Source organism: Bacillus sp. FSL M8-0266, from assembly GCF_038613425.1.
GTDB classification, from domain to species: domain Bacteria; phylum Bacillota; class Bacilli; order Bacillales; family Bacillaceae; genus Bacillus; species Bacillus pumilus.
Genome location: NZ_CP152015.1, coordinates 2,593,055 through 2,648,263, shown reverse-complemented (window position 1 = coordinate 2,648,263; position 55,209 = coordinate 2,593,055). Strand labels below are relative to the sequence as shown.

78 protein-coding genes and 1 riboswitch (2 of these 79 only partly in view) are annotated in these 55,209 nt (G+C 40.8%); of the genes, 73 read left to right on the top strand and 5 right to left on the bottom strand.

From position 1 onward, the window contains the following. Positions 1-21, bottom strand: partial view of a small acid-soluble spore protein SspI gene (sspI, locus tag MKY83_RS13645; RefSeq protein ID WP_003216243.1) — the beginning only. Its footprint begins 201 nt before the window's first position; only the first 21 of its 222 coding nucleotides appear in the window; the start codon lies at positions 19-21; the stop codon falls past the left edge of the window. A gap of 113 nt (positions 22-134) precedes the next feature. On the opposite strand from sspI, the gene MKY83_RS13640 reads away from it, so the two are divergent. The 3 genes from MKY83_RS13640 to pheT all read left to right on the top strand — a co-directional run bounded on the left by MKY83_RS13640 (position 135) and on the right by pheT (position 4,719). Next, positions 135-878, top strand: coding sequence for an RNA methyltransferase (locus MKY83_RS13640; RefSeq protein ID WP_044139942.1), 744 nt, complete (start codon positions 135-137; stop codon positions 876-878). Positions 879-1,254: 376 nt separating this feature from the next. Next, entirely contained in the window at positions 1,255-2,289 is a 1,035-nt protein-coding gene (gene pheS, locus MKY83_RS13635) for a phenylalanine--tRNA ligase subunit alpha (RefSeq protein WP_113767538.1), read from the top strand. 15 nt (positions 2,290-2,304) lie between these two features. Beyond that, positions 2,305-4,719, top strand: coding sequence for a phenylalanine--tRNA ligase subunit beta (gene pheT, locus MKY83_RS13630; RefSeq protein ID WP_342487424.1), 2,415 nt, complete (start codon positions 2,305-2,307; stop codon positions 4,717-4,719). Between the two features lie 38 nt (positions 4,720-4,757). Here pheT and rnhC read toward each other — a convergent pair whose 3' ends face one another. After that, positions 4,758-5,681, bottom strand: coding sequence for a ribonuclease HIII (gene rnhC, locus MKY83_RS13625; protein WP_342487423.1), 924 nt, complete (start codon positions 5,679-5,681; stop codon positions 4,758-4,760). A 134-nt stretch (positions 5,682-5,815) separates the two neighbouring features. Between rnhC and zapA the strand changes: the two genes are divergently transcribed. The 15 genes from zapA (at position 5,816) to MKY83_RS13550 (ending at position 22,712) form a co-directional block, all read left to right on the top strand. Further along, the gene (gene zapA, locus MKY83_RS13620; protein ID WP_044139945.1) at positions 5,816-6,082 is read left to right on the top strand and encodes a cell division protein ZapA; all 267 of its coding nucleotides are present in this window, start codon (positions 5,816-5,818) and stop codon (positions 6,080-6,082) included. A gap of 7 nt (positions 6,083-6,089) precedes the next feature. After that, positions 6,090-6,623, top strand: coding sequence for a CvpA family protein (locus MKY83_RS13615; protein ID WP_003216761.1), 534 nt, complete (start codon positions 6,090-6,092; stop codon positions 6,621-6,623). Between the two features lie 114 nt (positions 6,624-6,737). Beyond that, complete coding sequence (gene polX / locus MKY83_RS13610; protein WP_278175974.1) at positions 6,738-8,450, top strand: DNA polymerase/3'-5' exonuclease PolX; 1,713 nt, start codon at positions 6,738-6,740, stop codon at positions 8,448-8,450. Between the two features lie 21 nt (positions 8,451-8,471). Beyond that, a complete protein-coding gene (locus tag MKY83_RS13605) occupies positions 8,472-10,829 on the top strand; it encodes an endonuclease MutS2 (RefSeq protein WP_217012282.1) in 2,358 nt (785 codons plus the stop codon). 14 nt (positions 10,830-10,843) lie between these two features. Beyond that, entirely contained in the window at positions 10,844-11,248 is a 405-nt protein-coding gene (locus MKY83_RS13600) for a DUF350 domain-containing protein (protein WP_007501637.1), read from the top strand. Positions 11,249-11,410: 162 nt separating this feature from the next. Beyond that, on the top strand, positions 11,411-11,866 hold the full coding sequence (locus MKY83_RS13595) for an immunity 63 family protein (protein ID WP_342487422.1): 456 nt from the start codon (positions 11,411-11,413) through the stop codon (positions 11,864-11,866). A 101-nt stretch (positions 11,867-11,967) separates the two neighbouring features. Next, positions 11,968-13,689 carry an AMP-binding protein gene (locus MKY83_RS13590; protein ID WP_342487421.1) on the top strand — a complete coding sequence of 574 codons (1,722 nt, stop codon included), beginning with the start codon at positions 11,968-11,970 and terminating at the stop codon, positions 13,687-13,689. A gap of 167 nt (positions 13,690-13,856) precedes the next feature. Next, positions 13,857-14,441, top strand: coding sequence for a TetR/AcrR family transcriptional regulator (locus MKY83_RS13585; RefSeq protein ID WP_003216590.1), 585 nt, complete (start codon positions 13,857-13,859; stop codon positions 14,439-14,441). 26 nt (positions 14,442-14,467) lie between these two features. Beyond that, complete coding sequence (locus tag MKY83_RS13580; protein ID WP_126740791.1) at positions 14,468-15,247, top strand: enoyl-CoA hydratase; 780 nt, start codon at positions 14,468-14,470, stop codon at positions 15,245-15,247. Positions 15,248-15,278: 31 nt separating this feature from the next. After that, the gene (locus tag MKY83_RS13575) at positions 15,279-16,052 is read left to right on the top strand and encodes an electron transfer flavoprotein subunit beta/FixA family protein (protein ID WP_065098560.1); all 774 of its coding nucleotides are present in this window, start codon (positions 15,279-15,281) and stop codon (positions 16,050-16,052) included. 44 nt (positions 16,053-16,096) lie between these two features. Then, a complete protein-coding gene (locus MKY83_RS13570; RefSeq protein ID WP_065098559.1) occupies positions 16,097-17,074 on the top strand; it encodes an electron transfer flavoprotein subunit alpha/FixB family protein in 978 nt (325 codons plus the stop codon). Between the two features lie 75 nt (positions 17,075-17,149). After that, positions 17,150-18,628, top strand: a complete 1,479-nt coding sequence (locus MKY83_RS13565; RefSeq protein ID WP_342487420.1) for an alpha-N-arabinofuranosidase — start codon at positions 17,150-17,152, stop codon at positions 18,626-18,628. Between the two features lie 245 nt (positions 18,629-18,873). Then, complete coding sequence (gene trxA / locus MKY83_RS13560) at positions 18,874-19,188, top strand: thioredoxin (protein WP_034320855.1); 315 nt, start codon at positions 18,874-18,876, stop codon at positions 19,186-19,188. A gap of 139 nt (positions 19,189-19,327) precedes the next feature. Further along, positions 19,328-21,100 carry an excinuclease ABC subunit UvrC gene (gene uvrC / locus MKY83_RS13555; RefSeq protein WP_111911244.1) on the top strand — a complete coding sequence of 591 codons (1,773 nt, stop codon included), beginning with the start codon at positions 19,328-19,330 and terminating at the stop codon, positions 21,098-21,100. Positions 21,101-21,163: 63 nt separating this feature from the next. Continuing rightward, positions 21,164-21,341, top strand: a riboswitch (Lysine riboswitch). 141 nt (positions 21,342-21,482) lie between these two features. After that, positions 21,483-22,712: an aspartate kinase gene (locus tag MKY83_RS13550; RefSeq protein ID WP_341028809.1), complete on the top strand. Its 1,230-nt coding sequence runs from the start codon at positions 21,483-21,485 to the stop codon at positions 22,710-22,712. Positions 22,713-22,880: 168 nt separating this feature from the next. Here MKY83_RS13550 and MKY83_RS13545 read toward each other — a convergent pair whose 3' ends face one another. Continuing rightward, positions 22,881-23,324 carry a YslB family protein gene (locus tag MKY83_RS13545; RefSeq protein WP_113767532.1) on the bottom strand — a complete coding sequence of 148 codons (444 nt, stop codon included), beginning with the start codon at positions 23,322-23,324 and terminating at the stop codon, positions 22,881-22,883. A gap of 279 nt (positions 23,325-23,603) precedes the next feature. On the opposite strand from MKY83_RS13545, the gene MKY83_RS13540 reads away from it, so the two are divergent. From MKY83_RS13540 to MKY83_RS13520, 5 genes are all read left to right on the top strand, one after another. Then, complete coding sequence (locus MKY83_RS13540) at positions 23,604-24,212, top strand: succinate dehydrogenase cytochrome b558 subunit (protein WP_044139954.1); 609 nt, start codon at positions 23,604-23,606, stop codon at positions 24,210-24,212. A gap of 37 nt (positions 24,213-24,249) precedes the next feature. Continuing rightward, positions 24,250-26,010: a succinate dehydrogenase flavoprotein subunit gene (gene sdhA, locus MKY83_RS13535; protein ID WP_003216403.1), complete on the top strand. Its 1,761-nt coding sequence runs from the start codon at positions 24,250-24,252 to the stop codon at positions 26,008-26,010. 1 nt (position 26,011) lies between these two features. Beyond that, positions 26,012-26,776, top strand: a complete 765-nt coding sequence (sdhB, locus tag MKY83_RS13530; protein WP_113767531.1) for a succinate dehydrogenase iron-sulfur subunit — start codon at positions 26,012-26,014, stop codon at positions 26,774-26,776. A 121-nt stretch (positions 26,777-26,897) separates the two neighbouring features. Next, complete coding sequence (locus MKY83_RS13525) at positions 26,898-27,359, top strand: thioesterase family protein (RefSeq protein ID WP_044139955.1); 462 nt, start codon at positions 26,898-26,900, stop codon at positions 27,357-27,359. Between the two features lie 78 nt (positions 27,360-27,437). Then, positions 27,438-28,157: a biotin--[acetyl-CoA-carboxylase] ligase gene (locus MKY83_RS13520; protein ID WP_113767530.1), complete on the top strand. Its 720-nt coding sequence runs from the start codon at positions 27,438-27,440 to the stop codon at positions 28,155-28,157. A gap of 225 nt (positions 28,158-28,382) precedes the next feature. On the opposite strand, the gene MKY83_RS13515 is transcribed toward MKY83_RS13520, so the two are convergent. Further along, on the bottom strand, positions 28,383-29,513 hold the full coding sequence (locus MKY83_RS13515) for a PrpF domain-containing protein (RefSeq protein ID WP_268508561.1): 1,131 nt from the start codon (positions 29,511-29,513) through the stop codon (positions 28,383-28,385). A gap of 135 nt (positions 29,514-29,648) precedes the next feature. On the opposite strand from MKY83_RS13515, the gene MKY83_RS13510 reads away from it, so the two are divergent. The 5 genes from MKY83_RS13510 (at position 29,649) to MKY83_RS13490 (ending at position 33,796) form a co-directional block, all read left to right on the top strand. Next, positions 29,649-30,509: a LysR family transcriptional regulator gene (locus MKY83_RS13510; protein ID WP_003216318.1), complete on the top strand. Its 861-nt coding sequence runs from the start codon at positions 29,649-29,651 to the stop codon at positions 30,507-30,509. 153 nt (positions 30,510-30,662) lie between these two features. After that, positions 30,663-31,979, top strand: coding sequence for a citrate:proton symporter (locus tag MKY83_RS13505; RefSeq protein WP_268453024.1), 1,317 nt, complete (start codon positions 30,663-30,665; stop codon positions 31,977-31,979). Positions 31,980-32,184: 205 nt separating this feature from the next. Beyond that, positions 32,185-32,397, top strand: a complete 213-nt coding sequence (locus MKY83_RS13500) for a LuxR C-terminal-related transcriptional regulator (RefSeq protein ID WP_242730880.1) — start codon at positions 32,185-32,187, stop codon at positions 32,395-32,397. 141 nt (positions 32,398-32,538) lie between these two features. After that, entirely contained in the window at positions 32,539-33,642 is a 1,104-nt protein-coding gene (locus MKY83_RS13495) for an AimR family lysis-lysogeny pheromone receptor (RefSeq protein ID WP_342487419.1), read from the top strand. A gap of 19 nt (positions 33,643-33,661) precedes the next feature. Next, positions 33,662-33,796 (top strand): hypothetical protein, encoded by a 135-nt coding sequence (locus MKY83_RS13490; protein WP_255222349.1) that lies wholly within the window; start codon positions 33,662-33,664, stop codon positions 33,794-33,796. Between the two features lie 225 nt (positions 33,797-34,021). Here MKY83_RS13490 and MKY83_RS13485 read toward each other — a convergent pair whose 3' ends face one another. After that, positions 34,022-34,450 carry a helix-turn-helix transcriptional regulator gene (locus MKY83_RS13485; protein WP_242730876.1) on the bottom strand — a complete coding sequence of 143 codons (429 nt, stop codon included), beginning with the start codon at positions 34,448-34,450 and terminating at the stop codon, positions 34,022-34,024. A 169-nt stretch (positions 34,451-34,619) separates the two neighbouring features. On the opposite strand from MKY83_RS13485, the gene MKY83_RS13480 reads away from it, so the two are divergent. From MKY83_RS13480 to MKY83_RS13260, 45 genes are all read left to right on the top strand, one after another. After that, positions 34,620-34,823 carry a helix-turn-helix transcriptional regulator gene (locus MKY83_RS13480; protein ID WP_342487418.1) on the top strand — a complete coding sequence of 68 codons (204 nt, stop codon included), beginning with the start codon at positions 34,620-34,622 and terminating at the stop codon, positions 34,821-34,823. 82 nt (positions 34,824-34,905) lie between these two features. After that, positions 34,906-35,058 carry a hypothetical protein gene (locus MKY83_RS13475; protein ID WP_017367805.1) on the top strand — a complete coding sequence of 51 codons (153 nt, stop codon included), beginning with the start codon at positions 34,906-34,908 and terminating at the stop codon, positions 35,056-35,058. A gap of 80 nt (positions 35,059-35,138) precedes the next feature. Next, positions 35,139-35,987 carry a phage replisome organizer N-terminal domain-containing protein gene (locus MKY83_RS13470; RefSeq protein WP_342487417.1) on the top strand — a complete coding sequence of 283 codons (849 nt, stop codon included), beginning with the start codon at positions 35,139-35,141 and terminating at the stop codon, positions 35,985-35,987. Continuing rightward, positions 35,938-36,771, top strand: coding sequence for an ATP-binding protein (locus tag MKY83_RS13465; protein ID WP_342487416.1), 834 nt, complete (start codon positions 35,938-35,940; stop codon positions 36,769-36,771). Before MKY83_RS13470 ends, MKY83_RS13465 begins: the two co-directional genes overlap by 50 nt. Before the next feature lie 95 nt (positions 36,772-36,866). Beyond that, positions 36,867-37,022 carry a hypothetical protein gene (locus tag MKY83_RS13460; RefSeq protein ID WP_181185431.1) on the top strand — a complete coding sequence of 52 codons (156 nt, stop codon included), beginning with the start codon at positions 36,867-36,869 and terminating at the stop codon, positions 37,020-37,022. Continuing rightward, positions 37,019-37,546, top strand: coding sequence for a hypothetical protein (locus MKY83_RS13455; protein WP_277518901.1), 528 nt, complete (start codon positions 37,019-37,021; stop codon positions 37,544-37,546). The genes MKY83_RS13460 and MKY83_RS13455 overlap by 4 nt, the downstream gene beginning before the upstream one ends. Then, on the top strand, positions 37,515-37,655 hold the full coding sequence (locus MKY83_RS13450; protein WP_277518900.1) for a hypothetical protein: 141 nt from the start codon (positions 37,515-37,517) through the stop codon (positions 37,653-37,655). The genes MKY83_RS13455 and MKY83_RS13450 overlap by 32 nt, the downstream gene beginning before the upstream one ends. Next, positions 37,655-37,789 carry a BH0509 family protein gene (locus tag MKY83_RS13445; protein WP_155114469.1) on the top strand — a complete coding sequence of 45 codons (135 nt, stop codon included), beginning with the start codon at positions 37,655-37,657 and terminating at the stop codon, positions 37,787-37,789. Before MKY83_RS13450 ends, MKY83_RS13445 begins: the two co-directional genes overlap by 1 nt. Positions 37,790-37,802: 13 nt before the next feature. Next, positions 37,803-37,973, top strand: a complete 171-nt coding sequence (locus tag MKY83_RS13440; protein WP_277518899.1) for a hypothetical protein — start codon at positions 37,803-37,805, stop codon at positions 37,971-37,973. 66 nt (positions 37,974-38,039) lie between these two features. Beyond that, positions 38,040-38,249 carry an XtrA/YqaO family protein gene (locus MKY83_RS13435; protein ID WP_061408978.1) on the top strand — a complete coding sequence of 70 codons (210 nt, stop codon included), beginning with the start codon at positions 38,040-38,042 and terminating at the stop codon, positions 38,247-38,249. A gap of 33 nt (positions 38,250-38,282) precedes the next feature. Then, positions 38,283-38,531, top strand: coding sequence for a hypothetical protein (locus MKY83_RS13430; protein WP_342487415.1), 249 nt, complete (start codon positions 38,283-38,285; stop codon positions 38,529-38,531). Further along, complete coding sequence (locus tag MKY83_RS13425) at positions 38,528-38,779, top strand: hypothetical protein (protein WP_106035252.1); 252 nt, start codon at positions 38,528-38,530, stop codon at positions 38,777-38,779. The genes MKY83_RS13430 and MKY83_RS13425 overlap by 4 nt, the downstream gene beginning before the upstream one ends. 27 nt (positions 38,780-38,806) lie before the next feature. Next, positions 38,807-39,268 carry a hypothetical protein gene (locus MKY83_RS13420; protein ID WP_268452749.1) on the top strand — a complete coding sequence of 154 codons (462 nt, stop codon included), beginning with the start codon at positions 38,807-38,809 and terminating at the stop codon, positions 39,266-39,268. A 21-nt stretch (positions 39,269-39,289) separates the two neighbouring features. After that, a complete protein-coding gene (locus MKY83_RS13415; RefSeq protein ID WP_342487414.1) occupies positions 39,290-39,988 on the top strand; it encodes a dUTP diphosphatase in 699 nt (232 codons plus the stop codon). Beyond that, complete coding sequence (locus tag MKY83_RS13410) at positions 39,989-40,381, top strand: hypothetical protein (RefSeq protein WP_342487413.1); 393 nt, start codon at positions 39,989-39,991, stop codon at positions 40,379-40,381. Then, a complete protein-coding gene (locus tag MKY83_RS13405; protein WP_342487412.1) occupies positions 40,378-40,506 on the top strand; it encodes a hypothetical protein in 129 nt (42 codons plus the stop codon). The genes MKY83_RS13410 and MKY83_RS13405 overlap by 4 nt, the downstream gene beginning before the upstream one ends. Further along, positions 40,503-40,985 (top strand): hypothetical protein, encoded by a 483-nt coding sequence (locus tag MKY83_RS13400; protein ID WP_342487411.1) that lies wholly within the window; start codon positions 40,503-40,505, stop codon positions 40,983-40,985. Before MKY83_RS13405 ends, MKY83_RS13400 begins: the two co-directional genes overlap by 4 nt. Next, a complete protein-coding gene (locus MKY83_RS13395) occupies positions 40,982-41,209 on the top strand; it encodes a hypothetical protein (RefSeq protein ID WP_268452757.1) in 228 nt (75 codons plus the stop codon). Before MKY83_RS13400 ends, MKY83_RS13395 begins: the two co-directional genes overlap by 4 nt. Positions 41,210-41,211: 2 nt before the next feature. Next, positions 41,212-41,409 (top strand): hypothetical protein, encoded by a 198-nt coding sequence (locus tag MKY83_RS13390; RefSeq protein WP_144520689.1) that lies wholly within the window; start codon positions 41,212-41,214, stop codon positions 41,407-41,409. Beyond that, a complete protein-coding gene (locus tag MKY83_RS13385; protein ID WP_342487410.1) occupies positions 41,406-41,831 on the top strand; it encodes a hypothetical protein in 426 nt (141 codons plus the stop codon). Before MKY83_RS13390 ends, MKY83_RS13385 begins: the two co-directional genes overlap by 4 nt. 11 nt (positions 41,832-41,842) lie before the next feature. Continuing rightward, the gene (locus MKY83_RS13380; protein WP_217012872.1) at positions 41,843-42,187 is read left to right on the top strand and encodes a hypothetical protein; all 345 of its coding nucleotides are present in this window, start codon (positions 41,843-41,845) and stop codon (positions 42,185-42,187) included. 19 nt (positions 42,188-42,206) lie between these two features. Beyond that, entirely contained in the window at positions 42,207-42,383 is a 177-nt protein-coding gene (locus tag MKY83_RS13375; protein ID WP_217012873.1) for a hypothetical protein, read from the top strand. 37 nt (positions 42,384-42,420) lie between these two features. Continuing rightward, positions 42,421-42,633 carry a hypothetical protein gene (locus MKY83_RS13370; protein WP_144521589.1) on the top strand — a complete coding sequence of 71 codons (213 nt, stop codon included), beginning with the start codon at positions 42,421-42,423 and terminating at the stop codon, positions 42,631-42,633. Positions 42,634-42,738: 105 nt separating this feature from the next. Next, the gene (locus MKY83_RS13365; RefSeq protein WP_260857579.1) at positions 42,739-42,861 is read left to right on the top strand and encodes a hypothetical protein; all 123 of its coding nucleotides are present in this window, start codon (positions 42,739-42,741) and stop codon (positions 42,859-42,861) included. Between the two features lie 13 nt (positions 42,862-42,874). After that, entirely contained in the window at positions 42,875-43,321 is a 447-nt protein-coding gene (locus MKY83_RS13360) for an ArpU family phage packaging/lysis transcriptional regulator (protein ID WP_340961281.1), read from the top strand. Then, a complete protein-coding gene (locus MKY83_RS13355; protein ID WP_342487409.1) occupies positions 43,318-43,860 on the top strand; it encodes a site-specific integrase in 543 nt (180 codons plus the stop codon). The genes MKY83_RS13360 and MKY83_RS13355 overlap by 4 nt, the downstream gene beginning before the upstream one ends. 152 nt (positions 43,861-44,012) lie before the next feature. Next, positions 44,013-44,336 carry a hypothetical protein gene (locus tag MKY83_RS13350; RefSeq protein WP_342487408.1) on the top strand — a complete coding sequence of 108 codons (324 nt, stop codon included), beginning with the start codon at positions 44,013-44,015 and terminating at the stop codon, positions 44,334-44,336. A 120-nt stretch (positions 44,337-44,456) separates the two neighbouring features. Next, positions 44,457-44,870, top strand: coding sequence for a DUF2513 domain-containing protein (locus MKY83_RS13345; protein WP_342487407.1), 414 nt, complete (start codon positions 44,457-44,459; stop codon positions 44,868-44,870). Positions 44,871-44,900: 30 nt separating this feature from the next. Continuing rightward, positions 44,901-45,266, top strand: coding sequence for a hypothetical protein (locus MKY83_RS13340; protein WP_342487406.1), 366 nt, complete (start codon positions 44,901-44,903; stop codon positions 45,264-45,266). A gap of 30 nt (positions 45,267-45,296) precedes the next feature. Then, positions 45,297-45,605 carry a hypothetical protein gene (locus MKY83_RS13335; RefSeq protein ID WP_217012930.1) on the top strand — a complete coding sequence of 103 codons (309 nt, stop codon included), beginning with the start codon at positions 45,297-45,299 and terminating at the stop codon, positions 45,603-45,605. A gap of 114 nt (positions 45,606-45,719) precedes the next feature. Then, positions 45,720-45,887: a hypothetical protein gene (locus MKY83_RS13330; RefSeq protein ID WP_217012931.1), complete on the top strand. Its 168-nt coding sequence runs from the start codon at positions 45,720-45,722 to the stop codon at positions 45,885-45,887. Between the two features lie 49 nt (positions 45,888-45,936). After that, positions 45,937-46,683: a hypothetical protein gene (locus MKY83_RS13325; RefSeq protein WP_342487405.1), complete on the top strand. Its 747-nt coding sequence runs from the start codon at positions 45,937-45,939 to the stop codon at positions 46,681-46,683. A gap of 30 nt (positions 46,684-46,713) precedes the next feature. Then, positions 46,714-47,016, top strand: a complete 303-nt coding sequence (locus MKY83_RS13320; RefSeq protein WP_342487404.1) for a hypothetical protein — start codon at positions 46,714-46,716, stop codon at positions 47,014-47,016. Continuing rightward, on the top strand, positions 47,013-47,348 hold the full coding sequence (locus MKY83_RS13315; RefSeq protein WP_065098258.1) for a hypothetical protein: 336 nt from the start codon (positions 47,013-47,015) through the stop codon (positions 47,346-47,348). Before MKY83_RS13320 ends, MKY83_RS13315 begins: the two co-directional genes overlap by 4 nt. Beyond that, a complete protein-coding gene (locus tag MKY83_RS13310) occupies positions 47,345-47,659 on the top strand; it encodes a transglycosylase (protein WP_342487403.1) in 315 nt (104 codons plus the stop codon). The genes MKY83_RS13315 and MKY83_RS13310 overlap by 4 nt, the downstream gene beginning before the upstream one ends. Before the next feature lie 40 nt (positions 47,660-47,699). Continuing rightward, positions 47,700-48,056: a hypothetical protein gene (locus MKY83_RS13305; protein WP_073206790.1), complete on the top strand. Its 357-nt coding sequence runs from the start codon at positions 47,700-47,702 to the stop codon at positions 48,054-48,056. Next, on the top strand, positions 48,046-48,411 hold the full coding sequence (locus MKY83_RS13300; protein WP_342488684.1) for an HNH endonuclease: 366 nt from the start codon (positions 48,046-48,048) through the stop codon (positions 48,409-48,411). The genes MKY83_RS13305 and MKY83_RS13300 overlap by 11 nt, the downstream gene beginning before the upstream one ends. 227 nt (positions 48,412-48,638) lie before the next feature. Continuing rightward, positions 48,639-49,154: a phage terminase small subunit P27 family gene (locus MKY83_RS13295; RefSeq protein WP_003216465.1), complete on the top strand. Its 516-nt coding sequence runs from the start codon at positions 48,639-48,641 to the stop codon at positions 49,152-49,154. 14 nt (positions 49,155-49,168) lie between these two features. After that, positions 49,169-50,860 carry a terminase TerL endonuclease subunit gene (locus MKY83_RS13290; RefSeq protein ID WP_065098429.1) on the top strand — a complete coding sequence of 564 codons (1,692 nt, stop codon included), beginning with the start codon at positions 49,169-49,171 and terminating at the stop codon, positions 50,858-50,860. 183 nt (positions 50,861-51,043) lie between these two features. After that, positions 51,044-52,324, top strand: coding sequence for a phage portal protein (locus MKY83_RS13285; protein ID WP_217012936.1), 1,281 nt, complete (start codon positions 51,044-51,046; stop codon positions 52,322-52,324). Beyond that, complete coding sequence (locus tag MKY83_RS13280; RefSeq protein WP_217012937.1) at positions 52,287-52,910, top strand: HK97 family phage prohead protease; 624 nt, start codon at positions 52,287-52,289, stop codon at positions 52,908-52,910. The genes MKY83_RS13285 and MKY83_RS13280 overlap by 38 nt, the downstream gene beginning before the upstream one ends. 39 nt (positions 52,911-52,949) lie before the next feature. Further along, positions 52,950-54,245: a phage major capsid protein gene (locus MKY83_RS13275; RefSeq protein ID WP_217012938.1), complete on the top strand. Its 1,296-nt coding sequence runs from the start codon at positions 52,950-52,952 to the stop codon at positions 54,243-54,245. A 23-nt stretch (positions 54,246-54,268) separates the two neighbouring features. Then, positions 54,269-54,676: a collagen-like protein gene (locus MKY83_RS13270; protein WP_278175349.1), complete on the top strand. Its 408-nt coding sequence runs from the start codon at positions 54,269-54,271 to the stop codon at positions 54,674-54,676. Positions 54,677-54,687: 11 nt separating this feature from the next. Next, positions 54,688-54,990: a head-tail connector protein gene (locus MKY83_RS13265; RefSeq protein WP_278175347.1), complete on the top strand. Its 303-nt coding sequence runs from the start codon at positions 54,688-54,690 to the stop codon at positions 54,988-54,990. Next, positions 54,980-55,209, top strand: partial view of a phage head closure protein gene (locus MKY83_RS13260; protein ID WP_278175345.1) — the 5' portion only. 91 nt of this gene lie beyond the right edge of the window; only the first 230 of its 321 coding nucleotides appear in the window; it begins with the start codon at positions 54,980-54,982; its stop codon lies beyond the right edge, outside the window. Before MKY83_RS13265 ends, MKY83_RS13260 begins: the two co-directional genes overlap by 11 nt.

Genomic DNA, 55,209 nt, shown 5'->3' with positions numbered 1-55,209 from the left:
GCCTCTTAAATTAAAATCCATTGCCCACACTCCTTTTTTGATGGTAATAGCCCTATTCTGTCTCAAAGACAGGTTTATTATGTAGTGTGCATGAGATATAATAAATTCATGATATTTAAAGGAGTTAAAGTCGCTTGAAATATATAGAATCTGCTAAAAACACAAACATTAAACAGTGGAAAAAGCTCCATACGAAAAAAGAACGAACGAAAACGGGGCTGTTTCTCGTGGAGGGAATCCACTTAGTGGAAGAAGCATTGAAGAGCGGAGTTGTGAAAGAATTAATGGTCACATCGCCTGATAAGCTTCCTTCTCATATTGATCCGGACATTGAACTGTATGAACTGAGCGAGGAAGCCTTTTCTGCCATGACCGAAACGGAAACGCCTCAGCACATCGCGGCAGTTTGTACAGTTCCTGTATTTGAAGAAAAGAAGTATGAACGACTTCTTCTATTAGATGCAGTGCAGGACCCAGGGAATCTAGGCACACTCATTCGGACAGCAGATGCCGCTGGACTTGATGCTGTGATCTTAGGCGATGGAACAGTTGATGCGTTTAACGGAAAAACGCTCCGTTCCGCACAAGGGTCGCATTTCCACCTGCCCATTTTAAAGCAAAGCCTTCAGCAGACCATACCAGTATGTAAGGAGCAAGGCATTCCTGTATACGGAAGTGCTCTAAACAATGCGAAAGCGTATAGAAGCGTAACGGCAGAAGGTTCGTTTGCATTAATTGTGGGCAATGAAGGTGCGGGTATAAACCCAGAGATTCTGCAAATGACAGACCACAATTTATATGTGCCAATGTATGGACAGGCAGAATCATTAAATGTGGCTGTTGCAGCAGCTGTTCTTGTCTATCATTTGCGTGGATAGTGTTGCATCATGCGCTCATTTTCACTATAATGAAACTAATATTTTAAAAACCATGATAGAGGAAGATTGTTTCAAAGAGCGGCCTGATAGGGAGAATGCATCGTAGACTGAAAGTGCATTTAAGGAATGCTGAAACAGGAATTCACCTCTGGAGTTGTCACCGGGACCGCAAGTTTTGCGTAAAGGTGAACCGGATTCGTTTGATTCCGTTATGTCAATGAAGCTTATTCGCACATGTATTTGTGCTTAACAAGGGTGGTACCGCGACCACAACTCGTCCCTTCTTTTTTAGAAGGACGGGTTTTTTTATTGTCTTCAAACGATCAAACAGCCGTTTATCCAGGCGGTTTTGTATATCAAAAGGAGGATTACACTCATGCAAGAAACGTTAAAACAGCTTGAATTAGAAGCGATAGCAAAGGTTGAAGCAGCTAGCTCGCTCAAAGAAGTCAATGACATTCGTGTTCAATATTTAGGGAAAAAAGGGCCGATCACAGAGGTGCTTCGCGGAATGGGCAAGCTGTCCGCAGAAGAAAGACCAAAAATGGGCGCACTCGCAAACGAAGTGAGAGAGCAGATTGCTGGTGCTATTGCTGAAAAAAATGAACAGCTGGAAAAAGAAGAAGTGAAGAAGAAACTTGCGTCTCAAACGATCGATGTTACATTGCCAGCAAGCCCAATCAAAATAGGGGCAAGACATCCATTAACGATTGTTGTCGAAGATATTGAAGATTTATTTGTTGGTATGGGCTATACCGTTGAGGAAGGTCCTGAGGTCGAAACGGATTATTACAACTTTGAAGCGCTGAATCTTCCAAAGGAGCATCCGGCACGTGATATGCAGGACAGCTTCTATATTACCGAGGATACACTACTCAGAACACAAACGTCACCAGTTCAAGCACGTACACTTGAAAAATATAAAGGACAAGGTCCTGTGAAGATCATCTGCCCTGGGAAAGTATATAGACGAGACAGTGATGACGCGACTCATTCACATCAATTCATGCAGATTGAAGGGCTTGTTGTCGATCACAATATTAGTATGAGTGATCTAAAAGGTACGCTAGAGACAGTGGCGAGAAAAATGTTTGGTGAAGATCGTGAAATTAGACTGCGTCCAAGCTTTTTCCCATTCACAGAACCATCTGTCGAAGTGGATGTGTCTTGCTTTAAATGCGGAGGAAAAGGCTGTTCTGTATGTAAAGGAACAGGCTGGATTGAAATTTTAGGAGCTGGGATGGTTCATCCAAATGTCCTGAAGATGAGCGGATTTGATCCAGAAACTTACCAAGGCTTTGCTTTTGGAATGGGTGTTGAACGGATTGCAATGCTCAAATACGGCATTGATGATATTCGCCATTTCTACACAAATGATATTAGATTCACAAAGCAATTCAAGCAGGACTAAGAGGAGGAAATCAACATGTTTGTTTCATATAAATGGTTAGAAGACTATGTCGATTTAGAAGGCATTCAGCCGGATGAATTAGCAGAAAAAATCACAAGAAGCGGAATTGAAGTGGAAGCCGTTGAATATAAAGGCGAAGGCATTAAAGGAGTTGTCGTTGGACACGTCGTGGAGCGAGAACAGCACCCGAATGCCGACAAATTAAACAAATGTCTCGTGGATATCGGAGAAGACGAACCGGTTCAAATTATTTGCGGAGCTCCGAATGTGGATAAAGGACAATATGTGGCTGTCGCAACGGTTGGCGCAGTCCTTCCTGGGAACTTTAAAATTAAAAAAGCAAAGCTGCGCGGCGAAGAGTCTCATGGCATGATTTGTTCTCTGCAAGAATTAGGTGTCGAAAGCAAACTCGTACCAAAGGAATATGCAGAAGGTATTTTTGTTTTCCCAAATGACGTCAAACCCGGAGATGATGCCCTTCAGGCACTTCAATTAGACGATGCGGTACTTGAGCTTGGCTTAACGCCAAACCGTGCGGATGCCCTGAATATGCTAGGTGTCGCCTATGAGGTTGCAGCCATCTTAGGGAAAGACATCAAACTTCCTGATACAGCACATAACACGTCTTCAGAAAAAGCAGCAGACTATATTTCGGTGAAAATTGAGGATCAAGAAGCGAATCCACTTTATGCAGCGAAGATCATTAAAAATGTAAAGATTGGACCAGCACCGCTTTGGATTCAAACAAGATTGATGAATGCAGGCATTCGCCCAATTAACAACGTCGTCGATATTACGAACTTTGTACTGCTTGAATACGGTCAGCCGCTTCATGCGTTTGATTATGACCGCTTTGGTTCAAAGCAAGTGGTCGTACGTAAAGCGACTGATAGCGAAAGCATTCAAACACTTGATGAGCAAGAACGTACACTTTCATCAAAGCATCTTGTGATCACTAACGGAACGAAAGCGCACGCTGTCGCAGGCGTCATGGGCGGTCTTGAATCAGAGGTGCGTGATGAAACGACAACGATTCTTTTAGAAGCGGCATATTTCAACGGTCAAACAGTCCGTCAAGCATCTAGAGACTTGGGGCTTCGCAGTGAATCAAGCACACGATTTGAAAAAGGACTTGATCGGCAGCGTACGAAGTCTGCAGCCGAAAGAGCAGCGCAATTGATCAGCATCTATGCAGGCGGTGAAGTGCTAAGCGGGACTGTGGAGGAAAACCACCTTGAAACAAGTATGAATGTCATCCACGTATCCACTGAGCGTGTGAACAAGGTGCTTGGCATGAGCATTTCAAAAGAAGATATGATTCAAATCTTCAACAAACTGGGCTTTACAGTAGGCGAATCAAATGACGTTCTTGTTGTAACGGTTCCTTCTCGTAGAATGGATATCACGATTGAAGAAGACCTCACTGAAGAAGTTGCGAGATTATATGGCTACGATAATATCCCGTCTACACTGCCTGCGACAGCTGGTACAGTAGGCGGTCTCACGCCATATCAAGTGAAGCGCAGAAAGGTGAGACGCTTCTTAGAAGGCGCAGGTCTTTCTCAAGCGATCACGTATTCATTGACAAATCAGCATAAGTCTACAGCTTTTGCACTGAATCCAGCTTATAAAACGAGACTTTCCCTGCCAATGAGTGAAGAACGAAGTGTGCTTAGACAAAGTCTTCTGCCAAACTTACTTGATTCTGTTGCATATAACTTGGCAAGACAAGCTGATTCATTTGGTTTTTATGAAACGGGTTCTGTGTTCTTAGCAGAAGCTGAAGGAGCAAAACCGGTGGAAAAAGAGCATGTCGCTGGTGCGCTGACAGGCTTATGGCATAAAAATCTTTGGCAGGGCGAGAAAAAAGCCGTCGATTTTTATGTAGCGAAAGGAATTGCAGAAGGTCTATTTGAAAAGCTTGGTGTATCAGACCAAATCACATATGTTCAAGCAGAGCGTGAGGGTCTTCACCCAGGTCGTACAGCAGATGTTCATTTAAATGGAAAAGTCATTGGGTTTGTTGCTGCACTTCATCCAGTCATTGAAAAGGAATTAGATTTAAAAGAAACATATGTCTTCGAGTTTGATTTAACAGATGTGATGACGTCTGAATCGAAGGATATGAAATATACAGCGATTCCGAGATTCCCTGCTGTGACAAGAGATATTGCACTTGTTGTAGATCAGAATATCTCAAGCGGACAGCTGGAGCGCGTCATCTATGAGGCAGGCGGGGATTTACTGACAGACCTATCCGTCTTTGATGTGTATGAAGGTGAACATATGGAAGAAGGCAAAAAATCTGTTGCATTCTCTCTCCAATATTTAAATCCGGAACAAACATTGACAGAGGAAGAAGTCACGGCTGTTCATACAAAAGTATTGAAAGCATTAGAAGATACGTATCAAGCCGTCTTGCGCGGTTAAAGAAAAAAGAGCTAAGGCCTTATGGGCCTAGCTCTTTTTTATAGCCATTTTTTCGCTTTTTGTGTGTTGGCAAAATGCAGTTTTGTAAATTGACGTAAAGCCTCTTCGCCGTGCAGCTTGATGAGCTTTGCAGCCGCCTTGTCCACATGAGGCCCGGCTCCTTTTGGGATGTCAAACCCTGCTGCTTTAGATAACTTATCCATTTCAATTAAAAAAGCGTATCTTGCAATAATGGAAGCCGCAGCAACTGACAAATGAATGCCTTCTGCTTTTGTGCTAAAGTACGTCCGCTCCCGAATGATTTTTTTCCCAGCAAGATGCTTGAAATAAATACCCGGTTCTGCAAATTGGTCAATCAAAATAGCTTCAGGCTGCTTCCCGTCTAATTTCTCTAGCACAGAGGTGATGACTTGGTTATGAAGAAGCGCCTTCATTTTCCCTTGGCTCATGCCCTTTTCCTGCATCGCATTGTACTTTTCATTTCGGAGCACGAGAAGGCTGAACGAAATGGTTTTGATGAGATCTTTGGCAATATTGATAATCTGCGGGTCTTTTAGACCTTTTGAGTCTTTTACGCCAAGCTCTTTCATGAGAGCAAGCTGGCTGGCATCAACATAGGCGGCACAGACCGTTATCGGTCCAAAATAATCACCTGTTCCTACTTCATCTGAACCGATGACGGACATAGAAGCAATCCCTGACGGCGGACTATATTTTGTGACAGCCGGTGCTTTTGGGCTCTTCGTATCAGCTGCTTTTAAATGGCTGAATTGACTGGCTTCAGCTTCTGCCTTTTGTCCTTGAAACAGCACTTTTCCAGATCGATAGGCTGTAATCGTACAACCAGGAACCTTTGCTTGAAAAAGGGCGCCTGGTGGTAACGTATCAGTTAAGTGGTGCGCATACGCGCTCTTCATTTTTTTAAGGTCTTCTGATGTTGCTTTTAAGACGGATTGGGGCACAGTGGATAACTCCTTTTTACCTTGATATCATTGATTTCTAAAGTGTACCATAACAGGGAAGGGCTCGTCTTTCCATTCAATGTCTAAACATGTTATGATAGAGACTAGGATTCTCGTGGAATGGAGGAGAAACGTTGTCTGACGGCGGTAAAACGAAAACAACAAAAACAACAGTTGAGATTTACGGACAGTCCTTTACGATCATCGGTCAAGAAACGAAGATGCATATGCGACACGTTGCTTCAATTGTTGATGATAAAATGAGAGAAATAAATGAAAAAAACCCATACCTTGATATAAACAAACTAGCTGTACTGACAGCAGTCAATGTCGTCCACGACTACATGAAATTAAAAGAGCAATACGAAAAACTAGAGATTCAGCTTAAAGAAAAGGAATGAAATTACCGTGATCGATATCATCATTTTGTTTTTGCTTCTTATGGGAACGCTTGTCGGTCTAAAACGCGGGTTTATTCTTCAATTTATTAAATTGATCAGCTTTGTTGTTTCTATCTTAGTGGCTTCCATGTTTTATCAGTCACTTGCACCACAGCTTACGTGGATTCCAGCACCTAATTTTAGCGGCGGTCAAGCGCAGCTTGCTTTCTTTAGTGGGAATTTAGAAACAGCTTATTATAATACCATTGCGTTTATCATTCTGTTTATCTTGACCAAAATCCTGCTCGCCATCATTGGCGGATTGCTCACAACCATTGCAAGTATACCTGTGATTAAGCAGGTCAACAAACTGCTTGGCGGTGTTTTAGGATTTCTTGAAACCTATCTATTTGTATTTATTCTCTTGTTTGTCGCTGCATTACTTCCAGTCGATGCACTGCAAACAATGTTGAGTAAATCCATATTAGCAGATGCGATCGTAAGCAACACCCCTTATCTGTCCGGTCTTGTCAAAGACTTATGGACGACGTATGGAGTTTAAAAACTTCTCCTTTCTTGGAGAAGTTTTTTCTCATTCCATGACAGAAAGTTGTAGGATGAAGGAAAAGTTTGTATATTTATAAAGGAAGATGCCAAAGCGGCTGGAGGATGAGAGATGAATAAAAAAGATATTATCAAACTTCTTGAAACAATTGCAGTATATATGGAGCTAAAAGGAGATAATCCTTTTAAGATTTCTGCCTTTCGTAAAGCAGCAGCGGCACTGGAGCAAGATGACCGCAGCCTTTCTCAAATAGATGATCTATTAGCATTACCTGGCATTGGAAAAGGAACCTTTGCTGTGATCACTGAGTATATCGAAAAAGGACAATCAGAAACACTCGAACAATTAAAAACGGAAGTGCCCGAAGGACTTGTCCCGCTTTTGAAATTACCAGGACTCGGCGGGAAGAAGATCGCTAAGCTTTACCAAGAGCTTGGCGTCCATGATGCACAATCTCTAAAAGAAGCATGCGAAGCGGAAAAGGTACAAGCGCTTGCTGGCTTCGGCAAAAAAACAGAAGAAAAGATTCTCGCAGCTCTTGAGGAAGCAGGAAAGCAGCCGGAACGACTGCCAATTGGCTTTGCATTAGATGTGGCAGAGCGGATTGATTATGCCCTTGAAGAGATGAAAGGTATCATCCGTTTTTCAAGAGCCGGCAGTTTAAGACGTGCTCGCGAAACCGTCAAAGATTTAGATTATATCATTGCAACAGACAATCCTGAGCAAGTTAGAGAGCAGCTCGTTGCACTTGATGATGTCAAAGATGTTATCGCAAGCGGTGATACGAAGGTATCTGTTGTGCTTGCCCTTGATTTTGAGATCAGTGTCGACTTCCGGCTTGTGACAGTAGACCAATTCGCAACTACGCTGCACCATTTCACTGGCTCAAAAGATCACAATATTCGAATGCGTCAGCTTGCGAAGGAACGCGGAGAGCGCATTAGCGAATATGGTGTGGAAACAATTGAAACTGGAGAAGTAAAAACGTTTGAAGACGAAAGCGCTTTTTATGCACATTTTCAACTTCCGCTCATTCCGCCAGAAATTCGTGAAACCGGAGCGGAGATTGATACGTATAAAGAAAGTATGCAGTTTGTAGAACTGAAAGATATTAAAGGCGACCTTCATATGCACTCGACATGGAGTGACGGAGCATTCTCTATTCGTGAGATGGCGGAAGCATGTATCGCCAAAGGCTATGAATACATGGCGATTACAGACCACTCGCAATATTTAAAAGTAGCAAACGGTTTAACAAAAGAACGTTTGCGTCTGCAAGCAAAAGAAATTGATAAGATTAATCAGGAATTCGAGCATTTTCACATTTTCAAAGGGGTCGAAATGGATATCCTGCCGGATGGATCGTTAGATTATGATGATGACTTTTTAAAAGACATGGATTTTGTCATTGCGTCTATCCATTCTAGCTTCTCTCAGCCGGAAGAAGTCATTATGGAACGCCTTGAAAATGCCTTGCGTAATCAGCATGTCGATTTAATTGCACATCCAACAGGCCGTTTGATCGGCAGACGGGATGGCTATGCCTTAAATCTAGATCAGCTCATAGAGCTTGCGAAGAAAACAGGCACTGCACTTGAGCTCAACAGTAATCCGTCAAGACTTGATTTGAAAACAGAGCATTTAATGAAAGCAAATGAAGCGGGTGTGAACATCATGATCAATACAGATGCGCACAACATCGCCATGCTGGAACATATGGAAGTCGGTGTAACAGCTGCAAGAAAGGGCTGGACACCAAAAGTAAATGTCGTGAATACTTTTACTCTAAACGAGATCAAAAAGTTTTTAACGCGTGACAGGTAGTCGTTAGGAGGCTGGACCATGCTGCAACAAAAAGTGTTAGCATCATTAGAATTTCATAAAGTAAAAGAAAAAGTGATGTCCTATACCGCATCCACATTAGGAAAAGAAAGAGCGCAGGATTTAACACCTCTGACGGATATAGAAACCATTCAGCATTTGCTGGAAGAGGTAGCAGAAGCGCAAGATGTGATCCGCTTAAAGGGATCAGCGCCATTTGGCGGGTTAACAGATATTAGACGCGCAGTGAAACGGGCAGAAATCGGCAGTACATTAAGCCCTTCTGAGCTGATGGAAATCGCAGGGCTATTATATGCGGTGAAAAATATGAAGCACTTTCTCACGTCCATGTATGAAGATGGAGTAGACATACCGCGCCTTCATACATATGCTGAGACGCTCATATTACTGCCTGAAATCAGAAAAGAAATCGAAAGCTGTATTGGTGATAATGGAGAAGTGCTTGATCATGCAACCCCTACACTTCGTTCACTGCGCATTCAATTACGCTCACTAGAATCAAAGGTTCGTGATAAATTAGAAGCGATGATTCGTTCACAATCGGCTTCGAAAATGCTGTCAGACACAATTGTCACCATTCGTAATGACCGGTTTGTTATTCCGGTGAAACAAGAGTACCGCTCGAATTACGGCGGAATTGTTCATGACCAGTCTTCATCAGGGGCGACCCTTTTTATTGAGCCGCAAGTGGTCGTGGATGTAAATAACACCTTGCAGCAAACCCGTTTAAAAGAGAAGCAAGAGGTTGAAAAGATCCTGCAAATGCTGACAGAGAGCGTGTCAGAGCACATTGGGGAACTGCTTCACAATGTAAAGGAGCTGCAGACGCTAGATTTTATTTTTGCTAAAGCTAAATATGCAAAGGCAGAAAAAGCCACAAAACCTGCTGTGAATGATCAAGGAGAAATCTATTTAAAACGAGCAAGACATCCTCTATTGCCTCGGGATCAAGTTGTCGCAAATGATATTGAGCTCGGCAAGGATTTTTCAACAATCGTGATCACTGGACCAAATACAGGGGGAAAGACCGTTACTTTAAAAACGCTGGGTCTTCTGACGTTGATGACACAGGCGGGTCTCCATATTCCAGTTGAAGAAGGCTCTGAAGTGGCTGTGTTCGACCAAGTCTTTGCCGATATTGGAGACGAACAGTCCATTGAACAAAGCTTGAGTACGTTCTCATCTCACATGGTCAATATTGTAGATATCTTAAAGCATTTGACTTCTAACTCTCTCGTGTTATTTGATGAATTAGGGGCAGGAACAGACCCAGCTGAAGGTGCGGCTCTTGCGATGAGCATATTAGATGAAGTGCATCAAACGAATGCACGTGTCATCGCAACGACTCATTATCCCGAGCTGAAGGCATATGGGTATAACCGGGAAGGCGTCACGAATGCAAGCGTGGAGTTTGATATTGAAACCTTATCACCAACGTACCGCCTGCTCATCGGTGTGCCTGGACGAAGTAACGCATTTGAAATTTCAAAGCGTCTTGGTTTGCCAGATCACCTCATAGACCGGGCAAAAGCGGATATGCATGCAGAGCATAATGAAGTAGACCAAATGATTGCTTCATTAGAAGATAGCAAGAAACAAGCAGAAGAAGAACTGCATGAGACAGAATTCTATAGAAAAGAAGCAGAAAAGCTTCATAAAGAATTGCAAAGACAAATTCTTGAATGGAATGAGCAAAAGGAAAAACTGCTTGAAGAAGCTGAACAGAAAGCGAAAGAGAAAATTGAACAAGCATCAAAAGAAGCAGAAGATATCATTCAAGAGCTCCGTTCGATAAAAAGTGAACACCGTTCATTCAAAGAGCATGAACTCATTGATGCGCGAAAGCGTCTTGAAGAAGCCGTTCCTGAGTTTGACAGAAAGAAGAAGCCAGAGCCAGCGAAAAAAGCAGTAAGACAGCTGAAGTCAGGCGACGAAGTCAAAGTGCTCACCTTCGGGCAAAAAGGAACGCTGCTTGAACAAACAGGCGACAAAGAATGGAGTGTCCAAATGGGCATTCTGAAAATGAAGGTAAAAGAAAAAGACATGGAATTTATCAAATCAGCACCTGAATTTAAGCAAGAAAAAGCCATCACGGCAGTTAAAGGGAAAGACTATCATGTCTCGCTTGAGCTTGATTTAAGAGGCGAGCGCTATGAAAATGCCTTAAGCAGAGTCGAAAAATATTTAGATGATGCTGTATTAGCTGGTTATCCGCGCGTGTCTATTATTCACGGAAAAGGAACTGGTGCCCTTAGAAAAGGGGTTCAGGAATTACTGAAACAGCATCGAAGTGTGAAAAATGCTCGTTTTGGCGAACAAGGTGAGGGAGGATCAGGCGTCACCATCGTCGAATTAAAGTAAAAAGGAGAAAACGCATGAAAGCCTTTTGGGAAAATGAACTTGTGGAAATTGCCGCCTATTATAGCGTGGCCGTCCTGTGTCTCGTCTTATTTCTAACCATTTTTGAACTCGTCACCTCCTATAAGAACTGGGAAGAGATCCAGCGGGGGAACTTAGCCGTTGCCATGGCAACGGGCGGGAAAATCTTTGGGATTGCGAATGTGTTTCAGCATTCAATCGCTCAGCACAATTCCCTTCTTCAAATGGTTGGATGGGGCGTATACGGCTTTGTGATGCTGCTTGTCAGCTATTTCATTTTTGAATTTTTAACACCGCGTTTTAAAGTAGACAAAGAGATTGAAAATGATAATAGAGCGGTCGGGTTTATTTCACTCATCATTTCAGTTGGGCTGTCTTACGTAGTAGCAGCCGGCATTTAAGGAGACGACATGGAAAAGCTAGCAAAAGTATTAATCGTAGTTGCCTGCACTTTTGCGGTCATTGGTGCCGTTTATCTGTTCCTGTGAAATGAAGAAAACAACGTTAGAAAGCTGTCAGGGAACCCCTTGGCAGCTTTTATCTCATCAAAGGCGGCGAATGACATGAAGCACATTCTGCAAAAAGATGAATTGATCAAGCGCATTGATACTTGTCTTCAAATGACATCCCTTCCAAGAGACATATACAAACCGTATATTGCACGTCCATTTCAAACGTCAGGATTTTTTGATGATTTGAGTCCCTATATTCAAATCGATTCGAGTGGTTATATCCTCATACAATATGAACGAGGAATTCAAATGCTGCATAAAAGAACAAAAGTGGCGGATGAAGTCATTTACTGGATTTTAGAAGACACCATTTTTCTCACGGTTTACATCGACATGATGAGGAAGTATCAAGTCGACAACATCCAGACGCATTTACCGAATGATCCAAGTATCCATCAACAGATCGTGGATAGAGTCAACGAGTCATTTCGTACAATTGGCGGTTTATATGAACAGTGGCATCATGAAGGAAAAAGAGCTTCTATCGAAACACCGGCGAACAATTAAACATGTGCAATTGAACCAAGCCCTATTAGAAAAAAGCAAACTGCCCTAAGGAAAAGTTTGCTATAATATAATAGTACGAAAGTTCAGGAAGGAGGGTTTTTATGCAGTCAGATAAACGTTGGCTTCTGCATTACCCGAATCAAATTCCCCACGAACTCACCATCCCAAATGAAACATTACAATCTTACTTATTCAGCTCCGCAGAGGCTGCACCTGAGCATACAGCCATTCATTTTCTAGGAAAGAACATCACCTATGAACAGCTGCAAGAAGACGTATTGAAACTAGCCAGTCATCTGATGAAAATTGGCGTGAAAAAAGGTGACAGAGTAGCGATCATGCTGCCGAACTGTCCTCAATCGGTCATTTCTTATTATGCTGTTTTAATAGCAGGCGGCATCGTTGTTCAAACAAACCCGCTTTATACGGAGAAGGAACTGGAATATCAAATGGAAGACAGCGGCGCCAAAGTGCTGATCACGCTAGATTTGTTGTATCCAAAGGCTTATAAAATGAAAGCGCTGACAAGTGTGGAGCACTTAATCGTCACCAAACTACAAGATTATTTAACATTTCCGAAAAACATACTGTTTCCTATTGTGCAAAGAAGAAAAAATAAAATGGTCATCCAAGTGGAGAAAAATGACACCATTCATCACTTCGCGCAGATTATGAAAGAATCGGAAGGTGAACAGCAGATACCCGCACTTGCCTTTGACCCGAAAGAGGATATCGCTGTTTTGCAATATACAGGCGGAACGACCGGGTTACCAAAAGGGGTCATGCTCACACATGAGAATATTTTAGCGAATACTGAAATGTGCGCTTCCTGGATGTATAAAACGACCAGGGGGAAAGAACGCATCCTCGGCATCATTCCGTTTTTTCATGTCTACGGAATGACGACCGTTTTAAATCTTGCTGTCAAAGAAGGACATCAAATGATTCTTCTTCCACGCTTTGATGTCGCTGATACCCTCAAAACCATTGAAAAACAGAAGCCGACGCTATTTCCAGGCGCACCAACAATGTATATCGCCTTGCTGCATCATCCGAACATTGAAAAGTATGACCTGTCGTCCATCTCTGCATGTCTAAGCGGCTCAGCGGCACTTCCTGTTGAAGTCAAACAAAGCTTTGAAAAATTAACAGGAGGACGCTTAGTGGAGGGGTACGGACTTTCAGAAACCTCACCCGTCACTCATTCTAACTTTTTATGGGGAGCGAACAAAACAGGCAGCATTGGCTGTCCGTGGCCTAATACAGATGCAGGTATTTATTGCGAAGAAACCGGAGGCCTCAAAGAACCATATGAGCATGGGGAAATCATTGTTAAAGGCCCCCAGATCATGAAAGGATACTGGAATCAGCCAGAGGAGACAGAGGCTGTATTACGAGATGGCTGGTTTTTCACCGGAGATATAGGGTATATGGATGAGGACGGTTTTTTCTATATCGTCGACCGGAAAAAAGATGTCATTATTGCGAGCGGCTATAATATTTATCCAAGAGAAGTCGAAGAAGCCCTTTATGAGCATGAGCTTGTACAAGAAGTCGTCGTCGCCGGTATTCCAGATCCGTACAGAGGAGAAACAGTGAAAGCATTTGTTGTGCCGAAAAAGGGTGCCTACTTAACAGAGGACGAACTTGATCGCTTTGTCAGGACGAGAATTGCCTCATTTAAAGTACCGCGCGTGTATGAATTTAAAGAGTCACTGCCTAAAACAGCCGTCGGGAAGATTTTGCGCAGAGTATTAATTGAAGAAGAAAAAAGAAAGCACGCTTCTTCATCTGAAACGCCTGCCGATCAACCGAAAACATAACGGCTTCATCATCCGGTCCACCGGCCGGATGATTTGAATGTTGACCGCCTCCTCTGGTATGCTAAAGGTGGAAAAGAAAGAAGAAGATCACTTGACAAATCGCCCGTTTCTTTTTAACATAAAGTTATGAATGAATACTCATTCAATCCAGAAAGGGACGAAGCACATTGAAGCAGAAAAGACCGAAGTACATGCAAATTATTGATGCAGCAGTTGTGGTGATTGCAGAGAACGGCTATCACCAATCACAAGTTTCAAAGATTGCGAAACAAGCAGGGGTAGCAGACGGAACCATTTATCTTTATTTCAAAAATAAAGAGGATATTTTGATCTCATTGTTCAAAGAAAAAATGGGACAATTCATCGAACGGATGGAAACAGATATTCAAAAGAAGCCGTCGGCGAAAGAAAAGCTTTTACTGCTCATTGAGGAGCATTTTCGTATGCTTGCGCAAAATCATCATTTGGCTCTTGTGACACAGCTTGAACTTAGGCAGTCAAACCTTGAGCTGCGGCAAAAAATCAATGAGGTGCTGAAAGGGTATTTAAATATGCTCGAGTCGATTTTAGCAGAAGGAAAGAAAACAGGAGAGTTTAGACAAAATCTAGATGTCCGTTTAGCGAGACAAATGGTATTTGGGACGATTGATGAAACCGCTACAACATGGGTCATGAATGATCAAAAATATGATCTTCCTGCACTCGCAGAAAACGTACGTGATCTACTCTTAAACGGAATACATCAATCTTAAAGACATTTTGAAAAAGGATGATTGACATGGAAAAGATACTCACCTTACATCATGAAGGACAGACAGCACTTATCACGATTCAGCATCCACCAGCAAACGCCTTATCTTCTCAGCTGCTCACCGAGCTTAATGAGATGTTTGACCAGCTCGAACAAAATGAAGAAGTAAGAGCCATTGTGATCCACGGAGAAGGTAGATTTTTCTCAGCAGGTGCTGATATTAAGGAATTTACGACGTTACAGGAAGAGTCTGACTATTCAAGCCTTGCAGACAGAGGGCAGCAGGTCTTTGAACGGATTGAACAATGTCCAAAACCGGTCATTGCTTCAATTCACGGAGCTGCATTAGGCGGAGGCCTTGAGCTTGCCATGTCTTGTGATATCCGAATCGCAACAAAAGATGCGAAGCTTGGATTGCCGGAACTAAACCTCGGCATCATTCCGGGATTCGGCGGTACGCAGCGCCTGCCGCGCTATGTTGGTTCTGCTAAAGCGCTGGAAATGATGGGTACAGCTGAACCGATTACAGGTGAAGAAGCATTCGCCTGCGGACTTGTTTCAAAGCTGGCAGAAACAGAGGAAGAGGCGCTCGAAGCAGCCAAAACACTTGCGTCAAAATTTGCAACGAAAAGTCCAAAGTCACTCGAGTATGTGCTGGATTTATTGAATGCGACAAAATTGTATTCATATGATGGCGGTATGAAGCTAGAAGCCAAAAAGTTCGGTGAGATTTTCCAATCGAATGACGCCAAAGAAGGTATACAAGCCTTTATCGAAAAGCGCAAACCGAATTTTAAAGGGGAATAAAGGATTCAAACGAAACAAGGGGGAGAAATGGATGAATATATTTGTTTTGATGAAGCGTACGTTTGACACGGAAGAGAAGATTTCCATTCAGTCTGGTGCAATTCAAGAAGATGGAGCAGAGTTCATTATTAATCCTTATGACGAGTACGCCATAGAAGAAGCCATCCAGCTTCGCGACGAGCACGGGGGAGAAGTGACCGTTGTGACAGTTGGCAGTGAGGATGCGGAAAAGCAGCTGCGAACAGCGCTTGCTATGGGCTGCGATCAAGCCGTTTTATTAAATGTGGAAGACGACTTAGAAGAGTGGGATCAATATTCAGCTTCTACAATTCTTTACCATTATTTAAAAGACAAAGAGGCTTCCTTGATTTTAGCAGGGAATGTGGCAATTGACGGTGGCTCTGGACAGGTTGCCCCGCGTCTTGCTGAATTACTTGGGTTTTCATATGTCACAACAATTACAAGTATTCAAATTGACGGCGGCTCTGCTTCGATTGAACGAGATGCAGAAGGTGATGTGGAAGTCATTTCTGCTGAGCTCCCGCTTGTTGTCACTGCGCAGCAAGGTCTCAATGAGCCTCGCTATCCATCATTACCTGGCATTATGAAGGCAAAGAAAAAGCCTTTAGAAGAATTGGAACTGGATGATTTAGATCTGGATGAAGACGATGTGCCATATAAAATCAAAACAATTGAACGTTTCTTACCGGAGAAAAAAGAGGGTGGCAAGGTGCTGAGCGGTGAGCTTCAGGATCAAGTCAAAGAACTGACGGATTTATTAAGAAATGAAGCAAAGATCATCTAAACATCCACTTTACGATATCACGAGAACAAGGGGGAACTTGAAAGATGAGTAAAAAAGTTGTTGTACTTGGAGAAAGTCGTGACGGTAAATTAAGAAATGTGACATTTGAAGCCATTGCTGCCGCTCATCAAGTGGCAGATGGCGGTGAAGTCATTGGCGTGTTAATAGGGGATAACGTCAAAGACCTAGCGAATGAACTGCTTTACTATGGAGCGGATCATGTCATGATTGTGGAGCATCCGCACCTTTCATATTATACGTCAGATGGTTTCGCGCAAGCACTTCAAGCCATATTAGATCAGGTCAACCCAGATGCCGTCCTCTTTGGCCATACGTCTATCGGAAAAGACTTGTCGCCGAAAATAGCTGCACGCTTGCAGACTGGTCTAATTTCAGATGCGATTGATGTAAGCGTTACCGGAGAACATCTTGTTTTCACAAGACCGATTTACTCTGGAAAAGCCTTCGAAAAAGTGATTTCAACAGATCGTCTGCTTTTGGCGACTATACGCCCGAACAACGTGGCACCTCTTGAGCGGGATGCCTCACGAAGCGGAGACATTACACCCGTTTCTGTCGATATTCAGAACCTGCGAACGATCGTGAAGGAAGTCATTAAAAAAACGTCAGAAGGTGTAGATTTATCTGAAGCAAAGGTCATTGTTGCCGGGGGACGTGGGGTCAAGAGTAAGGAAGGGTTTGAACCGCTGAATGAACTCGCTGAGACGCTGGGCGCAGCAGTCGGTGCCTCGCGTGGTGCCTGCGATGCAGACTACTGTGATTATGCCCTGCAAATTGGGCAAACAGGCAAGGTCGTCACACCTGATCTCTATATTGCGTGCGGGATATCAGGGGCGATTCAGCATTTAGCCGGAATGTCTAACAGTAAAGTCATTGTGGCGATTAACAAAGACCCAGAAGCCGAGATCTTCAAAATTGCCGATTACGGAATCGTCGGTGACTTGTTTGAAGTGGTACCGCTTTTGAATGAAGAGTTAAAAAAGATGAATATCCACTCGTAACGCTCATACACTCAGAATGCCTAGGTATTCTGGGTTTTTTTGTATGTAATCAATACACAAAGGAGCGGTTGTGAAGTGAAGGGCAAAGTAAAAGTCAATGACGTGATCGGACGTATTTCTAAACACATCTATGGACATTTTCAAGAGCATTTAGGAAGAGGAATTTATGACGGGATTTGGGTCGGAAAAGATTCTGAGATTGATCATATTGAGGGGATTCGTACTGATGTGCTAAAGGCCCTTCAAGCATTACATATTCCGGTGCTTAGGTGGCCGGGCGGCTGCTTCGCAGACGAGTATCATTGGGCAAATGGTGTGGGAGATCTCAGCGAACGAAAGCCGATGGTGAACACTCATTGGGGTGGTACGGTTGAATCCAATGCATTTGGTACGCATGAATTTATGAAATTGTGTGAGCTGCTTGAATGTGAGCCTTATATTTGCGGAAATGTGGGAAGTGGGACTGTTCAAGAATTAGCAGACTGGATCGAGTACATCACTTTTCCAAAGGGAACACCTATGTCTGATTGGCGCATTCAAAATGGAAAACAAGAACCTTGGGATTTGACCTATGTTGGTGTAGGAAACGAAAGCTGGGGCTGCGGCGGGAATATGACGCCTGAATACTATGCCGATTTATATAAACGATATCAAACGTATGTGAGAGAGTTTGCAGGTCAGACGATATACAAAATTGCGTGCGGCGCCAATTCAAATGATGTGAATTGGACAAAAGTATTAATGGAGCGGGCCGCACCTTGGATGGATGGACTCAGTTTGCATTACTACACTGTACCTGGTACGTGGGAGAAGAAAGGATCAGCGACTGAATTTGATGAAGATGAATGGTTTATCACGTTGAAAAAAGCCTATGAGATGGAACGGCTTGTCGTGGATCATGGAGAGATCATGGATCGTTATGATCCAGACAAGCGAATTGGGATGATTATTGATGAATGGGGAACATGGTATGACCCAGAACCAGGGACGAATCCAGGATTTTTGTATCAGCAAAACACACTAAGAGACGCACTTGTTTGTGCCCTTCATTTTCATATCTTTCATCGTCATTGCCAGCGGATTCATATGGCGAATATTGCCCAGACGGTCAATGTTCTGCAAGCAATGGTGTTAACGGAAGACGAAAAGATGCTTCTGACGCCTACGTATCATGTGTTTCACATGTTTCAAGTGCATCAAGAGGAGGAAGCACTTGACGTGGAATTCGTGTCAACGCCTTATGAACGCAGTGGTGAAAAAATACCTCAGGTTAGTGTGTCAGCTTCGCGTTCGTCAGATAAGATGCATATTAGCTTCTGTCACCTGAATCCACATGAACAAAACGAAGTATCCCTTGCCATTGAAGGTGTGGATGCAGAAACGAAAGTCACAGGCCGCATGCTGACAGCAGACCGCATGAATGCGCACAACACATTTGATGATCCTCATGCTGTCCAGCCAGCAGAGTTTCAGCAATTTGTTGTAAAACCCGGTGAGTTGACCATAGAGCTGCCGCCAATGTCTGTGGTGATGATTACGATTGATCTCGCTTGATCGCATATTTAGATGTTTGATGAGCAGGATGTTGGGGCATCATACATTGTAAACGAAGCGGAAAGGGAGTTATTTATATGCTTAGAACGATTCTCATGATTATCGGTGCAATTGTTGTCATTGGTGCGATTGTACGGTTTGTTTTTTAATTCATTTCATAAAAAAAGATTCGTAAGCATTTCATTCGCAAGTCACATTGGTAGATGCTATACTAAAAATCATAATTTACATTGGAGGAATGAATAATGGCAATCGTAAAAGCTACTGACGCAACATTTTCACAAGAAACTGCAGAAGGTGTTGTTCTTGCTGACTTTTGGGCACCATGGTGCGGACCTTGTAAAATGATTGCTCCAGTTCTTGAAGAACTTGATCAAGAAATGGGCGATAAAATGAAAATTGTAAAAGTTGATGTAGACGATAACCAAGAAACTGCTGGTAAATACGGCGTGATGAGTATTCCAACACTTCTTGTTTTAAAAGACGGTGAAGTCGTAGAAACGTCTGTTGGTTTCAAACCAAAAGAAGCACTTGCTGAGCTTGTTAACAAACATCTATAAACCTGTCTATGCCCTAGCGGCATACTCACTGAAGCGGTTCTCGTAAAGACGAGAGCCGCTTTTCTTTCAACATGGTATAAAACAAATGTTCGTGATACACTAGAAGGAGTGAAAGAGGAAAACAAGGACGGATGAAAATATGAACAAAATGATCAAAGAAAAGCTATCGGTCTTGCCAGATCAACCAGGCTGCTATTTAATGAAAGATCGACAAAATACAGTCATTTATGTGGGGAAGGCAAAGGTCTTAAAAAATAGAGTACGCTCTTATTTCACTGGATCTCATGATGCCAAAACGCAGCGGCTTGTCAGTGAAATTGAGGACTTTGAATACATTGTCACCTCTTCTAATATCGAGGCACTCATTTTAGAGCTAAATTTAATCAAAAAATACGACCCAAAATACAATGTCATGCTCAAGGATGACAAAACGTATCCTTTTATTAAAATTACGAATGAACGGCATCCTAAGCTGATCGTCACCCGTCATGTGAAAAAGGACAAAGGGAAATATTTCGGACCATACCCGAACGTACAGGCAGCACGTGAAACGAAAAAGCTGCTCGACCGTTTATATCCTCTCAGAAAATGTGCCACCCTCCCTGATCGCGTCTGTTTATATTATCATCTTGGACAATGTCTCGCGCCATGTGTGTATGACATTTCTGAAGAAACGAATAAGCAGCTCGTGGACGAAATCATAAGGTTTCTAAACGGAGGACATCAGCAAATCAAAAAAGAACTCACCGAAAAAATGCAGGAAGCCGCCGAACAATTAGAGTTTGAACGGGCAAAAGAACTGAGAGACCAAATCGCTTACATTGACTCTACGATGGAAAAGCAGAAAATGACGATGAGCGATTTATCAGATCGAGATGTTTTTGCATATGCCTATGACAAGGGCTGGATGTGTGTCCAGGTCTTCTTCATCAGGCAGGGGAAATTGATTGAACGCGACGTCAGCCTGTTTCCTATGTATCAAGATCCTGAGGAAGAGTTTCTCACATTTATGGGACAATTTTATGCAAAGAACAACCACTTTCTGCCGAAGGAAATTTTGGTGCCAGATAGCGTAGATCAAGAGATGATTGAGCAATTGCTTGAGACGAACGTTCATCAGCCGAAAAAAGGAAAGAAAAAGGATTTGCTTTTACTTGCCCATCAAAATGCCAAAATTGCCTTAAAAGAAAAATTTTCGCTCATTGAGCGTGATGAAGAGCGGTCCATTGGTGCAGTGAAGCAGCTTGGAGATGCGCTAAATATTTATATGCCTTACCGGATTGAGGCATTTGATAACTCGAATATTCAAGGTGCAGACCCGGTTTCTGCCATGGTCGTCTTTCAGGACGGGAAGCCGTATAAAAAGGAATACCGAAAATACAAAATTAAAACCGTCACAGGTCCAGATGATTATGCATCGATGCGTGAAGTCATTAGAAGGCGATATACCCGCGTGTTAAAGGATGAGCTCCCGCTACCAGATTTGATTTTAATTGACGGAGGAAAGGGACAGATCAATGCAGCGATAGATGTGCTTGAAAATGAATTGAATCTGTCTGTCCCAGTAGCAGGTCTAGTCAAAGATGAAAAGCACCGGACGTCGAATCTGATGATGGGCGATACACTGGAAATTGTTGCACTAGAGCGGAATAGCCAGGCCTTCTATTTATTGCAGCGTATTCAAGATGAAGTACACCGGTTCGCGATTAGCTTTCACCGGCAGCTGCGCGGAAAAAATGCATTTCAATCTATTTTAGACGATGTGCCAGGTATCGGAGAAAAGCGTAAAAAACAACTTCTTAAACATTTTGGCTCTGTGAAAAAGATGAAAGAAGCCTCTATCCAAGACTTTCAGGATGCTGGCATCCCGAAACAAACGGCCGAGCTTTTAATGGAAGCGTTAAAAAAATAGATTGTACTTTTTCCAAAAGTCTGTTAAGATTGTGACTAAATTTAATAAATGAACGTGTTGTTTGTTGAAGATAGAGGTGCGAACTTCAAGAGTAAGCCTTCAGAGATCGATGGGGTCTAGGAAGAGGGCTGAAAGGGGAGCGTCGCCGAAGTGAATAAAATCCACTCATTTTATTCGCTGGCTGTACATTGAAGAAATGTAGGGCTGTCAAGAATGTATTTCTTGGAGGGCTATCTCATTGTTTGCATCGTTTGATGATGATTATAAAGCAATGGGAGATCTGTTCTCTCATTGCTTTTTTTATTTGCAGTGAGCAGGCAGTCTCCAAAGCCGCTTCTTTCCTCTTCTCTCACACGTGATCTTTTGAAAAAGGGTGGTAGACATGGGACTAATTGTACAAAAATTTGGCGGAACGTCTGTTGGATCGACAGAAAAAATTCGCAATGCTGCAGAAAGGGTCATCGCTGAACGCGAGGCCGGACATGATGTGGTTGTGGTTGTGTCGGCAATGGGTAAATCAACGGATGTTCTAGTAGACCTAGCGGAAGAACTCACAGATCATCCGAGCAAAAGAGAAATGGATATGCTGCTTGCAACTGGAGAGCAAGTGACCATTTCCTTATTAACGATGGCGCTGCAAGCAAAAGGCTATGATGCCATTTCCTTTACAGGCTGGCAGGCTGGTATGAAAACAGAGCAAGTACATGGTAACGCAAGAATCGTCGATATTGATGAATCAAGAATAAAAGAGGAATTAAGTGCTGGGAAAGTGGTTGTTGTGGCAGGCTTCCAAGGAATTGCAGATAATATGCATATCACAACACTTGGACGTGGTGGATCAGATACTACAGCTGTGGCACTTGCTGCTGCACTAAAAGCGGATAAATGTGATATTTACACAGATGTACCAGGAGTATTTACGACAGATCCGCGTTATGTACCGGCCGCGCGGAAGCTTGCAGGTATTTCATACGATGAGATGCTCGAACTGGCTAATTTAGGAGCTGGCGTCTTGCATCCAAGAGCTGTCGAATTTGCGAAAAATTATCAAGTCCCACTAGAAGTCCGTTCTAGTATTGAAAATGAATCGGGTACGTTAATTGAGGAGGAATCATCCATGGAACAAAATTTAGTCGTCAGAGGCATTGCATTTGAGGATCAGATTACACGCGTGACGGTGTGCGGTCTTTCAAGCGGTCTCACCACATTGTCGACCATCTTTACGACACTTGCGAAGCAAAATATCAATGTCGATATCATCATTCAGTCAGTCACAAGCACCAATCAGACGTCGATCTCTTTCTCTGTGAAAACGGATGATTTGTCTAAAACAGTTGAAGTGTTAGAAGAATATAAAGGAGCACTTGGCTACGAACAGATCGAGACAGAAAGCAAATTAGCCAAAGTATCTATCGTTGGATCTGGTATGGTCTCAAATCCAGGCGTAGCCGCTGAAATGTTCGCTGTGTTAGCGGAAAAAGATATACAAGTGAAAATGGTCAGTACGTCTGAAATCAAAGTCTCAACAGTGGTTGGCCGGGACGATATGGTCAAAGCAGTTGAAGCACTGCATGATGCGTTTGATTTATCAAAGGTAGCTGCGCATTCTTAAAGAGGCAGGGAGGTGTATCTCATGAAAGAGTGCACCTCTTTTTTATATTCGAAACCGCCGCATACAAGAAAGGAAAACGTGCGTAAACCCATTCACTAAGTATGCTATGATAGAAGAAGACAAACAAAAAAAGGCGTGACCTGAAGTCCGCGCCTTTCATAAAGAATGTTAGCTAGGGTCTCTTAAATCCCATTTAACGGTTAAAATGACTTTATCAGCACGCTTTTTCACTTGTTCATAAGATTCAGCCACGAGCTCGTTGAGAAGCTGGATTTGTTCAGCAATAAAACCTGCTTCCATCTGAAAGCATGGCTCCTTTTGATAGGTGAGTCGATTTGATACAAGTGGACCTTCGAGCTCAAACTCAATTTCCTGTTTTTTCGAATGGACCATCGTGAGAGTTCCCCATCCGGCATCATGGAAAAATTCGGGGATTTTCTCCCATGACTCTTGAGGAAATTTACGAGCAAGCAGCTTACCCGCAAAATACATCATAGATGAATGGTCCTGACCAAGAATATCAGGAAGCAGAACTTCGCGTATCAGCTCGTAGGCAAATCCATTGACTTCAATTTCTTTTAGCTGTTCTAAGTTAGATTCGAATTTATTCATTGTACGGCTCCCCTCTTTCAACAATTTATTATAGCTTATGTGAGCATATGATGACAGAGTTTTCCCTGAAGTCTAAGAAATTCTTATTGTAGTAAAACGAATTTTGATTTAAAACTTTTAAATTTCGGAAAATTTTAATTTATGTACGCGGTTTCTTGACGCTTTTTTGACATAGGAGTAAAATGAAATTGTCAATAAATTTGAATAAAGTGCTTACAATTGAAAGAAGCGGGGGTAAGACAATTTTCAGCAATTGCACTTTTACTAGGGGGTAAAGTAATGTCGGGGAACAAAGAATTTTTTTATCGGAGATTGCATTCTTTGCTTGGCGTCATTCCGGTCGGTCTATTTTTAATTCAGCATTTAGTGGTGAACCACTTTGCGACGAGTGGACCAGAGGCGTTTAACAAAGCTGCACACTTTATGGAACAGCTTCCATTCAGATATGCACTTGAGCTGTTCGTGATTTTCTTACCACTGATCTATCATGCTGTTTATGGGGTGTACATAGCCTTTACGGCACAAAATAACACGTCTCGCTTCAGTTACTTAAGAAACTGGTTGTTCAGACTGCAAAGGGTTTCAGGTATCATCACATTGATTTTTGTCACTTGGCATGTATGGGAAACGCGAATTCAAGCGCAGCTTGGAGCTGAAGTGAACTATGACATGATGGCGAATATTTTAAGCTCTCCATTTATGCTAGGCTTCTATATTGTCGGCGTTTTATCTACTATTTTCCACTTTGCTAATGGCTTGTGGTCATTTGCTGTCAGCTGGGGAATTACTGTTTCACCACGCTCACAAAGAATCTCCACATATGTGACATTAGGTATATTTATAGCGCTTTCATATGTAGGGCTAAGAGCAATTTTCGCTTTTGTTTAAGAGGAAATAGATTAGTAGAAGAGGGAGAGGGGCTACAATGAGTAATTCTAGCATCATCGTTGTCGGAGGCGGCTTAGCTGGTCTTATGGCAACTATTAAAGCAGCAGAAGCGGGAACAGCTGTTAAACTATTTTCAATCGTACCTGTAAAACGTTCGCATTCTGTATGTGCACAGGGCGGAATCAACGGAGCGGTGAATACAAAAGGTGAAGGGGATTCACCTTATGAACATTTTGATGACACGGTGTATGGCGGAGACTTCTTAGCCAACCAGCCGCCAGTAAAGGCAATGTGTGAAGCAGCGCCGTCCATTATCCACTTACTTGATCGGATGGGTGTTATGTTTAACAGAACACCAGAGGGATTACTGGACTTCCGCCGTTTCGGGGGAACACAGCACCACCGTACAGCATTTGCTGGAGCTACAACAGGTCAGCAGCTATTATATGCACTTGATGAGCAGGTTCGCCGCTATGAAGTAGCAGGACTTGTCACGAAATATGAAGGCTGGGAATTCCTTGGCGCTGTGTTAGATGACGAGGAAGTATGCCGAGGCATTGTCGCGCAGAACTTGACGACAATGGAAATTGAATCCTTCCGTTCAGATGCAGTGATCATGGCAACAGGCGGTCCTGGAATCGTGTTCGGAAAATCAACAAACTCCATGATTAACACTGGCTCTGCTGCATCTATCGTCTATCAGCAAGGGGCTCATTATGCAAATGGAGAATTCATTCAAATTCATCCAACAGCGATCCCTGGAGATGACAAGCTTCGTCTCATGAGTGAATCGGCTCGTGGTGAAGGTGGACGTGTTTGGACATATAAAGACGGGAAGCCTTGGTACTTCCTTGAAGAGAAATACCCGGCATACGGAAACCTTGTACCGCGTGATATCGCAACGCGTGAGATCTTTGACGTATGTGTCGAGCAAAAGCTTGGCATCAACGGAGAGAACATGGTATATCTCGATCTTTCTCATAAAGATCCAAAAGAACTTGATATTAAACTAGGCGGCATCATTGAAATCTATGAAAAATTCATGGGTGATGACCCGCGTAAGCTTCCAATGAAAATTTTCCCTGCTGTTCATTACTCAATGGGCGGATTATGGGTTGATTATGATCAAATGACGAATATCAAAGGCCTATTTGCTGCCGGAGAATGTGATTACTCTATGCACGGCGGAAACAGACTTGGTGCAAACTCACTGCTTTCAGCCATTTACGGCGGAATGGTCGCTGGACCAAATGCTGTGAAGTACATTAGCGGTCTTGAAAAGTCTGCGGAAGACCTATCTTCTGCAACATTTGACAGCGCTGTGAAGAAAGAGCAGGAGAAATGGGACAACATCCTCGGCATGGATGGAACAGAAAATGCGTACGTGCTTCATAAAGAGCTTGGAGAATGGATGACGGATAACGTCACAGTTGTTCGTTACAATGACAAACTCTTAAAAACAGATCAGAAGATCGAAGAACTAATGGAGCGCTACAAGCAGATCAACATCAACGATACAGCTTCATGGAGCAACCAAGGCGCTGCCTTCACACGTCAGCTTGACAACATGCTTCAGCTGGCAAGAGTCATTACGATCGGGGCTTACAACCGAAATGAAAGCCGAGGCGCACACTACAAACCGGACTTCCCAGAGAGAAACGATGAAGAGTTCCTAAAAACAACGATGGCTACGTTCAAAGGAAAAAATCAAAAGCCTGCATTCCACTATGAGGACGTCGATGTATCGTTAATTGCACCTCGTAAACGAGATTACTCGAAGAAAAAGGTGGAGAAATAAGATGAGTGAAAAAAACACGATTCAATTCATAATCACACGTCAAGATACAGCAGATGGAAAGCCTTATGATGAAGAATTCGAAATCCCTTACCGCCCAAATATGAACGTCATTTCCGCACTCATGGAAATTAGACGGAACCCGGTCAATAAACAAGGGGAAAAAACAACGGCGATCAACTGGGATATGAACTGTCTTGAAGAGGTGTGCGGAGCTTGTTCTATGGTCATTAATGGAACACCGCGCCAATCATGTACAGCCTTGATTGACAAGTTAGACCAGCCGATTCGTCTACAGCCGATGAAGACATTCCCGGTTGTGAGAGATTTGCAGGTTGATAGAAGCCGGATGTTCAATTCCTTGAAAAAGGTGAAGGCATGGGTACCGATTGATGGTACGTATGATCTTGGTCCTGGACCAAGAATGCCTGAGAAAAAACGTCAATGGGCATACGAGCTTTCTAAATGTATGACATGTGGTGTCTGCCTTGAAGCTTGTCCAAACGTGAATGATAAGTCTTCCTTTATGGGACCTGCACCGCTTTCGCAAGTTCGTCTATTTAACGCACATCCGACAGGTGCGATGAATAAGTCAGACCGTCTAGAAGAAATTATGGGGGACGGTGGTCTTGCGAACTGCGGGAACTCCCAAAATTGTGTGCAGTCTTGTCCGAAAGGAATCCCGCTGACAACGTCAATTGCTGCACTTAACCGAGATACAACTTTACAAGCATTCCGTAACTTCTTCGGAAGCGATCACGCAGAATAACATTACATTCAGTCCTCTTTGCCAATCATGATGAGTGTTTAAGAGGCTGGATGCAACATATAAACAAACGCCTCTTCCAATACGGGAGAGGCGTTTTGTTTCCAAATAAGGAGATGGTCAAGTGAGATTGCCGTCATATATTGAAGAACCGTTTGAAGAGTGGAGGGCATCCTTTCGATTTTATGTCGAAACGACCGTTCGCTTTTCAGAAACGGATATGTTTGGCCATATGAACAATGTCACCCCTTTTGTGTATTTTGAAGAGGCGCGCATTGCCTTTTTTCAAAAAACAGGAATTGTTGATAAACGGATGAAACGTGTGAGAGAAACCATGACAGTCGTCGCTAACCTGCAATGTGATTACATCAAGCAGGTAGAGATTGGAGAGAGACTTCGTGTGTATGTCAAGCCGGAAAAGGTAGGCTCAAGCTCACTCATTCTTCATTATTTAGGAGAAAATGAGCAGCAGGAACCATGCTTTACAGGCTCAGTCACCATGGTGCAAATTAGTAAAGACACAGGCACATCTGTCCCATTTACTGAAGAAGAAAAAGAGACATTTCAGGCGCAGCGAAATGAGTAGCATGCTGGCTCATCAACGTGTACGCTTCATTTTGTTATAATAAAAGCATCATATCAAGAAGAAATAAGAGGAGAACATATGAAGATTTTTCAATATGACACCATTGATAGTACAAATAATGAAGCAAAAAGGCTTATGCAGCAAGGAGAAAAGCCCTCATTTGCTGTCTATGCACACCAGCAGACAGCAGGAAGGGGCAGACTCGGCAGGCCGTGGGAAACACCTTTAGGGAATGTGGCGGTAACCATGACAGTCATGCCGCCAGAAGAACTCTCCACCCAGTCAACGATCGCCCCGCTGACAGCACTAGCAATCTATGATGTGCTGAAACCACTCATAAGAGCGGACGATCAACTGGCGATCAAATGGCCGAATGATATCCTCATTAATGAAGCAAAGGTATCCGGCACATTAATTGAAGCAGACCGCAGCGCCATTTATATCGGTGTTGGCATCAATGTAGAGACGAAGCCGGAGCATGTCCCGTACAAAACCATTTGCTTATCAGAGCTGACAGAGGTGAAAGCCGATCAGCTAGTGAAAGACCTGGCAGCGGCTTTTGAAAAATACCATACACGCTGGCAGAATGAAGGATTTGAAGCACTCACTGCCCTTTATAACAAACGGTTATATCGTCTCAACAAGCCGCTTCGCATTTCGTTAGATCGTGAAAAACAAACATGGGAAGAAGGCATTTGCTGCGGCGTTAACCGCTTTGGTCATCTTCAGCTAAAAGATGATAAAGGACAAATCAAAGCTCATTCTGCCGGAGATATTGATGCCCCGCTTCAACATTAAAAAAAGCAGACGATGTTCTCGTCTGCTCAGCGTGTAGACAAACCCTCGCATTCGTTGTCAGGTCTGCGCGCTGGTGCTCACGAATGTTCAATTCGCTCCGCGCCAGTACTCGTCCTTCCTAGACTTCAAAGGTTTTCTATCACGCTGAAAAGAAGACAAAGTGCTAAAATAAAAATCATTTTAGCACTTTGTCAACAATCTAAGCAGACGATGTTCTCGTCTGCTTTAGGCTTCTCTTTTAATATGAGGCTGCACAATATAATCTTGTTTCGTAAAGACAACCCCGTCTAGAATTTCTCTTGCGGTTCGAATGACTTTGACTCTGTTTTGAGACACGTCAATGTCCGTTTGCATTATCCCAGCAGGGTGCCCAATTCGAAGCGTATCATGTTGTCCATCATAAAGCTGTGCAGGAAGCGTATGTTCCATAAAACAGCTGGCTGACACGCAGACAGAGCCGGTAATGGCAAGCGCTTGGTGTGGTCTTTGCATCGATAGCATGCGTACGACGATATCCATATCGGCTGCTCGTCTCATCACTCCGTTTGTATCCACATAATCAGCAGGCTCGCTAATGATCGCAAGCTTCGGAACAGCTGGTGACTGTAATGTCGCCATGTCTTTTGGCGCAAAGTGACACATTTCAGCAGCGATGGAACGAATCTCTTCTAAATCATTCAGTAATGCGTCTGTAAACTCCTCAGGCAATTCAGTTCCATTTAAATGAAGATCCTTCGCACGGACAAAGGCAATGGGATTTGCGATGTCAACGATCGAGATCGGAATCTCTCCGAATTTTGTCTGAATCATATCCATGCGGTTCCCTGTCGGAAAGGTTTTACCTGTCACAGCGCCTTCAGGATTTTCAAAAGATAAATAAATGGGAGAACCTGTCCCTTTTACTCCTGGAATTTCTGCCTGTCCCTCAAATTTTACTTCTCCATTTTCGACTTCGACCTCTGCTGTAATGACTTTATTTGTGTTGGTATTGAGGATACGTACAGTCGTAATGGGCTCAACCGCTTGAACAAGTCCTTTAATGATGGCGTATGGTCCAACCGCTGATGAGATATTCCCGCAGTTCCCTTTAAAGTCGACATATCTCTCATTGATGCTGACTTGTGCAAACGTATAGTTCACATCCACATCTGGACGTGTGGCTTTATCGATAATGGCCACTTTGCTTGTTAAAGAATTACCACCGCCGATTCCATCGACCTGCAACCGGTCAGGGCTGCCCATAATGTCTAGTAGAAATGCCTCGAGCTCATCGTGTTCAAATGGTGCATTGTTTGCTTGAATGAATACCCCTTTACTTGTACCGCCTCGCATGATTGTGATTGGAACTTTTCTCATTGCTCTCACCCTCAATTTTTAATGAACTGTTTATCTAATCAAAATGGTAAAGTATAATAAGAAATAAGTTAAATACATTATTTTAAGATGAATCAATAAAATTTTTTTATAACTAGTGAAAAAGGAGGGCACACAATGGATGAGAAAGACTGGCGGTTTTTAAAGGTGCTTTATGAAGAAAAGAACATCACAAAAGCGGCAGAAAAATTATTTGTCTCTCAGCCTGCCTTAAGCTATCGGTTGAAGCAGCTTGAAGAAGAGTTCGATATGAAGCTTTTCTTTAAAAGAAAACGAGGGATTGAATTTACGTCAGAAGGCGAGTACTTGGCTGCATACGCGAATGACATGCTCAAACAGCTTCAGCAAACGAAAGATGGTATGCTGAATATGCAAAAAAAGGTCAAAGGGACAATCAGGTTAGGGGTCTCAAGTAACTTTGCTCAGTATAAGCTCCCAGAAATTTTAAGAGAATTTTCTAAGCAGTATCCACATGTTCAATTCATGGTAAACACAGGCTGGAGCACAAAAGTCATGGATTTATTAGGCACATCAAGTGTCCATTTAGGGATTTTAAGAGGGGATTACGACTGGAATGGAGAGCGGTTTTTGCTCGATAAAGAGCGGCTTTGTATCATTTCAAAATCAGAAATCCAGCTGAAAGACCTCCCAAATCTGCCGCTCATTGACTATCATACAGATAGTTCATTAAAACGATTGATTAACAGATGGTGGCAGGAAACGTTCACCATGCCTCCACTTGTGACTATGGAGACAGACCGCCAGGATACATCAAAAGAGATGGTCAAGCATGGTTTAGGCTATGCCATTGTCCCAGAAATTTGCCTCAGACCAAGTGATGAGCTATTTGTAAAAGGTCTTTCGTATAAAGATGGACAGCCTGTTTTAAGAGATACATGGCTTATGTACCAGCCAGACTCCCTTCATTTATCTGTTGTGAAAGCATTCATTGAGTTTTTAAGAAGTCAGCAAGGCTGATTATAAAAGAAATTTATAGAATATACGAAAAAATCAATATTTTCATTATGAAAAAAGCTATTATATCCTTGAAATAGAAAGCGCTAACATATAGATCGCAAGTGCAAGGGGGCGCTTGCAGATCATGTAAAGAAGAGGATGGAGGGATATAAAGTGCTAGCTATTTTAGGGATCTTAATGGTCTTGACATTTACATTTCTTATTATGACGAAACGTATGCATCCGGTGGTGGCTCTAACCGTTGTACCTATCATATTTGCATTGATCGGTGGCTTTAACAAAGGATTAGGGGACATGATGCTTGATGGACTGAAAACTGTTGCACCATCAGCTGCTTTATTGTTATTTGCCATTTTATTCTTTGGTGTCATGCTGGATGCTGGATTATTTGATCCTCTGATTAAACTCATTTTACGTATTGTAAAAGGTGATCCTGTCAAAATTGCTTTTGGGGTAGCGATTTTGTCTATGCTTGTTGCTTTAGATGGTGATGGAACAACAACGTATATGATTACCGTATCAGCAATGCTACCACTTTTCTTAAGAATTGGGATGAACCCATTAATTTTAGGAACGATTTCATTATTGTCTTTAGGAATTATGAGCGGAATGACGCCTTGGGGCGGTCCGGCTACCCGTGCCATCGCGGCGCTTGGATTAGATGCTGGTGAATTTTTTATTCCATTAATTCCAACAATGGTTGGAGGCGGTCTTTTTATTCTTTTTACTGCGTATGTGCTTGGAAAAAAAGAGCGGAAACGAATTGGGGTTGCAGAGATTCAGTACAAAGAAGAGGCCTCGATCTCCCCTGAATTGGCAGCGTCAATAGAAGATGGAGTAGAAGACATGAAAAGACCCAACCTCATTTGGGTGAACTTCTTCTTGACGATTGCGGTGATGGCGACACTTGTTTTAGATATCGTACCGATTCCAGTTCTCTTCTTAATTGGATTTGTCATCGCTCTCATGATCAACTATCCAAAGGTTGAAGATCAGCGCGAGAGAATTTTGTCGCATGCAGGAAATGCCTTAACGGTCATTACGCTTGTGTTTGCAGCAGGGATTTTCACAGGCATTTTTTCGGGGACAAAAATGGTGGAGTCCATTGCTCATTTGGTCATTTACATGATTCCGGATTCCTACAGCTCATTTTTTCCGCTGATTGTTGCTTTGACGAGTATGCCATTTACATTTGTTCTTTCAAATGATGCGTATTATTTCGGGGTGCTTCCGATCTTGGCTGAAGCGGGTGCTGCTTACGGAATTGATCCAGTGGAAATTGCGCGTGCCTCTATTATAGGACAGCCTGTTCACTTGCTGAGCCCTCTTGTGGCTTCAACGCTGCTTCTTGTCAGTATGCTGAACAAAGATATTGGTGATTTGCAAAAATATGCACTGCTGTGGACTGTGTTAACTGCCTTTTTTACAACGCTTATTGCTTTGTTAACTGGAGCCATTTCTATCTTTTAAATAGGTGTATGAAAAGGACGATGTCTCAGGTAGGAGACTCGTCCTTTTTTGTGCGGATAAAAGCGCACAAAATGGACGCTCATATGCGGGAATTCTCGATTTTAACGTCACCTACCTCGAGCAACCGGCATATGATATCTCGACTATACAGAATCCCATTCTATAGAGACTAGAGCTCTCACCTTAGCAAGGAGGGTTACAATACTTGAAGGAGAAAGAGTTTCAATCCAAGCCGCTATTAACCAAAAGAGAAAGAGAAGTATTCGAATTGCTCGTCCAAGATAAAACAACAAAAGAAATTGCAAGCGAGCTTTTTATTAGCGAAAAGACTGTTCGAAATCATATTTCGAATGCTAAGCATACCTTTTACAAATTAATTCCTCGATCAATTAAAATAACTCCAAAAGTCATCTGTTAATAAGTTACACAAAAGGATTATAATTGTACTACGAGAAATAATTACTTATATATTAGAGCAAAAATTCATACTTCTGCGACAATTTCCGACAACATTTTTTTGTACTATATGTTAAATTTAACAATGGTAAGGTGATCATATATGACAAGTACAATCGCGAAAGACTTACGGACGTATTTACGGAACTCAATCGAAATGTCTAAAGAAAGTCAAAAACAAGTTGCTACAAAACTGGGTATAAGCAGTAGTTATTTAAGCAAATTTTTAAATGGCAAGGATGTCTCGTTCTGGATTGTTCATAAGATCATTAATTACATTGACAAAGAGAACGAAGTTGAACTTATTTTTAATTATTTTAGAGAAGGCATTAGTTCCAAAAATTTCTCTGCTGCTTTAGAATATTGTTATTCCAAGCAATTGTACGATTATACAAGTGTTCTTGCACAGGAGTACAAAAATAAAAGAAATTCAAAAACTCAGGAATTATGTTCTTTATATTCGTTAATGTTAGAGTCAAGATTTATATTCGAAAGTAATACTTTTTTAGATGACCTGAGAAATTTCAAAACCACCTTTTTGGAAACTGAAATTATGGTGAAGGTCTTAAAAGTCTATTACTATTATTTGAACGGCCATTATGATTTAACTATTTATACGATTGATCAAATAAATGACTTGTTGTTTCAGGTTAATGATCCGTTTCTAAAAATGGCATACGGTGCTAGGATAGATGAAATTCAAGTCAATATTTACTTGAAGCAAAAAAAAGAATTAATACAATCACGAAAAATAGCTAACAGAATTTTGGATAGGAATTTCAGCACAGCTCACAACATTACTGCTTATCACATTTTAGGTCTTTCGTATTTTCCAGAATCCTATGAACAGTCAATTTCTTATTATCTTAAATGTATTGAACTTTATTCGAAATTTCCTGATAGACAGGCTGAAATTCTGGAAAATAAAGAAGAAATATCGTTTCTTCAAAAGTACTGGAATAAAAGAATTGATGACGAATTCGCAGTAAGTGAATTCTCCATGTTATTAAAACATGATGGGGATTTAAGCAAATATTACAAAGATGAGAGATATAATAAATATGCGCTTTTTTTTGATGGAATAAAAGAATCTTCAACAGAAAAATTGCTATTATCACATCATTATTTTTCAAAAACCAAAGATTTTTTTAGGGCAAGTTTCCCAAAAAATGAATTGAATAGAATTGGATTTAAGTATACACTCTAAGAGTTAGGGGGTGCTATACATGACTAAACGTTTCAATGTAATTGTTTTAACACTTACACTAGGAGCAACAATAGTTGTTTCGGAAATTCACTCACTTATCACTAACAACCCAGAGACAGTATATGAAACAAAAGACGTAAGACCTGGAATGTAAATATAAGATATGAAAAAGACGCTACCTATAATCAGGTATCGTCTTTCGTGTTTTCTGGGGAAGTTTCCTGTTTTCAAAAATAACGAAAACAGGAAATTGTTTCAAATATTTCTAATATGGATTAAAATATAAACAGAACAAATGTTCCTTGGAGGGAAGAGAAATGGCTATAAAATATGAAGAATTAATGGAAATCTTAGAAGCAATAAAAAAAGAAGATCAAAATCAATCCTCTTCATGTGAATCGTCTTCAAAAAATTTAGCCTTAGAAGCTCTGTAATTTTTAAGGGCATCTAACATGAAATTACGTTCATCATCTGTTATTTGTTTGCCATCTGCATCTATAATGTTTGCATTTTTTATATTCTCAAGAGTTAGTTCTTTCGCGAAAACTACTTTCTCAGCTTCTTTACCCATTTTTTCAAGTTCGCTCGGATCAGTCACAAAGTAAGTGGGATCAACATTGAAAAAATCTGCAAGTTTTGTCAAAGCTTCCAAAGAAGGGCTTTTGATTTTGCCCGTTTCAAGTTTTGATAGATAGCCGTTACTTAGACCAACTTCTTGAGCAAGCTTTCTAATAGACAGTTTGGGTTTATACTCTTGTCTTAGTCTTTTTAAGTTTATTCCGATTAACTCATTTTTCTTGTTATCCATAAAATAAAGTCACCTCGATTTAACGCCACTGATTAGTAACAACATATTAATTATATCATGTTTAAGATTCCTATAAGAAACATTTATGAAATTTATGGTTGCACTAAAAGCAGAAGGATGATATATTTTATTTATGCTTCCTATAAGAAGCGTTTAGGAGGTGAAAACGATGGTCCATGAAACTTCTGCTTTTGCAGAAAAAATTAAAAAACTAAGGTCAGAAAGAAATGAAACTCAACGTCAATTTGGCTTGGTTACAGGGTTTTCTAGCTCTTATATTTGTAAGTTGGAAAAAGGGAAAGCTAATCCGTCACACTCTTCTTTAGTTCAACTAAGTGAAAAATTAAATTTGCCACCGGCTTATTTTTTTTAAAGCGAGTGCTTCCTATAGTGATCAAAAATTCGAAGGGCAGTCCTAATGTCCACATTGCATATTATGTTTCGAGGTGATCTTTATGGCTAAGAAAAAGCAAAAGAGGAAAAGCAACTTGTTCCTCGGAGAAGTTTTCTTTGGAACAGAAGACAGAGAAAAACTTTTTACTGAGGCTGTGGCGCCTTATTACACACCTGTAAAAAAAGAAAAAAACAAAAAAACTAAAGAGGCTTGAAACATTTGTTTCACCTTTTTTTAAAGGACAAGCTTCAATTAGAAAAACTATTTATCAAAAACATTAGGAGGATTTTGAAGATGGGTGAAGTTAAATGGGTGAAACTAAGCACCCAGATGTTCGATGATGAAAAAATCAAACTCATTGAACAAATGCCTGAATCTGACACTCTGTTGATTATATGGGTTAAATTACTTGCTCAAGCAGGAAAAACTAACGCATCTGGCTTTATTTATCTAAGTGAAAATGTGCCTTACACAGACGAAATGTTGGCGCATATCTTTGGAAGGCCATTAGGAATTGTTCGTATGGCTTTAGACACATTCAGGAAATTCGGCATGATAGAAATTAATGAAAATAATTATATCAGTATATGTAATTGGGAGAAACATCAGAATTTAGATGCCCTTGAAAAAATTAGAGAACAAAACAGAAAAAGAGTCTCTAAACACAGGGACAAACAAAGAGCTTTGCAACTATCAAAACCATGTAACGTTACAGATAACATTACGGTAACGAAGAGTAACGCAATAGATATAGATAAAGAATTAGATAAAGATAAAGAATTAAAAGATATATTGTCGGGCAACCCGACTGTTAATCCTAAGACTCAAGAATCTGAAATTCCATTCAAGCTGATAGTTGATCTTTTGAACAAAGTAACAGGGAAGTCATTCAGACATACATCTGCAGCTACACAAAGATTAATTAAAGCACGCTGGAATGACGGATTCAGATTTGAAGACTTTAAAACAGTGATCCTTACAAAAACTAATCAATGGCTTAAAGACGACAAGATGAATAAATACTTGCAGCCAACAACATTGTTTGGAACGAAGTTTGAAGGTTACCTGAATGAAGGTGCGGGGGTGATAAAGCGTGCAGAAGCAAGAGCAAAAGAATCAACGCCGTATGACAACCTTTTCTAGTGTAGGTGCTCAATTATCACATCTTGCACCTCAGCTGATTGGTGAAAGGCAATGTCCTAACTGTAATGAAATGGTGCCCATCTATTTACAAAGAGACAAAGAGATAAGTATTTGTCTCTCATGTGACAACAAAAACATTCAAGAAAGCATGGAACAGTTTCGGATAAGAACTGAGGCCGACAGGTTTTTCAAGTCCTACAGTCTCGTTCCTGATGAAACAAGAAAAGCAACATTTGACAATTTCTATCCCAATGGACTTGACCAATCTCAAGCAGATGCTCAACACACGTTACAAAGATATGTGAAAGAATTTGATAATTTGCAAGAAACCAAGTCTTTTCTGCTGCAGGGTTTATACGGATTAGGGAAGAGCCATCTAGCTCACAGTGTTGCTATGGCGTTGAAGGACCAATATAAAAAAGTCATTTTTGTAAACTCAAAACTTTTGTTGAAACGGATTCAATCGACTTACGGTTCATCAGAAATTAGTGAATCTCAAATTTTACAGCAAATAAATGATTGTGACCTATTCATTCTGGATGATATTGGTGCAGAGTATGTCAAAAAAGAAGCGAATGATGCAGAGTCTTGGGGAATTGATTTGATGCTAACTATTGTTGAATCAAGAGAAAACAAAGCCAACATTTACACCACGAATTACAACGCAAAAGATTTGGCAGAAAAGTACGGGCGGCATGGTGGACGCATTTTGTCACGAATGGCACATGGCTGCCGGACCCTCAAATTAACAGGAATAGATCGGCGAATCGCTGGAATCTTGTAGCCAATACGTTTCAACACTACTCAAGGTTGAGAGTTTAAAAGCCCAATTGGATGCAAGTTTAAAAGACTATGAAAAACACAAGGAGGCGCGCTGAAATGAAAAAAGGCGGCAGAAAACCAACACGCTCAGAAAGAAAAATCCTAGTAGTGAATGGGTTGAACCCACTTTATTGGCTCGTAGAAAAGAATCTGACGACATCTGTGCATGTTGTACACAAAGAGGTCGGTCGCAGAAAGGAAATTGCGAAATGAGTGTCATTAGAATCATTTTGGATCATGTCAATTTCGAATGGACGATTGTTGGCCTCAAGAGATTTTTGGATTACTGGTACGAAGGCAGATCGATCGAAGAGATGGCGGAGTTATTTAACCGACCATCAGAAGAAGTGTTGCTGCTGATGATTGATTTTAGCAAACGAGGAAAGATCAAGGAGCGTCCGAACGGTGTCGGCGCAAACGAGCCTATGTATATCAAAAAAAGCGCAATGAGCTACAAAAAAAGAGATTTACGCAGGCTGTTTGAACAACAACCGGTTTACTATGCTTGTCCGCACAGCGATTTCATATGGGATGAAAAAGACATTATTTTATTTAGACAAATGTGGCAGGACCATGAGCCGATTAGACACATCGCAAATCGTTTGGCCCGCAATGTCCATGACATCCTGTTGCTGATTATAGATCAAGCCGAACTAGGCAAGATCGAACCACGTAAAGGCGGCGCACTAGGAAAGGAGTACAAGCATGAAAAGAAAAAGCATCCTGTTGCCATTTGAGAAAGCAACGGCAAGACAACTCGAAGTCATTGCGAGATATGAAGATTGTCCGAAACAGCTAAAGACAGTAGCTGTTCGCCACCTCAAAAAGAGGGGAGGCATCAAGTGATGACCAGTGATGATAGAGCGTTAATGATCGAGTGGTTGAGTCTCAACAACGTTGGTCGCGAATATTGCGAAAAACTATCAGACGAAGAACTCGAAAGAATCTTTAATCTCAACGTGCCGCAGCGTGACGAATAAGGAGGTGAACAATTTGGAGACTGTAGTGAATCCATACAAAGCAGGCCCAGTGAAAGCGTGGGTTATGTCAGAGGATGAGATTGCAGCTTATAGGCAGCAACATCCACCCAAACCATATAAAAAGAGACTCAAACGTAAAGACTGGCGTTGGCAGCGCACAGATCAATCCGTTGAGCCTCAATGATCACCATGATTTCCATGTGATTAATAAAACCTACAGACTTTTATTATATCACATGGAGTGATCAAAGTGAACGAACCGCAGACGATTTCATTAGCAAAAAATGAACTTTTTACAACCTCAGTCGAACAAGGAAAAGTCCAAGTGATCGTGCTGGACGGTATCAACAATACAGCCTATTGCATCGATGCGCCAGAGCATGGTCACACGATTATCGAGACATTTAAAGGCAGTTTTGACCGAGTTAGATTTGATTTCAGCCATAAAATTAAAAAATAGCAGGGGTTCATCCCCTGCGGGGGAGGAATCACGATGTTATCAAAAGATCAAATAAACGTTGACCTATTTGACGAGGTGACTCGTTTGAAAAGAGAAATAGAGAAAAAGAATCAGCAGATCGACGGATTCTCACAGTTTTTCTTAAACGAACTGGAGTGGGGACAGCGACATTTTACAAGAACTAAATCTGAGTTTCACAGAGGCGGATTAGAAGTCCTGAAAAACCTCGAAAAGCATTATGAGTTTGTTTTTCGAAAGCGATTGGACGGTGAAAAAGTATGAGTCTACCAAAGCACGTCGAACTATCACAAGCCGTCAAGGCCTGCAAAAATCAAGCGATGACTATTGATGATGCAGCTGCACATCTTAAAGTGCCAGAAAACGTTGTGCCAATGCTTGTCAGAAAAAACGATGATCTTGTTATAGAGGGCAATGTCGTCATGGCGAAAAGGGAATCAAACGGACCTGTCATCTTCACCTTGATTGGTTTCATGGCGATTATAACGATCGCTGGATTACTAGGAAATTAAACGCCTAGCGGCTTAGGAGGAAACGGTATGAGTGAACATGTGTTAAAGGAATTTGAAACGCTTAGGGAAGCGGTTGAATTTATAAAAGACGAACTGATAAAAACGGACGAGCAAAACACAAGAAACCTAAATGTAATTCGAACCTTGGACCCTAGTTCAGCATCAGAAACTATGGAGGAAGGTAACATGCACGATGAATTGTTTCTACTGTATTCGATCGATGATGGCGATTCTTTCTTCGTCTTTGAATCAGATTATGATTTAGAAAGTTGGCTGGAAAGTGATGCATGGGATGATTGGAACTTATGGGAACGTAAAGATATTGAAGGATCGTTGAATGAAGAGGTAATGATATGGAAGTTTCATAGAGATATTTGTAAAGAAATGTTTGAGCCACTTTACAGGGATTCAAAACCATTTATAAACGGGTGGTCAAGACAGCGCAAAAACATTGAATTTCGAGCAGTTCCATCATTCTCATTAAATTAAATCGAAAAGGGGCCAACTAAAATGAATCTTGAAAAAATGTTTGAAATGCAGGCGGAGTTAGACCGCCGAATCATCCGAGAAAAAGGGCTGGAAGGTCAAGACCTGCTGCCTAACACATATGTAGCACTTATAACCGAACTAGGCGAATTTGCTAATGAAGGGCGCTGGTTCAAGCATTGGAGTGATCAGCAAGAGCCGAAAAGAAAAGCAATCACCACTGCAGGTGCAACACTTGAAAATGCTACTTACTTTAGATGTGAAAGTGATGATTGCGGTGAATTTTCGAATAGAGAAGACTTTGAAAATTTGTTTGAGCCTGATTATGATGAGTGCCCTATTTGCGAAGCGGGGAGCGTGACTATATTCCGTGAAGTTGATCCGTTGCTGGAAGAATATGCGGACTGCATTCACTTCTTCTTATCAATTGCGATTAAAAAGGGATGGAAAGAAGAGTTAAGTGTATCAGAAGCGGCGATTGAGGAGTTCAAAGAAGAAGGGTTTGAAGGTGGTCTTTCGGGATTGCACTTGGAAATGCAATGGAGCTTATTGAATTCTCGAATGTTCAAGGATGAAGAAAAGAAAAAAGAACACTTCCGTGTAGCTTGGGGATTGTTCTTGGCAATTGGAATCGTTGGCTTCGGATTCACACCTGACCAAATAGAAGCCGCATACATGGACAAGAACGAAGTCAATCACAAGCGGCAGCAGGAGGGATACTGAATGACGAGCGTAAAAACTGAATTAAATAGGCTCATAGAAATTACTGAGAAAGTATCACCTAAAGTATTTATTAATCACAATAATGAGTTGATCTTAGTCCCAACCAAAAATATTTATTTTAGATTAGAGGATGTCAAAACAGACCTTGATTTAAAATGTAAGGTTTTAGCTTGGCTATCTCGACCAAGTTGCAAAGGAGTAGGTCACTACTGGCAAAAGAGAGTGCTTCAAATATTCAACGAATTTTTAGGGACTAACTTCTCTAAAGAAGAAATGAACAATGTTTATACTCACTTGGGAAATGATGTTAATAGAGAATTGAGCATTAGTTTTATTGAATCAGGTTATGACCTGTCGGTATTACCAAATGAACAACTGGGGGTCACGGAGTGATAGAGAAAAGAGAAGAACTCAGAGAGTTGCTTGAAAACTTGCCTTGCGAAAAAAACCTTTTGGCGCAGCAGAGGATTATTAGAGAAATTTTGAAAATGTTCGATGAGAAGGAGGAAGCAAGATGAACGAAAACAACCCGATTATCTATTCAGTCATAGAGAAATTGCATAAGCAGCAGGAAAAAGGCCTGCAAAAGTACGGGGTTGAGGTCAAAACCTCTTCCTATGATCTGAAAGGCTGGATGAAACACGCTCAAGAAGAGACGCTTGATTTTGTGACATATCTCGAAGCTGCAATTCAGCTACTTGAGGAACAGGCTAAAAGCAAAAAAGAAGAAATGAAGTTTTATGAGGTAAACGAGCCGTATTACGCACTGATCAAAGCGAAAAACGATGAAAATGCTATGACAATCTATACTGATGTTGTCGCTGATGATAATGGCGGATTATCAGAAGAAATAACCGAAGTTACAGAAGCATATGCAGCAATCATATACAGCCGAGTAAATGGAGAGGACAACAATGTGATCCCGGTCAAAGAAGTGCTTGAGCATTTAACAAACGAAGAAGAAATGGTGCTGATCATTGACGGGAGCCTACTATGAAATATTCAATTTTGAGTGTTCGTGATGCTTCTAAATATGTTCCAAGAGATCAACTAACGAAATTTTTGGAGCATCTAGTAGAGGTGGAAATGTATATAGAAGAAGGTCGGAAAAAAGATGGAAAAAAGCCTTCTAACAACTATGTGATTATTAATCAAGATGAGCCATATATCCATGAAATAATTGACGTTATGAAAAGAAATGGGCACTGGGAAGGGGAATGAAGATGAAATTAAAATCAGTTTTTACTTTAGAAGTTTTAGAAACGATAGATTGTGGCGAATGGGACCACTATCCAACAGAAAGCGAGATGGAAGAAGCATTGATTGCTCAATTTGGGAACTGCACACATTTTGGTGATGATTTACCTATTATTTTTGAAGTCAAAAAGCGAAATACATTTCATGGGGAGGTTTTCAAATGAAAAAACTACTAATCACACTAACTATTATTATTGCGGCGGTGCTTTATGCGCCGTCTGCTCAAGCTGCTTGGTCAAACTGGCAAACGGAAGGATACGGGCACCAAGCGAGAGTCTTTACGGATGACACCAATTACTATGCAGGAGCAAAAACGGTCGATTGGAGAGCTGAAAAGAAGGGATCGAGCACGCTTTATTACACTGCTGGCGTTTACAAAAAGCGAAGCGGTGGCGGCTTAACAGATACTAATCTAGTGCAAAGAGGCAGCTTCAAAGCGTCAACGCCTCTAAAGTCGTTTAGTGTAAAAGAAATTCGCAAGCGTACCGGTAAAGGAACATACGTGATCCAGCTTGATTGTTACGCCAATTCAGCAATTACAAAATACATTGGAACTTTTGAATCAGTTAAATTTAATATCCGATAGGTGGTGGCGAAGTGAAATACTTAAACGAATCTGAACAGCAGGAATTGCTAGAAGAAGAGGCTGGAAATCTCCTTCGATCTCTCTATAATTCCGTTCCTATTGGAAGAGACGAACATCCAGACGTGTATGTATCAAAAGGTGTATTGCATGGGATGTGTAGGGTATTCGGCGCCACATTCGAGGTAAGCAAACGTAGAAAAATCACATTTCATAAATACAAGAATAATTATTCCGACGAAAAGTTTTGGTTCCAAGTTGAAAATGAATATGTAACCGAGGAAGAAGCGGCATGTATGATTGACCAAATTAACAAGGAAAATAGAGAATTATCAAAAATGAGGGCAAACATATTTTAACCTAATAGGAGGTAGCGGAATGAAAGCAGAAGACTTGCACAGCTACTACTGTGAAGATTGTGATGAATGGACATATATTGACGAGCTTAATCATCCGGGAAACATCTATTGTGCTCACTGTGGTGAAGCAAATGTGAATATCAGCGCAAAGGATTACGAATTATTGAGATATGCAAGGTCGAAAGTTTTCGAATGACTATAAAAAGCGGCACGAGCCAAAAAGGAGAATGAACATGAACATTGATCCAAGACAAGCATTTAGGAATTTCTTTAAATTTCAGTTAGAGAATGGAGAAGGTCTATCGGAATTAAAGCTTAATGAAAAAGACATAGAGAAATTCATAAACGGCGCGGAAGATGATTCGTTCTTTTACGATAAATTAGATGATTTTTTGAAAGAATTCATTGAGGATCATGGTGATGAATACGGAATCGAATTTAATTAATCAAACAACTAAATAAGTCCAAGACGGAGAGCCTGCGGACACTGATCAACACCTTTTAAGGGTGCTGGTTGGTGTCCGTTTTTTATTTGTCGGAAAGGAGCAACCATGAAGAAGGAAAAGCCGAAAAAGAACACGCAGAAGCTCACTGACAGAGATTTAAGAGAGTTGATGGGGCAAAACATGCAACGGTTAAAAAGAGCCAAAGGCGGGGCCATGCGCCGAAAATAAAGGGGGAATTATCTTGAATCAAACAAGTTTAGACATTCCGCAAATCGACGAGGAAAAAACTAGAGCAAAGATGGAAAGAATGCTAGAAAAGTATAAAATGTTAAGGCTTCAAACGCCAGAAGACTTTCTTCCAAAGATCACAACAACTTATACGATTACACCACCGAGTTTTTCGAACCAATTCCACTCATCCACCGAAGAAGCAGCTCTTAAAAAGATGGATTGGGAGATTGATCGTGAAAAATATATGAAGCGAATCGAAAGGGGTATTAATCGTCTTACGCAAAAAGAGCGGCGCATATTAGTTATGCTCTATATGCAGGATGAAGAAATGTTCGATTACGAAATTTATGTGGACATGGGTCTCAGCCAGCGGAACTATTACCGATTCAAAAATAAAGCCTTTTACCGTTTAGCCTTCGCGCTTAGAGAAGAAGTGTACAAGGGGGACAAGTCATGAATTTTGTTCAGCCGATAAGAGACTTTGAAAAGGTGGAGCAAATGAAGGCTTATCTAAAAAAGAAAAACAGAAGGAATTATATATTGTTCATATTGGGGATCAGTACCGGCTTAAGGATATCTGATATTCTCAAGATCAAAAAAGAAGACTTGTTGAAAACACACCTGGTCCTCAGAGAAACAAAAACAAAGAAGCAAAAGAGGATTCGTATACCGCCATCAGTTAGAAATGAATTAATCGCTTACGCTAAGGATCTTAAAGATGGTTCATACGTGATCAAAAGCAGGCAAGGGGAAAATAAAGCGATAGATAGATCGGTGGCATATCGCATTCTTAGAGCGGCCGCTGAACAAGTGAACATCACTGAAATAGGCACGCACACATTAAGAAAGACCTTCGGCTACCATTTTTACAGACAGACAAAGGATGTAGCCATGCTGCAAGAAATATTCAATCATGCCAGTCCAGATATCACAATGAGATACATCGGAATCAACCAAGACAACATGGATTCCGCAATGATGAAGTTTAAGATATAATTTTTTTAGATATATCTGCACCAAAAAATATCAAGGAGTGCAGTCATTAAAGAAATTAAGAGAAAGCTTTATGTGGCAAGGATTTCAGCGATACCATGAGTGCAACACGCTATATGTTAAGGTGTAGTTAAAAGTGGGAAGGAGCGGGCTTTATGGCCGTGAAGCGGATAACGTTAAAGTATTATGTAGAGCCAACTCAAAAAATCCTTGAATACACTAGAAGACGTTATGAGGAATATGTGAATCGTTCTGTGGGAAAGAAAGACGATGGTCGTATTCATTCTGATTTTCTGTTGTCTGAAAAGGTCGGAACAACTGATCAATTTGTTAACGAATTGATTCATGTAGTATTTAATGTCCCTTTGGATCGTGTCAGCGAAATGACATTTAAAGACCTAAAAAAACTCTTCGAAAAAAATCAGGATGGCCCAACTTATAATGAAGAACCAGAAATTTTACTTAAAAGGGTCAATTAACCTACCGATAAAGATATTGTAAAGGTTGTATAAAAGACGAAAGAGGGTATGGGAAATGATTAAAGCTATCACAAAAGGTAATTAATTTAAGAGCGGCTTCCGTTTGTGGAGGTCGCTTTTTTGTCGGAAAATAATGCAGATGAAGAAGGGATGATTACGATAAAAAGAGACATGGATTTAATTCGTAAAATATTACTTTATTTAGAAGAAGATACAAACCCTTTGCAGTGGCGAATTATTGAGGTTGATGGGAAAACTCTTGAAGAAGTTAGTTACCAAGTGAAGTTGCTGTCTCAGGCAGGCCTAATAGAAGGAAAAGACGCTCAAAGAGAGCCTGCTTATTTCCGCTGGTACGCAAGAAGCTTGACTCATAAAGGTCATGATTTCTTAGATAGTTTGAGGAATGAAACTGTATATGCAAAATTAAAAGAGAAATTTGGTGAACAAATTAGTGCTATTCCTCTTATGGTGCTTTCTAGTGTAGGTGCAGATATGACTAAGGAATGGGTGAAACAAAAATTAGGATTAAAATGAACTTTCTATCTATTTTTTAGCATTGTAAAAATGGCACACTTTTGGCACGATCTTGGCACAGCATTTTGTCTGAGAGCGGTTATGATGGTATTAGGTGATAAATTGAGAGCGGCTTCCATTGTGGAGGTCGCTTTTTATATGGAGGTGTTAGCTGTGGTAGAAGTAACTGTAATCTCTATGGAGCGACACATGAAAGAAGAAGTTGAGGAGTTATATCGAGGAGCAGATTTACTCATACCGTTTAAGCGTGTTCCTTATGTCGTTGTGAATGCTGAAATTAAACACAAGGGCAATATGATTAAATCAGAGTATACATTCTATGATGCCGAGGATATGTCTTTCAAAGAAGCGCAAGAGCGCATAATTGATATGCTGATGAATGGTCTTGCTGATTGAATCTGCGTAATAAAGACAGGAGGTAACGGTATGAGCGACAAAAATAAAACAACCCCTGCGGCAACAGACAAAGGTGTAGGGGGTAGTGCTGCAGTCAAAAAGTGGGTTGCGCAGGCTATAAGCATCACTGGAATTTCTCCATCCTATGCAAAAGCATTAGAAACCATTGCCATGAAGGAATCAAACGGAAACCCGACGGTTGATGATGAACGAATGCAAGCTGAACAGCTTTTGAATGATATTAATTCTGGAAATATCTCAATTAACGAAGCAAGGTCTGTTCTAGGTTTGCCACCGTTAGCGAATATAGAAGCTAATCTAAAATATATTGCTATTTAAAAGAGTTCTATTTGAATGAATATATGTGAAGCGCCTGTCCATTGGATAGGTGCTTTTTATATGGATGGTGAATGCTTTCTAAATGATGTGTAATAAATTACAGGAGGTAATGGCATGGCAACGGAACCGCCTTTAGGTGTTATCCCTAAGTTTATACATGATGAACGTAGAGCAGAAGATCTTGTAGCAGCTATTGAACGAAGAATATCAGCAAGATCAGAAATTCCCCTTGAGTGGTTTGAAGAGTACAACAACCTTATCAAGCACCAAGTGAAGAAATAAATGTGAGGCGCCCTTCCATTGGATGGGTGCTTTTATTAAGAGGAGAGTGTTGAAAATGTTTTTAGACTTAACTTACAAAAGTATCTTTGATCAACTGAATGAGGCATTATCTAAAAAGACTTTGATCGTTACTACTGCTAGGACAAGGCGAATCGGCAAGACACAAGCGCTCGTGGAACTAGCCGCAATTAAAAAGATACCGATTGTCGTCAAAGATTTAATGGTTAATAGTTATAAAAAAGAGTATCCAAATGTACTGATTTTCGGGGAAACCGCTACTAAAAGTTTACTTCTTTTAGACACTGTGTTAGTTGAAGAAGGCGTACAGGAGACAACTATCACTATATTAAGAGATAAGGGCGTTACGGTATCTGGGTTCTTTGTTGACCCAAGGTGGTCCGTGGTAGATGGGGAATATGTTCCGTATGAAGAACGAAAAAAAAGAACTGAACACGGCATCGAACAAGCAACAACTGTTTTGGAACCTCCTTTGCTACAAATCACATTGAAAGATATACATTCAGTTCCTGAAGTGGTTCACAATGGTGAGACTTTAAAAGGATTGATTGATGTAGACATCAATTGGAAAACTGGTGGCCTAGATAAATATGGATCGGCTTATGTTAATTTGCGAACAGCTGGAGAAAAGGGCAAGAGACCAATTGAAAAAAGGATTGAGTATAAACGCGGAGAAGCAATGGATGAGCTGCCGACAAAAGATGATCTAGTTTGGGATAAAGAACGAGGCATTTACCTTCGTCCTTGGAAAAATGTGAATGATAGCACTGTCCATTAGGGCGGTGCTTTTTATATGGAGGAGTTATCTGTGGTAGAACTCTTAATCTTAAAAGGTTGTTCAAAACAACGCACAAGGACTTTCATCGTAGGGAAAACTACAACGCATGCAAGAGCACTGTGGCGAAATTTAAAAAAGAAATTTCCACAATATAAATACCCGCGCTATGTTTCTAGGGATGCAGCAATGCTAGACGGAGTGAATCCTAGCGAAACAATTTTAATTTTACTGCCGGGCTATTATCGAAATCCAATAATCAACTGCTATGAATTTCAATGGTTGAAGGAAAATGCTATTGAAGTAATTCATATCAATGAGGAGGAAATCAAATGAAAATTTTAGTTATTAAAACGGATTACGGGCTTACTAAGGATGCTAAGGAAGAGATTAGAGAAGAAGTAAGTCAAGATTTAAAAAGAGGGATGTTGATTATTGATGGAGGGCTTGGTTTTGAGGTTATTGAAATAGACAAGTCAGCCCTATTAGATGAAAAGGGGATTGCGGCGAGTTTTGAACAACAAATGAAAAAAGTTGGGGAAATGACGGTAGATGGAAAATATGTTCCTTACGAAGAACGTAAAATTGATACGGGGATTGAACAAGCAACAATGGCTGAAATTTTTGGAACCTTTGGACTCCCTCTCCAAAAAGGTAATATGAAATGAATGATGTTATGTGCGAGAAATGCCAAACATATTATGCTGTGGAAGTGAGAGAGATAAAAGAAGCGAAAGGAATTGTAATTCAATTCTTCTCCTGTCCTCATTGTGGAAACTCGAATGTTGTTTCTGCTACAAATAAAGTCATCCGTCAGAAATTACGAGAATTGAGAAAGGCGCGCAGTTTTTATGAACAAGCAACGACACATAGAAGCGCACAACGACGTTTTGAAAAGTATACGCAGCTACATGAAAGTGTCAAACGTCTTATGCTTCCTCTAATTGATGAAGCGAAACAAAGATTGAATAATTCATAGCATCCTTCGGGGTGCTTTTTATTTTGGGGAGGGACACAACGTGGACAACTCACTCAGGGAACTAATCATTAACACAGCAATTGGACACGCAATAAGGACAGACCAATTGTATAACGGTCTTAAAGCCCTTAATAAAAGGGGATGCATATGGGCAGATGGGGAGATCATCAGGGGGTTAGGCATGCTTGGTTCTTACGGTGTGAGGGACAGGCAAGCTATAGACAGCTTACTACATGTCAGCCAGACTCTGTCCTATGAAGCAGCACGATCCTATCTAGCATCATATCAAAGGCAGTACAGGGAGTTTTATGCTGTACAGAAAGTAGGGCACCTTCATGCCTTTGTTTTGTTTGCGATGATAGATGAGAGGAAAGCTGGTGAATCCAATGCCACCTAAACCATTGAGGGAGTGTAAGGTGCGAGGGTGCAGAGAGTTAACAAGGGATGGTTATTGTCATGCTCATGCTGATGGTAGGCAGCAGGAAGCGAAGTATTACAACAAACATGTTCGAGATAAACAATCAACAAGTTTTTATAAATCAAGAGAATGGAAACAGACAAGACAACTTGTTCTATTGCGAGACAATTACCTTTGTCAAAGCTGTTTAAAACAAGATCGTGTCGTTCCTGCTGTGATGGTTCATCACATAGTGGAGCTAAAGCAGGATTGGAACAAACGATTAGATTTAAATAACCTCGAAAGCATGTGTAATAGCTGTCACAACAAGGTTCATGGCAAGCGAGGGTCATAGTACCCCCCGGCATTAAATCCCTAGGAAACGGCTTCGTGATGATCGGTGAGCCGTCGTCTGCAAACAAACACCGCTTTTCAAAGTTTCCAAAAACACGAAAAACCCCCTCGGTGAAAATACCGAGAGGGCTTGGTATGACTGGTTTTGTTGTTAATTCGATCATAGCATGATTATGCTCAAAAACAAGCATGAATTTCAAAAATTTGAAACGGAATGAGGTGAAAAATATGCCGAGACCTGCAAAATCCGCAACGCTTCAATTGATACAAGGTAACCCAAACAAGAAAAATACTAACGAATTGGAAATGCGTGCTGAGCAAGAACAGAAAATGAAAATGCGATCAAACAATATCAAACCTCCATCCTGGTTAGATAAGGTTGCAAAAAAGGAATTTAAACGGATTGCCGAGCTATTAAAGGAAGTGGACATTATAACGGAGGCAGACATCAGCATGTTGGCCGCCTATTGTAATGCCTATTCTCAATATATTTCTATTACCAAGGTGATAGAGGAAGATGGACTCATGGTTCATAAAGATGGATTTGATGAGGACGGAAATCCAATTGAATTGATTGGAGAAGAACACCCATTATTGAAAAGACAAAAGAACTTCTTTGATCAAATGAAGTCAGCTGCAAATGATTTTGGTCTTACTCCATCAGCCCGCGCAAAACTAGCGATCACCAAAACGCAGGAGATTCGGGAAAAGACGGCTGCTGAGAAGGAGTTTGATAACGTGTGACAATTAAGCAGTTTATGATTGATTACTCAAATGATGTTCTACAAGGGGAAATTGTAGCTTGCCAAAAACACATTTGGGCTTGTCAACGTTTTTTGAATGATGTTGAACGAGAAGGAACAGAAGAGTTTCCGTATGTATTCGATGAAGAAAAAGCACGCAGATTTCTTTTTTGGATGACTCAATTTAAACATACCAAAGGGCCATTAGCAGGCGAGAATATTGATCCTGATCCTATTCAGATTTTTATTTTTGGCAATGTCTACGGATGGGTCCACAAAGATACTGACACTCGCCGTTTTACAACTGTATATTGGCAAGTTGGCCGTAAAAATGCAAAGACTCAAAGTTTAGCAACTGTTGGGTCTTATGAAGCAATGGCGCTTGGAGAAAGTATGTCGGAAGTGTATATAGGTGCCACCAAAAAAGAGCAGGCCAAGATTTGCTGGAAAGAAATAAATGCTCAAATTGAGGGTAGCGATCTTCTCAATAAACCATCAAAAAAATATAAGGTAGCATATGGGACAATTGAACATATTAAAACAAAATCAATTATCACACCACTTGCAAAAGATGCCGGGAAAACAGGAGATGGATTTAATCCCCAATGTGGAATTATTGATGAATATCATGCTCACCCAACATCAGAAATATATGATGTTATTGAATCGGGTATGGGAGCAAGATCACAACCTTTAATGGTAATTATCACAACTGCTGGACCTGAATTGAATAATCCTGCTTACCGTGTCGAGTACAATTTTGCTTCTCGTCTTTTAGATCCAAATATGGTAGAGAAGAATGACCATTACTTTGCAATGATTAATGAGTTAGATGCAGATGATGATATTAAAGACGAGAGTAAATGGGAAAAAGCAAATCCGATACTTGCAAAACACGAGTTTGGCATAAATTATTTAAGACGGCGTTTGGAAATGGCTTTGAATGTACCGGAAAAGATGCGTGATTTCCTCACCAAAAATATGGATATTTGGGTGAACATGCGATCAAACGGATATATGGATATGCAAGCATGGTCTGATTGCGGGTTGAGTGAAGGTCTACCAGATTTAAAAGGTAAGGAATGTTATGCAGGGATTGACCTATCAAAACGTATTGATTTAACAGCGGCCAGTTTTGAATTTCCACTCGAAAATGGGATGTATTATGTTACAGCTCATGGCTTTATGCCAGAAGATACGTTTCATGAAAGGATGAAAACTGACAAGGTACCGTATGATTTGTGGGTCAAAAAAGGTTGGCTAACTCTTACTGATGGTGCTGTCGTTGACTATGACTATATTCGTGCGTACATCAAGAAAATGGAAAAGGATAAAGGGTGGAAAATTAAAGAGATTGGATATGATCCATATAACGCAACGCAGTTTGCGCAGCAGATGGAATCTGATGGATATGTCATGATTGAGATCAGGCAAGGGGTGCAAACCTTATCCGAGCCGACCAAGGATTTACGTGAGAAAGCTAAAGCGCGAAAATTAATCCATGACAACAATGATCTATTAACGTGGGCGATGGGGAATGCCGTCACAAAGATTGACGCGCAGGAGAATATCATGCTTGATAAATCAAAATCGTCGCAACGTATTGACCCAGCAGCCGCACTCATAAACGCTCATGTGAGAGCTAGTCAAAATGATGATCATTTAGATTTGAATGAGTATATTTTGTCAGGGGGCTTTTCATTCTAATGAAAAATACCATAAAAAAAATAATGATTTTTCTATTCTCAATCTTAAATGACCTAGTATTTTTTGCTGGGGCAATCTTTATTACAATAGCAGCTTATAAAATACATGAAATCATCGGTCTTTTAGTGACAGGTGGTTTTTTTATATTTACAGCAATTTTAATGAGCCGAAGGAGGTGATTAATTGTTATTAGAAGGTATGTTCTCTAAAAGATCAGCAGATTCAGACAGTGGTTGGGGGATGTCACAGATCCCGCAATGGGTGTTTGATATTTTCGGTGGTGGTAAAACAGCAAGTGGAGAGAAAGTGAGTGAATCGACTTCATTAAAACATCCTGACGTTTTTTCTTGTATCAATGTTTTGTCGGATGATATAGCAAAATTATCTGTCCATATGTTTCGGAGGCTGGGAGAGAATATTTCAGGAGTGCGTGACCATCCTGTTTTTAAATTGCTCTATTTAAAGCCCAATCAATATATGACAGCTTTTACTTGGAAAAAAGTAATGATGACGCATGTTTGTACGTGGGGAAACGCATATTCTTTGATTCTTTCAGATAAAACAGGTGATATCAAAACATTAATCCCTCTTAATCCAGCGAATACAAATCCGTATCTCGATCCAAACACAGGTATATTGTGGTACGAAACAATCATTAATAACAAACGAGCTGAATTACATGCGGAAGAAGTTCTGCACTTTAAAGGAATGACGGAAGATGGAATAGTAGGCCTCAGTCCAATTCAAGTGGCAAGGGAACATATTGGTGCTCAATCTGCTGCAACAAAGTTTAATGCAAAATTATACAAAAATGATGCAACACCAAGAGGTATTTTGAAAATCCCGACCCTGTTACAACCAGAGGCAAAAGAGGTTGCAAGAAAAGAATGGCAGAGAGTAAATGCGGGTGAAAGTATTGCGATTGTTGATGCTGGTCTTGATTATCAATCTATTTCAATGCCTCTAAAAGATGCAGAATTTGTAGAGTCTATGAAATTCAATAAGGCTCAAATCGCTTCCATATTCAAGGTCCCTCTTCATAAGATAAACGAATTGGACCGCGCTACATTTAGTAATATCGAACATCAATCCATTGAATATGTGAAGAACACTTTACAGCCGTGGATCGTTTCTTTTGAACAAGAAATTAATACGAAGCTGTTTACTGATAATGAAATCGGACAAGGGTTGTATGTGCAATTTAACGTAAATAGTGAATTGCGTGGTGATTCAAAATCAAGAGCTGAATTCTATGAAATTATGGAACGAATAGGAGCTATGAATATAAATGAAATTCGTGCTCTTGAATCGAAGAATGCTATCCCTGATGGTGACAGACACCTTGTTTCACTTAACTACACTTTCCTAGATATGTTAGATCAATATCAGATGGCTAAAGCTGGCCATAAAGGAGGTGATCCGAATAATGCCGAAGGAAATCAGACAGCTAACGACGGAAATTGAAGTTAGGTCACTTGATGATGAAAACAAAAGTGAATATGTAGAGGGTTATGCTCTTAAATTTGAAAAATGGTCTGAGCGTCTTGGGTGGTTTAAGGAAATCATAAGCCGTGGAGCGTTGGACGAAGCAGATATGTCCAATGTAATTGCTTTATTTAATCATAAAATTGATTATCCATTAGCAAGAAACACTGTTTCAACGGGCGCTGGTAGTCTTCAATTAACTGTTGATGCAATAGGGCTGAAATTTAGATTTGAGCCAACAGACACCACTTACGGACAAGATTTGATGAAGAATTTGAGAGCAGGCGTAATCAATCAATGTTCTTTTTCGTTTTCCCTTGATCATTCAGGTGATGAAGAACCTGATGAATGGACAAGAAATGAAGAAGAAAAGTTATATGAGCGCCGAATCAATCGAATCAATCGCATTTTTGATATTTCACTTGTCACAACTCCTGCATACAGCGACACGGAAGCTGTTGTAGGAGAAAGAAGTCTAGAAAAAGTAGAAGTTTTAAAAAGACAAAAAAACACATCAAATAAGAGGATTGAGCTGGAACTAGACTTACTAGACCTGACTATATAGTGGGTCTTTTTTTATGCTCAAAATCAAGGAGGAAAATCTATGCCAGTAATGATGAGTAAAGAGGAACGTCAATTGCGCCAGCAGTTCACACAGAAAAAGCAAGAAGCTAGGAATTTAATAAGTGAAGGAAAAGATGAAGAAGCACGCTCTATGCTTGATGATGCAAAGGCACTGCAAAAAAGAATTGAAATGATGTCTGAGGAAAGAGAACTCGATGCACCAGAAATTGAAGACCGACATTATGTCCCGGAACATAAAAGAGATCCTGAATCTGATTCTTCTGACGAAGAACGCAGCTTAACAGGAACGCAAGAATATAGAAATGCATGGTTCAAGGTCTTGACTGGTCGTGATGATGAATTAGGTAACGAAGAAAGAAAAATGCTGCAGGAAGTTTTAAAAGAAAATAGACAGCTTTCATCTAGCAGTGATAAGGATGGCGGATACACAGTACCGGATGATATTTCGAAACAGATTATTAAGTCTATTCAAGAATTAAATTCTGTTCGTAACTTGGTACGGGTTGTACCAAAGACGGCACCAGCAGGTAGCTATCCAGTAAGAAAGGGTGCTGCAGGAAAGTTATATAACATTGCTGAAAAAGAAGCGATCAAAGAACTCAAAAATATGGAGTTCGACCAAATCACATACAACGTCAAAAAATTTGCTGGCTTTTTGCCTATCCCAAACGAATTATTGAATGATTCTTTCATTAATTTTGTGAGGGAGATTGTAGAATGGCTCTCTGAATCTGCAACTGTAACTGAAAATGATGAAGTCTTCTATGGAAAAGGCGGAGAAAACAATGTAGAGGGGATTATAACAAGTAAAAAATATAAATCTCTCAAAGCTCCTTCTCTAATTACAATTAAGTTTTTGAGAAAAGTTAAAAACCAAATCAAAAGAGGCTATCGAAAAAATGCAAAATGGGTGATGAATACAGAGGCATTTGAAACGTTAGCAAACATTGAAGATAAAAATGGCCGTGGGATTTTAGCCGAGGACCCACGCAATGAGGATAGCTTCCTTTTATTCGGTAGACCCGTTGAAGTGTATGACGAGATTGTCACAGACGATAAACAAAAAACTCATATTCTATTCGGTGATTTTAAAAATGCATACTTTATGTTTGATCGTCAAAAATTCGAGATCAAATCAACTGACATCGGCTCAGATGCATTTCTAACAGATCAAACATATTTCAGAGGTATTGAACGATTTGACGGAAAAGTAGTTGATCCCGAAGCCGCAGTAATTGTTACTGATTTAGTTGTAGGTGAGGAAGCAGTAGTTGAAACACCTTCTGAAGATAAGTCCGTAGACGCTGGAAAATAAAAATTGAAAGGAATTGATCTATCATGGCTAAAGATTATTTGTTTGAAAGTAATGGAGTATACACATCTGCAGAGGAGGGAGCAGACGGTAAACCTATCACGCCTGTTTATTTAAAAGGAAACAGTGAAGAAAACCCTCTCTTCATTCAAGGTATGCAAGGCGAAAAGGGTCCGAAGGGGGATACTGGTCCTCAAGGTCCAAAAGGAGAAAAAGGCGATCCAGGAGAGCAGGGGCCAAAAGGTGATAAGGGTGATGCAGCTGTAATTGAGGAAGGCGCTATTAAAAATGAACACTTAGCTGATAAATCTGTCAACTCTCGTACTATCGGTACTGGCAGCGTCATGTGGGAAAATCTCAATTCAGCTGTAAAAGAATTGATTACCGAATTACAAACTAGAGTCGAAGCTTTAGAAAAACCAAAATCTGAATAAGGTGATGCCAAATGACTGAGGCAGAACAAAAAGAGCTTGAAAAAGCGAAAAAATATCTCCGCATTGATGGTGATGCGGAGGATGATTTGATTTTACATTTCATTGCTGCAGCAAAAGAGTACATCAGCTCTGCAACGGGTCTGAAATTTCCTAATAAGTTAGCACGAGCAGAACTGGCCGTTATGTCTTTTGTGACTCACTGGTATGAGAATAGGCAAATATCCGGAACGACATCAAATCTTGATGGTGTGCTCACAACAATGGTCAATCAACTCAAATACTTGGTTGTGGATGGTGAAAAAGATGTTGAATGATATGAGGCATCGCATTCAGTTCCAAAAGAAAAAAGAAAAGAGTCGTTTGCCTGTTGATGGTGACAACGGCTGGGAAACTATGATTGAGTGTTGGTCCAAAGCAGAGGGATTAAAAGGTGCTGAATATTATGCTGCAGCTGCCATTCAAAAAGAACATACAATCAAATTCACCATACGTCACAGGGAAGATATCGACGAGCACATGAGACTCCTATTCCA

Excerpts from the sequence above, each read along its gene's own strand:
- MKY83_RS13410 (WP_342487413.1), top strand. The coding sequence starts at position 39,989 with ATGACGAGCGTAAAAACTGAATTAAATAGGCTCATAGAAATTACTGAG.
- MKY83_RS13550 (WP_341028809.1), top strand. The coding sequence starts at position 21,483 with ATGGGACTAATTGTACAAAAATTTGGCGGAACGTCTGTTGGATCGACA.
- trxA (WP_034320855.1), top strand. The coding sequence starts at position 18,874 with ATGGCAATCGTAAAAGCTACTGACGCAACATTTTCACAAGAAACTGCA.
- MKY83_RS13400 (WP_342487411.1), top strand. The coding sequence starts at position 40,503 with ATGAACGAAAACAACCCGATTATCTATTCAGTCATAGAGAAATTGCAT.
- MKY83_RS13495 (WP_342487419.1), top strand. The coding sequence starts at position 32,539 with ATGACAAGTACAATCGCGAAAGACTTACGGACGTATTTACGGAACTCA.
- MKY83_RS13350 (WP_342487408.1), top strand. The coding sequence starts at position 44,013 with ATGGCCGTGAAGCGGATAACGTTAAAGTATTATGTAGAGCCAACTCAA.
- MKY83_RS13415 (WP_342487414.1), top strand. The coding sequence starts at position 39,290 with ATGAATCTTGAAAAAATGTTTGAAATGCAGGCGGAGTTAGACCGCCGA.
- MKY83_RS13450 (WP_277518900.1), top strand. The coding sequence starts at position 37,515 with ATGAAAAGAAAAAGCATCCTGTTGCCATTTGAGAAAGCAACGGCAAGA.
- sdhA (WP_003216403.1), top strand. The coding sequence starts at position 24,250 with ATGAGTAATTCTAGCATCATCGTTGTCGGAGGCGGCTTAGCTGGTCTT.
- MKY83_RS13580 (WP_126740791.1), top strand. The coding sequence starts at position 14,468 with ATGGAAAAGATACTCACCTTACATCATGAAGGACAGACAGCACTTATC.
- MKY83_RS13515 (WP_268508561.1), bottom strand. The coding sequence starts at position 29,513 with ATGAGAAAAGTTCCAATCACAATCATGCGAGGCGGTACAAGTAAAGGG.
- MKY83_RS13275 (WP_217012938.1), top strand. The coding sequence starts at position 52,950 with ATGCCAGTAATGATGAGTAAAGAGGAACGTCAATTGCGCCAGCAGTTC.
- MKY83_RS13265 (WP_278175347.1), top strand. The coding sequence starts at position 54,688 with ATGACTGAGGCAGAACAAAAAGAGCTTGAAAAAGCGAAAAAATATCTC.
- MKY83_RS13330 (WP_217012931.1), top strand. The coding sequence starts at position 45,720 with ATGGCAACGGAACCGCCTTTAGGTGTTATCCCTAAGTTTATACATGAT.
- MKY83_RS13490 (WP_255222349.1), top strand. The coding sequence starts at position 33,662 with ATGACTAAACGTTTCAATGTAATTGTTTTAACACTTACACTAGGAGCA.
- MKY83_RS13385 (WP_342487410.1), top strand. The coding sequence starts at position 41,406 with ATGAAAAAACTACTAATCACACTAACTATTATTATTGCGGCGGTGCTT.
- MKY83_RS13290 (WP_065098429.1), top strand. The coding sequence starts at position 49,169 with ATGATTGATTACTCAAATGATGTTCTACAAGGGGAAATTGTAGCTTGC.
- MKY83_RS13300 (WP_342488684.1), top strand. The coding sequence starts at position 48,046 with ATGCCACCTAAACCATTGAGGGAGTGTAAGGTGCGAGGGTGCAGAGAG.
- MKY83_RS13430 (WP_342487415.1), top strand. The coding sequence starts at position 38,283 with ATGTTATCAAAAGATCAAATAAACGTTGACCTATTTGACGAGGTGACT.
- MKY83_RS13370 (WP_144521589.1), top strand. The coding sequence starts at position 42,421 with ATGAACATTGATCCAAGACAAGCATTTAGGAATTTCTTTAAATTTCAG.
- uvrC (WP_111911244.1), top strand. The coding sequence starts at position 19,328 with ATGAACAAAATGATCAAAGAAAAGCTATCGGTCTTGCCAGATCAACCA.
- MKY83_RS13310 (WP_342487403.1), top strand. The coding sequence starts at position 47,345 with ATGAATGATGTTATGTGCGAGAAATGCCAAACATATTATGCTGTGGAA.
- pheT (WP_342487424.1), top strand. The coding sequence starts at position 2,305 with ATGTTTGTTTCATATAAATGGTTAGAAGACTATGTCGATTTAGAAGGC.
- MKY83_RS13365 (WP_260857579.1), top strand. The coding sequence starts at position 42,739 with ATGAAGAAGGAAAAGCCGAAAAAGAACACGCAGAAGCTCACTGACAGA.
- MKY83_RS13455 (WP_277518901.1), top strand. The coding sequence starts at position 37,019 with ATGAGTGTCATTAGAATCATTTTGGATCATGTCAATTTCGAATGGACG.
- MKY83_RS13575 (WP_065098560.1), top strand. The coding sequence starts at position 15,279 with ATGAATATATTTGTTTTGATGAAGCGTACGTTTGACACGGAAGAGAAG.
- MKY83_RS13590 (WP_342487421.1), top strand. The coding sequence starts at position 11,968 with ATGCAGTCAGATAAACGTTGGCTTCTGCATTACCCGAATCAAATTCCC.
- sdhB (WP_113767531.1), top strand. The coding sequence starts at position 26,012 with ATGAGTGAAAAAAACACGATTCAATTCATAATCACACGTCAAGATACA.
- MKY83_RS13375 (WP_217012873.1), top strand. The coding sequence starts at position 42,207 with ATGAAAGCAGAAGACTTGCACAGCTACTACTGTGAAGATTGTGATGAA.
- MKY83_RS13355 (WP_342487409.1), top strand. The coding sequence starts at position 43,318 with ATGAATTTTGTTCAGCCGATAAGAGACTTTGAAAAGGTGGAGCAAATG.
- MKY83_RS13485 (WP_242730876.1), bottom strand. The coding sequence starts at position 34,450 with ATGGATAACAAGAAAAATGAGTTAATCGGAATAAACTTAAAAAGACTA.
- MKY83_RS13445 (WP_155114469.1), top strand. The coding sequence starts at position 37,655 with ATGACCAGTGATGATAGAGCGTTAATGATCGAGTGGTTGAGTCTCAAC.
- polX (WP_278175974.1), top strand. The coding sequence starts at position 6,738 with ATGAATAAAAAAGATATTATCAAACTTCTTGAAACAATTGCAGTATAT.
- MKY83_RS13395 (WP_268452757.1), top strand. The coding sequence starts at position 40,982 with ATGAAATATTCAATTTTGAGTGTTCGTGATGCTTCTAAATATGTTCCA.
- MKY83_RS13425 (WP_106035252.1), top strand. The coding sequence starts at position 38,528 with ATGAGTCTACCAAAGCACGTCGAACTATCACAAGCCGTCAAGGCCTGC.
- MKY83_RS13315 (WP_065098258.1), top strand. The coding sequence starts at position 47,013 with ATGAAAATTTTAGTTATTAAAACGGATTACGGGCTTACTAAGGATGCT.
- MKY83_RS13420 (WP_268452749.1), top strand. The coding sequence starts at position 38,807 with ATGAGTGAACATGTGTTAAAGGAATTTGAAACGCTTAGGGAAGCGGTT.
- MKY83_RS13600 (WP_007501637.1), top strand. The coding sequence starts at position 10,844 with ATGAAAGCCTTTTGGGAAAATGAACTTGTGGAAATTGCCGCCTATTAT.
- MKY83_RS13390 (WP_144520689.1), top strand. The coding sequence starts at position 41,212 with ATGAAATTAAAATCAGTTTTTACTTTAGAAGTTTTAGAAACGATAGAT.
- MKY83_RS13280 (WP_217012937.1), top strand. The coding sequence starts at position 52,287 with ATGCCGAAGGAAATCAGACAGCTAACGACGGAAATTGAAGTTAGGTCA.
- MKY83_RS13545 (WP_113767532.1), bottom strand. The coding sequence starts at position 23,324 with ATGAATAAATTCGAATCTAACTTAGAACAGCTAAAAGAAATTGAAGTC.
- MKY83_RS13520 (WP_113767530.1), top strand. The coding sequence starts at position 27,438 with ATGAAGATTTTTCAATATGACACCATTGATAGTACAAATAATGAAGCA.
- MKY83_RS13270 (WP_278175349.1), top strand. The coding sequence starts at position 54,269 with ATGGCTAAAGATTATTTGTTTGAAAGTAATGGAGTATACACATCTGCA.
- MKY83_RS13570 (WP_065098559.1), top strand. The coding sequence starts at position 16,097 with ATGAGTAAAAAAGTTGTTGTACTTGGAGAAAGTCGTGACGGTAAATTA.
- MKY83_RS13480 (WP_342487418.1), top strand. The coding sequence starts at position 34,620 with ATGGTCCATGAAACTTCTGCTTTTGCAGAAAAAATTAAAAAACTAAGG.
- pheS (WP_113767538.1), top strand. The coding sequence starts at position 1,255 with ATGCAAGAAACGTTAAAACAGCTTGAATTAGAAGCGATAGCAAAGGTT.
- MKY83_RS13340 (WP_342487406.1), top strand. The coding sequence starts at position 44,901 with ATGGCACACTTTTGGCACGATCTTGGCACAGCATTTTGTCTGAGAGCG.
- MKY83_RS13540 (WP_044139954.1), top strand. The coding sequence starts at position 23,604 with ATGTCGGGGAACAAAGAATTTTTTTATCGGAGATTGCATTCTTTGCTT.
- MKY83_RS13470 (WP_342487417.1), top strand. The coding sequence starts at position 35,139 with ATGGGTGAAGTTAAATGGGTGAAACTAAGCACCCAGATGTTCGATGAT.
- MKY83_RS13510 (WP_003216318.1), top strand. The coding sequence starts at position 29,649 with ATGGATGAGAAAGACTGGCGGTTTTTAAAGGTGCTTTATGAAGAAAAG.
- MKY83_RS13335 (WP_217012930.1), top strand. The coding sequence starts at position 45,297 with ATGAGCGACAAAAATAAAACAACCCCTGCGGCAACAGACAAAGGTGTA.
- MKY83_RS13295 (WP_003216465.1), top strand. The coding sequence starts at position 48,639 with ATGCCGAGACCTGCAAAATCCGCAACGCTTCAATTGATACAAGGTAAC.
- MKY83_RS13460 (WP_181185431.1), top strand. The coding sequence starts at position 36,867 with ATGAAAAAAGGCGGCAGAAAACCAACACGCTCAGAAAGAAAAATCCTA.
- MKY83_RS13595 (WP_342487422.1), top strand. The coding sequence starts at position 11,411 with ATGAAGCACATTCTGCAAAAAGATGAATTGATCAAGCGCATTGATACT.
- MKY83_RS13475 (WP_017367805.1), top strand. The coding sequence starts at position 34,906 with ATGGCTAAGAAAAAGCAAAAGAGGAAAAGCAACTTGTTCCTCGGAGAA.